Raw genomic sequence first — 55475 nt, forward strand, 5'->3', positions numbered from 1 at the left:
GTCTGATCTTCTTCACGCGAGCCGGGATCCACCGCGCTCGAAACCGCTCTAGCGGGCGCAGACGATCCCAATCACGGCGCCGCCGACCGCAGAGGCGGCGGCGCCGACGCTGCCGGCACCGGCGGTCGACGGCCGCGTCGCGATGCCGGCCTCGCCCAGGACGGCGGCCACGACCGTCCCCGGGATCACCGGGAAGCTCGCCGGCGGCATCACGCCCGCGATCAGCCGCGGCGCCGCCGGATAGGACGCCACGAGCCCCGCGAGGCCGCCCGCCCGGTCGAGCACCGGCGCGCCGGCCGACCCGGGCTGCAACGGCGCCGTCACCCGCGCCGCGCCCACCATCGCGCCCGGCGCGACCGACACGCCCGCATCCCCGCCCGCTCCCTCGCGCGCCTCCTGCGCCGCGACCACGACGCGATCCTCGGACGCCGACGCTCCGACGATGCCCGGCAGGCGCGGCGCCGGCAGCCCGGCGGCCTCCAGCAGCGCCAGGCCGCGCTCGCTGCGCAACACCCTGGCCGGGGCGCTCCCGATCCGCGGGGCCGGGCATGCCTCCAGCACCGCCGACGCGGTCAGCACCCGCCCCGGCGCCACGACGAGGCCGGTGCCGACGACGTTCGGGGCCGAGGCGACCTGCGGACCACCCGAGCTCTGCGGAGCGCCCGACGCCGGTGGCGCGGCGGCCGGCGCGGTCGCGATCCGGGGCGCCTCGCCCCGCGTCCCGGGAAACGGCACGAAGCTGTTGGCGATGGCGATGACGAGGCGGTCGATCTCGCCCGCCTGCGCCGCCTCGTAGCCGATGGCGAAGCCGCGGATGCCCTCCGGCCCGGCGGCGTAGCGCACGTACGAGCGCCCCGAGGCGGTCTCGCCGGTGACGACGATGAAGTCCGGCCGCTTGAGCTTGTACGTCACCTTGCGGTCGGCGAGCGGCGCGGTCGCGCGGGTGAACAGCGCGTCGAGGTCGGTGCCGCCGGCGGGAAACGACCGGCTCTCCAGGGTCAGGCGCCCGTCGGCGCTCTGCCAGCGGGTTCCGCCGGGGACCGCGCTGCGCTTGGGCAGCATCCGCTCGGGCACGCCGAGCGCCGCGCCGCTGGCGGGATCGGCCTGCACGGTGAAGCGCACGGCCTTCCGCGCCGCCTCGCCCGCCGCCAGGATCGCGGCGCGGCTGCGCGGATCGAGGGGGTCGCCGGCGTCGGTGCGGGCGCGGGCGGCGCTCAGCGCCTCGAAGGTCCGCCGGCCGAAGGCGCCGTTGACGACGCTGTTGTAGTCGCCGGTCCAGACCAGCGCGTCCTGCAGCGCCTTGCGCTCGGCTTCCGGCAGGGCCTCGAACCCGGCCCGCATCGCCTCGAAGGCCGGGTCCGGCGCGGCGGCGGGCGGGCGCGGCGGCTGCGGTTTCGGCGCCTGCGCGGCGGCGGAGGCGGCGGCGGCCAGCGTCAGGGCGAGGGCGAGGATCACGCCGCGGGCCGGATCGCAGGCGGAGGCCGGCCCGCGCGCGGGGGCGGGAGCCCGGTCGCGGAGCGGGGGGACGCGCGGTCGGCCTGTGGCGCGGGCGGGCATGCGGGCGATTCCCGGAAGCGTGAGCGTGCCGGACGGTGGCAGAGGCGGCGGCCGAAGGCCAGGGCGGGGCGCCGCGCCCTCGACAATCCCGGCCGCCGCCCCACCCTCACCGCGACGCGAAAGCAGCGAGAGGCGCCGATGACCCACCCAGCGATCGAACCCGGCCGGACGGCCGTCGTCACCGGGGCGGCCAGCGGCATCGGGCTCGCGGCGGCGCAGGCCTTCGCGCGGGCCGGCATGAACGTGTGGCTCGCCGACCTGCCGGGCGAGGCGCTCGAATCCGCCCGCGCCGCGGTGGCGAGGCTCGCCGCCGTGGAGGTGCGCGCCTTCGCCCTCGACGTCGGTCAGCGCCCGGCGATGGAGGCGTTCGCGCAGGCCGTCGCCGCCGGGGGCCCGCCCGCCCTGGTGATGCTCAACGCCGGCATCGAGGCGGGCGGCACGCTGTTCTCCGAGGAGGCGACCTGGCGCAGGATCCTCGACACCAACCTGTGGGGGGTGATCAACGGCATCCACGCCTTCGCGCCGGCGATGATCGCGGGCCAGAAACCCGGCGCCGTGATCGTCACCGGCTCGAAGCAGGGCATCACCACGCCGCCGGGCAACACGCCCTACAACGTCTCGAAGGCGGGCGTGAAGGCGGCGACCGAGGCGCTCGCGCACGACCTGCGCGGCCGCGACGGCTGCCGCATCTCGGCGCACCTGCTGATCCCGGGCTTCGTCTATACCGGGCTGGCCAGGGCCCGCGGCGTCGCCGAGAAGCCGCCCGGCGCCTGGACGCCCGACGAGACGGTGGCCTTCCTGCTGGAGCGGATGGCGCAAGGCGACTTCTACATCCTCTGCCCCGACAACGAGACCACCCGCGCCCAGGACGAGCGCCGGATCGCGTGGGCGGCCGGCGACATCATCGAGAACCGCCCGGCACTCTCGCGCTGGCACCCGGATCATTCCGAGGCGTTCCGGCGGGCGATGGACGGGTAGGGCCCGGGCCGGCGCGCCCCGGCGCATCCTCCGCGCGGCCCGGCCCTCAGGCCGGGATGGCGGCGGCCAGCGCCGTGCTCGGGGGCGTCTTCGGGCGCGGCATGACGCTCGCCGGGCAGGGCGGCGGATCGTCGTCGTCGTCGCGCCGCTTCGGACGGACATACGTGTGCAGGTCCGCGAGGCGGCGCAAGCGGCGTGGCGCGGCGCGCCTCGTCCGAGCCGGGCCTGCCCGGCGGACCGCCCGGTCGAGCTCGCCCAGCGCCGCGAGGACGGCGTCGACCGAGACCGGCTCGGCCCGGCTGCCGACGAGGCACCGCATGCCGGGCGAATCCGCGAGCACGCAGGCATCCGACGCCCAGGACGCCAGGATCGCGCGCTTGTCCGCCCGTGAGAGCGCGGGGTGGGCCAGGACCTCCCGCGGGTGGCGGAACACGTCGCCGGGGGCGACGAGCGCCTGCCAGGCCTCGAACGAGGCCGGATGGGCGCCGCCGCAATCATGCGCGCCATCGGGGTTCATGGCGCCGGAACCGGGATTCATGGCGCCGGAACGGAACAGCTGCGTCTCCCTCATCGATGATCCTCCTTCCTGCTGCGCGATGGGATGGACGTACGGGCCGGAGCCCCCCGCGCGGGCCCGCAGGCCCGCGCGGCAAGGTTCACGGCCGTCGAAATCGAGGCGCGCGCCGGGGGCTCAGGCCGCCTTGCGCCCGGTCTCGATCCGGCTCGGCGCGTCGTCCTGGCTGACCGCGTCCCGGCTCACGGCGGGCACCGTCCCGCCGATCGGGATGCGCCGCGGCTTGAGGGCCTCGGGCACCTCGCGCTTGAGGGTCACGGTGAGCAGGCCGTGCTCGAGGCTCGCGCCGACGACCGTCACGTGGTCGGCCAGCTCGAAGGTCTGGCGGAACGTGCGGGTGGCGATGCCGCGATGCAGGATCCGGCGCTCGTCCTCGGCCGCCTTTCGCCGGCCGGCGACCAGAAGGCTGGCGCCGTGCTGCGTCAGCTCGATCTCGCCGGGCGCGAAGCCGGCGACGGCCATGGTGATGCGATAGGCGTCGTCGGCCACCCGCTCGATGTCGTAGGGCGGCCAGGTCGACGACGCCTCGGCCTGCGCGGCTCGGTCCAGCATCGCGAACAGGCGGTCGAAGCCGACGGTGGATCGGTAGAGCGGTGCGAAATCAAGGGTCCTCATGACCACATCCTCCTGGGAGCAACGTGATGACAAGGGTCGCCGGATGCCTTCCGGCGCCCGTGGGCGAGCCTTCGAACGGCCTCGCGCGCAGGAAATGCGAACACCGCGATCCGGTTCCCGGCCGGCTCCGAAAAATTCTCCTGGCGTCCGGCGTGCGATGCCGGGGGAGGGGGCCCGAACGCCGGGCCTCGCGCGGGCCCGCCGACGAGCCGCGGGACGGCGGGTCGGGGTCGCCGGCCCGCGCTTCCCCCGATGCAACCGTAAGGTTATAGCAGGTGACGGCATCCGTATTCGCGCGGCCGCTTCGGCGTGCGTGCAACACTTCGTCGGTAGCGGGGGCTTAACCGCTTGCCGCGTAGAGGATGAACACCGCGCCCGAGAGGAAAAACTCGGTCTTGCGCCGTCATCCCGGGGCTTTCGAATGCGTGCCGTCGTCGATCTACGCCTGATGACCAAGCTCCTGCTGGTCTTCGCCGTCATCATCGGCGCGGCCGGCCTCGCCGCGCTGGTGAGCTGGCGCGGCCTCGGCTCCGTCGAGGAGGCGCAACGGTGGCGCGATCACACCTACCGGGTCCTGGAGCAGGTCGAGGCGCTGACCACCGCCATGGTCAACCAGGAGACCAGCCTGCGCGGGTACCTGCTGAGCGCCGAGCCGAACTTCCTCGAGCCCTACCGGGCCGGCACCAAGGCCTACGCCGATGCCCTCGCCCGGATCCGCGCGCTGGTCTCCGACAACCCGGCGCAGCTGCAGCGCCTGGGCGCGCTCGACCAGGACGCCCAGGCCTGGCACGACGGAATCGCCGAGCGCGAGATCGCGCTGATGCGCGACGAGCCGACGCGCGGCCAGGCGCGGCAGCTCGCGATCTCCGGCGCCGGCAAGGCGGCGATGGACCGGCTGCGCCTGAAGGCCGCCGAGATCGCGACGATCGAGCGGAGCCTGCTCGACGACCGGGCGCGGATCGCCGAGGCCGCCGGCGCCGGCTCGCGTCAGGCCGTCCTCGTCGGGCTCCTCGCCATGCTCGCCGCCGCCGCCATGGGCGCGCTCCTGGTGAACTGGGCGGTCTCGCGCCCGATCCGGGCGATCACCGACCTGATGGGCCGCCTCGCGCGCGGCGACACCGGCGCCGAAATCCCGTTCCGGGACCGCCGCGACGAGGTCGGGGCGATCGCGGGCGCCGTCCAGGTCTTCAAGGATACCCTGATCCGCACCCAGGCGCTGGAGGCCGAGACGGCGCTCGCCCGCGCCTCGGCCGAGGAGCAGCGCAAGGCCGGCATGCGCCAGATGGCCGACGGGTTCGAGCAGGCGGTCGGCGGCATCGTCGGGCGGGTGTCGTCCTCGGCCGGCGCGCTGCAGGCCACCGCCCGGACCATGACGGCCACGGCGGCCGGGACCGCCAGCCAGTCGACGACGGTGGCCGCCGCCGCCGAGGAGGCGGCCGTCAACGTCAACACCGTGGCCGCCGCCGCCGAGGAGCTCGGCGCCTCGGTCCAGGAGATCGGCCGGCAGGTCTCGGGATCGGCCGACCTAGCGCAGCGCGCCGTCGCCGAGGCCGACGACACCGCCGCCCTGGTGCAGGACCTCAGCGCCGCGGCCGGGAAGATCGGCGACGTGATCGGCCTGATCTCCAACATCGCGAGCCAGACCAACCTGCTGGCGCTCAACGCGACGATCGAGGCGGCGCGGGCCGGGGAGGCCGGCCGCGGCTTCGCGGTGGTCGCCGTCGAGGTGAAGGAGCTCGCCGCCCAGACCGCGCGGGCCACGCAGGAAATCTCGGACCAGATCGGCCAGATTCAGGGCGCCACAGGGCAGGCCGTGCACGCGATCGGCTCGATCGCGGCGCGCATCCGCGAGATCGACATGGTGGCGACGACGATCGCGGCCGCCGTCGAGCAGCAGGGCGCGGCCACGCAGGAGATCGTGCGCAACGTCGGGCAGGCGTCCAGCGGGACGAACGAGGTGACGAGCAACATCGCGGGCGTGGCGCGCGCGTCCGAGGACACCGGGGCGGCCGCCAGCCAGGTGCTCGCCTCCGCCTCCGAGCTGTCGCGCCAGTCCGAGCACCTGACCGCGGAGGTCGCCCGCTTCCTGGCGACGGTCCGCGCCGCCTGACCGCCCGGCCCCGCGGCGCCCCTCCGGGCGGGGCCTCGGGGCGCGACGCCCGGGCCCGAGCGCGGCCGAGCCCGGGCCGGTGGCGCTCCGGTGGCGCGAGCGATGGCGCCTAGCGTGCAGACGACGATGTGCGCCCGTTTGGCCCATGGCCGGTGTGGGAGGGAAGCGGGCCCCGACCACTCGCCTCGAGGCGGACGGCCCGGTGCCGCCCGAAGCGGACGCGAAACCGATCAAGCTCTACGGTTGTTTTTCGGGCTCAGGACGCCCCTGCGTCCGGCATGTCCGATCGCCCCTACGGGCCTCGGTCGCCGGGTCGTCCCGCCGCCAATCCCCGGCCGCCGCACAATCGCGCAGGATCAGCGTCTGTCGGTCCTCCGAGAAGGCGTAGAGGCAAGCCCTGTCGTCGTCATGGGTACCAGAAACCGCGAGCCGCTGTCCGTGCAGATGCCAGCGTTCGCAGTAGTCCCAGCCGTCGCCTGCATCGAACGTCAAGCCGCCGAGCATTCGACCGTGTTCGAAGCACCACGTCGAGAATGAGGTCTGCCAGCGCGAGCGTTCGGGATGCGTCACCTTACGGGTCCAGCATCCGTAGAACAGATGCTTGAGACGATAGGACGATGCCTCCGATTTAGAGGGGAGAGCCGACGATATCAGAAGGCTCAGCCACGCAAGGATCAAAGCGGCCGACCACGCCCGGGAGTTCGAAAGGGGATGTATCACAGTGCTTCTACCCCGAACGCATAGCAACGTCATCGCGACGGCTGCTTTCCGCCCGACCCGGCCTGACGTGCCGGGCTACCGGTCGGCGGACCGTCCGAGGTTCCGCAAAGTTCGGACGCGGACCGTCCACCCCGCCCGAGGGTCCGGCTGCCGCCCGGCGCGTTCCGCGGCGGGCAAAATCCGCGCCGCGCTGCACCCGATTCACCGAACCCCTTCCCGATCCTCGCGGCCGACGCCACATCCGGGTATGGTCGATTCGAGCGATCGGGAGGACGTGCCGTGTACACTGTGAAGGCGAACGACCATGCGGGGCGCCCCGCGACGTTCGCGTGCGGGACCGCCGACCAGGCCCTGGAGAAGACCTGGGAGCTGGCCCGGCGCGGCTTCAAGGACATCGTCGTGACCGACCCGAAGGGCCACGCCTCGAACGCGGCCGCCTTCGAGCGCTCGCTCGACCTGGCCTGAGGCGGGCGGCGGCGCGGATGGCCCATCGTCACGACGACCCGGATCACGACCACGGGCACCAGCACGGGCACGACCACGGCGCGCTGTCCCCCGTCGAGGCGCGGGTGCGGGCGCTGGAATCGATCCTGGTGCAGAAGGGCTACGTCGAGCCGGCGGCGCTCGACGCGCTGGTCGAGCGCTACGAGACCCGGGTCGGGCCCCATCTCGGGGCGCAGGTGGTGGCCCGCGCCTGGGTCGATCCGGCCTATCGCGCGCGGCTGCTGGCCGACGCCACGCCGGCGATCGCCGAGCTCGGGATCGGCGGGCGCGGCGGCGAGCACATGGTGGTGGTCGAGAACACGCCGGACGCGCACAACCTCGTCGTCTGCACCCTGTGCTCCTGCTACCCCTGGCCGGTGCTCGGCCTGCCGCCGGTCTGGTACAAGGCGCCGCCCTATCGCGCCCGCGCCGTGATCGACCCGCGCGGCGTGCTCGCCGAGTTCGGAGTGCGCCTGCCCGAGACGACGCGGATCACCGTGTGGGATTCGACCGCCGAACTGCGCTACATGGTGCTGCCGATGCGGCCCGCCGGCACCGAGGCCTTCGACGAGCGCCGCCTCGCCGGCCTCGTCACCCGCGACGCGATGATCGGCACCGGCCTGCCGGGCGTCCCGGCATGAACGGCGGCCAGGACCTCGGCGGGATGCACGGCCTCGGCCCGGTCGCTCCCGAGCCGAACGAGCCGGTGTTCCACGCCGATTGGGAGAAGCGCGTCTTCGCGCTCGCCATGGCGATGGGCTTCACCGGTGCCTGGACCCTCGACGGCAGCCGCGCCGCCCGCGAGTCGATGCCGCCGGCCGACTACCTGCGCGCCAGCTACTACGCGATCTGGCTCGACGCCCTCGAGCGCCAGCTCGCCGCCCACGGCCTCGCGCGGCCGGAGGAGATCGCCCGCGGCGTCGCCGATCCCGATCCGGCGCCGGTGGCGCGGGTGCTCACCGCCGACATCCTGGAGCCGCGCTACCGCGCCGGCTTCCCGAGCGACCGGCCCGCGCCCGCGCCGGCGCGCTTCGCGGTCGGCGACGCGGTGACGATGCGCAACATCCACCCGCCGACCCACACCCGCCTGCCGCGCTACGTCCGGGCCAAAAGCGGCACCGTGCTGCGCGTCCACGGCGCCTTCGTCCTGCCCGACACCAACGCCTGCGGGCAGGGCGAGAACCCGGACTGGCTCTACACCGTGGCCTTCCCGGCCGCCGAGCTCTGGGGCGAGGATGCCGACCCGAACGGGCGCGTCACCGTCGCGGTGTTCGAGCGCTACATCGCGGGCGGCGCCGCATGAGCGAGCCCGTCGCCCCGTTCTCGGCACCCTGGGAGGCGCAGGTCTTCGCGATGGTGGTCGCGCTGCAGGATTCGGGGCTGTTCACCGGGGCCGAGTGGGCCGACGCGCTCGGCGCCGCGATCCGCCCGGCCGACGGCCCGGAGGCGCCGGCCGATTACGGCCGCTGGCTCGCCGCCCTGGAGACGATCCTCGCCGCCCGCGGCATCGCCGACGGCCCCGCCCTCGACGCCCGCCGCGACGCCTTCCTCCGCGCCGCGGAGGCGACCCCGCACGGCCTGCCGATCGTGCTGGAGAACGACCCGCTGTTCCGGCGATGACGCCGCAGGAGGACGACCGCGACCGTGGTGCGCTTCCTGCGCCCGCCCCGCGAGGGGAGGCCATGATCCCCACCCGCCGCACCCTCCTCGCCGGCGCCGCCTGCGCCCTGGCCGCGCCCGTCCGCGCCGCGCCCGCGCCGTTCGGGCCGCCGGGCCGGCCGTCGTGGTCGGCCGACAGCCTGCAGGCGGCGGCCGCCCGCACCGGGCTGACCTACGGCACCGAGGTGCCCGGCTTCCGCTTCGCGCGCGATCCCGCCTACCGGCAGGCGGTGGCGCGCGAGGCCGGGATGCTGGTCTGCGGCACCGAGATGAAGATGGAGGTGGTGCGGCCCGAGCCCGGCAAGACCGATTTCGCGCAAGCCGACGCCCTGGTGCGCTTTGCCCGCGGCAACGGCCAGCGCATGCGCGGGCATACGCTGGTCTGGCACGAGGCGCTGCCGCCCTGGGTGCGCCCGCTGCTGGCGCGGGCCGCCGCCCCCCAGGCCGAGGACTTTCTGCGCCGCTGGATCGAGACCGTGGCCGGCCGCTACCGCGGGCAGATCGCCTCCTGGGACGTGGTCAACGAAGTGCTGTCGCCGGACGGCGGCGGCCCAGAGGGCCTGCGCGAGAGCCCGTGGCTCACCGCGCTCGGCCCCGGTTACGTCGACCTCGCCTTCCGCATCCTGCACGAGGTCGACCCGACGGCGGCCGGCTGCTGGAACGAGGACGCGGTCGAGCAGGGCGTGCCGTGGATGGAGGCGCGCCGCACCCGCGTGCTCAAGCGCCTGGAAGGGATGCTAGCGCGCGGCGTGCCGATCCGCCGCTTCGGCCTGCAATCGCACATCACCAGCACGGTGCCGATCGACCAGGGCCAGCTTCGGCGCTTCCTCGCGGAGATCGGCAGGATGGGGCTCGGCATCGAGATCACCGAGTTCGACATCGACGACCGGGCGTTCCCGGCCGACATCGCCACCCGCGACCGCAAGGTCGCCGACCTCGCCAGATCCTATCTCGAGGTCGTGGCGGCCGAGCCCGCGGTGCTGACCGTGATGTCGTGGGACCTCTACGACCCCGACACGTGGCTCAACGACCACCCCTACCGCAAGCGCCCCGACGGCCTGCCCCAGCGCGCGCTGCCGCTCGATGCGCAGTTTGGGCGCAAGCCGCTCTGGCACGCGATGCGGGCGGTGTTCGCCCAGGCGCCGGACCATGCGGCGGCGCGGGCGAAGCTGCGGTAGCGCCCCTCGGGCCCAGGGGCCAGGATCTTGACGTCGCGCAGCTTGCCGTCGCGCGGCGCCTCCTCGATGCCGTGCTTCCGCGCCTCCGCGACGAGGCCTTCCATGCCCATGCGATGCTCCGGGCAATGCTCCGGCTTGGTCTCGCCGCCCTTGGCCGGGATCGGGCTCCGCAGCACCTCGGCGTGCGTCCGGATGCCGCCGAGCGACGGCTCCGGCATCCGCTTCCGCCTGGCGTCGCTCGCCCGGCCGATCGGACAAGCATGCCCCCGTTCCGGCGACGCGCCCGACACGAAAGCGTGACGGGCGGGGCGGCCGGCATCGCCCGAAATCCGCTGGCGGGACCGTTCCCCGGGCGGCGGATCTGCTAGGCATCCTGTCTCGCCCGAGGGGGTGTGCGCACGGCGGTCGCGCCGCTGGAGGCCGGGTCTTGGGCGCGATCGACGAGACAGGGGCCCGAGGCCGGGCGACCCGCGCGGCGGCCGTCCGCGCGCCCGCCGTGGCCGCGCTCTTCCTGGCCGCGCCCGCCTTGGCCGTGCTCGCCTCGGCCGCGCTCGATCCGGCGCCGGCCCGCGCCGGCGACCTTTCGGCGCTGTTCGACCCCGGCACCGTGGTGTCCGTCGGCGGGTTCACCGGCGCCGGCGGGCGCTTCCAGGGCGCGCGGGCGGCCGGGCTGTGGGGGGCTGCCCTACGCTTCGTTCCGCAAGGCCGACGAGCGCCCGGGCTGGTTCTCGCCCGACGACGCCCTCGACGCCGCCCTGGTGGACGAGCGCGCGGTGCAGGCCGGCGCCGTTCTCGATGTCCGCAGCGGCCGCGCGGCGCACGACGACCGCAGCCTCGCCGGGCTGCCGCGCCGCCCGGTCGCGGCCGGGCTCGGCCTGTTCGGCGCGGTCTGGCCGGTGGAGGACGTGCTGCGGCTGCGCGCCGAGGTCACGCAGGGCCTGCGCGCGCATGACGGCCTCATGGCCAAGCTCGGCGCCGACCTCGTCGGCACCGCCGGCCGCGTCACCCTGAGCGGCGGCCCCCGCCTCGTGCTGGGGGACGCCGCCGCGATGCGTCTCGATTTCGACGTGCCGGTCGCCGCGATCGCCGACCCGCGGCTGACGCCCTACCGCGCCGCGGGCGGGCCCCGCTCCGTCGGCGCGATCGTGGCCCTGGCCTACGCCTGGTCGGAGGCGTGGCAGACGATCGGCTCGGTCCGCTACGACCGCCTCGTCGCCGCCGCCGCGGGAAGCCCGATCGTCCGGCGCCTCGGCACGCCGAACGACGTCACGGTCGGATTCGGGGCGATCTACTCGGTCCGGATCGACCCGTGAGGCTGCAGCGCAAGCAACGGGACTTCAACGCCAAGATGTCGTTCACGAATTCGTGAATGTTGCCGGCCGAGCACGGCCGATCTTTAATCACCCTCTGCGCCGCGATGCGGGGATTATATCGGAACGTTTCTGTCTATGTCTCGCCGCAAAGAGTGGGAGGCGGACTGTGCCACGGATTCTGTTGACGGGGGCGACCGGGCTGATCGGCGGCGCGGTGCTGCACCGGGCGCTCGAGGCGGGCGACGACGCCACCTGGGTCTGCCTCGTGCGCTGCGCCGGCGTCGAGCAGGGCCGCCAGCGGATCGCCGCGCGGCTCGCCCGGTTCACCGACGCCTTCACCGCCCAGCGCCTCGCCCGCAAGGTCGAGGTCGTCCCCGGCGACTTCACCCGGGCCGACCTCGACCGCGATCCGCGCCTCGACGACTGCACCCACGTGCTGCACCTGGCCGCCGACACCTCGTGGTGGGGCGACGAGCGGGTCTACCGCACCAACCACGACGGCACCCTGGCGCTGGCGCGGCGGGCGCAGGCGATGCCGAAGCTCCGGCGGTTCCTGCACGTCGGCACCGCGATGATCTGCGGCGCCGACGCCGCGGCGATCGTCGCCGAGACCGACTACCCGGCGGCCGAGGCCCGGCACATCGTCGCCTACACCGTGTCCAAGGCCGCGACCGAGACCTCGCTGGCGGCGCGGTTCCCCGACCTGCCGATCGTCGTCGCCCGGCCCTCGATCGTCGTCGGCCATGCCAGCCTCGGCGCGGGGCCGAGCTCGAGCATCCTCTGGGTGCTGCGCGCCGCCGACGCCCTGCGCATGCTGCCCTGCGCGCCCGAGAGCCACGTCGACGTCGTCCCGGCCGACTGGGTCGCCGAGATGCTGGTCGGGCTCCTCACGAAGCCGACGCTCCGGCACGACCTCTACCACCTCTCGGCCGGCATGAGCGGCCGCACCACCTGGGCCGAGGTCATCGCCGCCTTCGAGGCGGCCGAGCCGAGCGACGGCGTGCGCGCCTTCCGGCCGTTCGACCTCGCCGCCGACCGCACCGTGCTGCGCCGGCGCTTCGCCGAGGTGTTCGGCCTCGACGGGCCGCTGAAGCAGGCGATGCTCCGCGCGGTGCGCGCCTACTACGCGTTCTGCGCCCTCGACGTGACCTTCGCCAACGACCGCCTGCTCGCCGAGGGGTTCGCGCCGGCGCCGCGGCTGCCGGCCTACCTGCCGGTGTGCCTGGCGAACGCGGCGACGATCGTCGAGCAGTTCGCCGACGACATCGAGATGTTCGCCGTGCCGCCCCCGGTGCCGGAAGACGCGGCCGGCACCGCGCTGGCGGCCAGCGCATGAGCCCCTACCTGACGCTGGCGATCGCGATCGGCGCCGAGATCTCCGCGACCCTGGCGCTGAAGGCGGCCGACGGCCTGACCCGGCCGGTCCCCACCCTGATCGTTGCGCTCGGCTACGGCACGGCCCTGTGGCTGATGTCCTCGAGCATGGACATGCTGCCGATCGGCGTCGTCTACGCGATCTGGGCCGGCGTCGGCATGGTCGGCGCCGCGCTCGGCGGCGCGCTGCTGTTCGGCGAGCCGGTGACCCTGCCGATGATCGCCGGCATCGCGGTCATCGCCTGCGGCGTGGCGATCCTGGCGAGCGCGCGGGTCGAGGCCTGACGCCGCGCCCGGCGCTGGACCGCGCGGACGGCAGCCGATAAGACGATTTGCCTAAGCGGGGCACCGAGGGATTCGGGAGCCCGGCTTGCAACGTCGGAAGGTTTCACGCGCATGATGGTCGGATCCCGCATCCTGCTCGCTGCCGCCGGTCTCCTGGCCTTCGGAGCCTTGGCCCGGGCCGACGACACGCCTGGAAAACCCCGGGACGCGGCCGGGTCCGCCGAGATCGGCGCCCAGGACCGCAAGCCGATGGAGGCCCCGCCCGGCAACGCGGCGAAGCAGGACGGGCGCACCGGCATGGCGCCCGACGTGCGCGACGTGCGGCAAGACTCGATGCGGGCGTTCAGCTTCCCCGGTGGCGCGCGCTTCTGAGCGGCCGGCGCACGGAGGGGCCGGTGTCGGCGTTCCGCGACAGGCGTCGGGTTGGCGCTCGGGGGGCCGATGCTGCCCCCAACGAAGCAGAGCCAACCCGACAGGCTGGGGACGTGCGCAATCCGCGCCGTCTGGTGATCCCAGGCGTTTGCGATCCTGCGCCGCCAAACCGCTGCAACCCGGCCTTTCACGACGGCGGCCAACGATGAAACGCCTGCCCCTCCTGCTCGTCATCGCGGCCGCACCGGCCCTGGCCGACGCCTGTGACGACGCAGCCCAGCGCATCGCGACCGAGGTCGGAAACGCGTACGCGATCCGGACGGGTCCGGTCATTACCATCAAGCGCGGCCGCCGGACCTTTCACTACACGCTGGAATGCGCAGACGGGCAGCCCTCGATGGTATCGGGGGATGCGGGCTTCGGCACCGACATGGGGGAGTTCGGCCGAACGCTCGAGCGCGCGACCAGCCTCGTCCTCGACGTACCCGAAAACGTCGCGCGAAGCGCCCTGGACAAGTGCGCGCGCCTCGCCCGGCGGCACGGCATGGATGGTGCGGCGACGACGGACGACGCGCTCGCCGTGAGCTGTACCGTCGTACACGATTGGGAGACGTTCGAGATCCGTCGCCGATAGGGGGCGGTCGAAGGCCGGTCGTGGCGCGGTGTCCCGGAACGGATGTGCCCGATCCGGTCCTTCGACGGCGGATCATGGCGAACTCTGCGGGACCGCCGACCACCCCGACCCGAAGCCGTCGGACGGCCATGGAACGGCCGCATCGGGAAGCGGCGACGGCCGGCCTCGCGTCGCGACCGGCGCCCCGCCCGCGCGCAGCCTCACGCGGTCGCCGATCGCTCCCGCTCCGCCTCCCGCACGGCCCGGCCCGGCACGAGGGCGGTGAAGGCCCTCCGCTGGACCACGGGGCCAACAGCCGATAAGATGATTTGCCCAATTATATACGTGACAAAGCAGACGGGGGCAAGCCCTTGTGGCATAATCGGTCTGCGGCAGCAGGACGTTAGCGGGAGTGTGTTCGCCATGGCGAACGGTTCGGAGACTGAGGACTTTATTCAGATTGAGGGCCCGGAGGCGTTTTCGTTCGAGATTTCGCCTGAGATGCTTTCGGCTGGGATCGACTGCGCGGCGGATTTAGGAGTTGAGAACGTCTCGCTAGAACTTCTTGCACAAATGATGTTTCAAAGGATGGCGCTCGCCAGCCGTGGACTGCATCTTCGTAGTTATTTTCCAATGGACCTCTGTGACCGTCAATCCAACGGTTTCTAAAAAAGAATTTGTGGCGCAAATCATACAGTGACTCATTGCAGACGTGCATATCAGATGCAAGCTGCTGGAGATATTCCAGGGACACTGGGACAACTTTTAGTTCGATTGGACCGCCACCTTTGCGACTCGTAACCTTCGTGAGAGATTTTGCTGGCTGTAGCCCTATGTGCTCTGAGTTATAGAAGCCGTGCATCAAATCATTTCTGCTTCCGCGAATGAGTTGATATAAAGCTACCGTTTTTTGCGCTTGTTCGGCTAATTTTGGATCGTTGTTTTTCAGCCCGATAAGGTTCGTGAGCAGGTCAGTTTGGCTCACGTTTCCAAGCCCTGCCGTGACCACTTCACCCACATTCTGTTCCCAGCGCGCGACCACCCATATGCAGGCGGCGAGGTTGCGCTCTATCCGGTTCCATATGACGCTGATGTAGCCGAGGGTACCCAGCTGTTGGTCATCCATGCCCGTCATCGCCTGGCGCATGAGGGGGGTATTTGCATCGTAAAGGAGCGGATTTTGAACGACCATGAACAAGCCCCCAAAGCGCGCGAGCATGCCGATGCCGACAAGGCTGCGCTAGAGGCCGAGCCTAACTGGGACCGCATGGGTCAGATCGCCAGGCGGCTGATGGCGACGCCGCCAGGGCAGCAAAAAACCACGGCGAACTTGGCTCCGAAGAAACTAAAGCCTTAATCCACCTGAGGCTCTGTTTCCTGGCTTTCGTTTTTAGATGCCATCAGTCTCGCGAATATCGACTCAAGAGGCCTTACAATCCAAGGTACTTCTAGCCACTTTGCTAGCGCGATTTGGCCTGCCACTATCATCAAAGTTAAAATGACAAATGCTACATTGCTATCCAAGAACTTATACATAATAGCGTCCAACAATGTGGACACCGCGAAAGACCAAAAAAACCGTTCTACACGGCGTTCTGATTTTTCCTCTTGTAATTGCGACTCAAGTTCTGCCGCAGAAACTGAGGATAAGCCTCGGTCTCTATGCGCTAGAATTGCTTCGATTGTCTCGGAGATTTCCGCATGCGATGCGGTCGCGGTATTCTCGTAAGATGTCTGCGTCGGGGATTTTGACGCCTCTAGCTCCCGGGACATAATTTTTTGCCCAAGCTCCACCGTCCCAATGAGTTAGCTCGACCAACTCGCCCGCGCGGCGTCGCAGAAGATCCTGGCATAACTCATCAATGAGAAGGCTGCGAGGGTCGCCGTCGGCGAAATTTCTAGCTTCTGGAAATACATCTTTGATACGGTCTTTTCCAAACATTCTTACTTTTTTATAGATCTTTGGCTCAACAGGTCCGTAATCCCACGCTTCAAAATCGGCATCCGCTAAACGGTTGCCGCCTGAACGGCCAATATAAATCATTTGCGAAAGATATAATAGTTTTTGCAGCTGGAGGTTTGTTACCGTCCAGCCGCTTTTTTCGCAAATATACCTGCACACAGTATCGAGTCGCGCTGCCATGACTTTCAGATTACCGCACATTAGTAATGCGGTACATCTCTCCCCTTTCGTCAAGCGCAATGGCGTAAAATTGGCTGCCCATGCACAGGTAATATAGCCAATCGAGTTCGTTCTTGCAATGTTCTTACGGCTGACCGTCACGCTTCCTCAGGCGCCTCAGGTGCCTCTCAGCCATGTAGACATCCACCGGCCGCGTCAGCCCGCCGATAGGTAAGGCGCTTGCCCTCAGTGCCCTTGGCAAGCTGGCAGGAGCGCTCGTAATCTGAGTAGCCGAGCTTGGTGCGGGTGTTGTAGCGGAAATCGAACTCTGCGAGGTAGCGGTGAAGGTGCTTCTCAGCGCAGTGCTGATAGATACCCTTCATGCCGCGCTTGAAGATCGAAAAGTAGCCTTCGATCGTATTGCTGTGAACCTCGCCACGGACGTACTCACCAACCGAATGCTTGACGGTGGAGTGCTCTCCGAAGTGCGCCGAGAGGCCGGTGTAAAGGCGGCTCTCGTCGGTGAACAGCTTGGACTCTTTGGCGATGTTGCCCTTTACGATCTCCGTCACGGCAACCTTCGTGGCGACGGCCGGGTGGAACGAGCGGACGGAACCGCCACGCTCGACTAGTGAGACGATCGCGAGCTTGTTCGACGGGCCATTCTTGCCCTTTTTGGTGAAGGGCTTGCCCTTGCGCTGGGGCGATACGTGCGTCTCTTCGGTCTTGCCGAAGTAGGTCTCGTCGGCCTCCACGATCTTGCCCTCGCCACCGAGGGGGCCGGAGACATCGCCGGGGGCCATGGCAGCGCGGATGCGGTGGGCCATGAACCAAGCCGTCTTGTAGGTCACGCCGAGCATGCGGTGCAGTTGGTGGGCCGACATGCCCTTCTTGCTCGCGGCCATCAGGTGCATGCCCATCACCCACTTGTTCAGCGGGATCTTGGAACGCTCCATGACGGTGCCAACGGTGACGGTGAACTGCTCGCGGCACTCGTTGCACTGGTAGACGCCGGGACGGTGAGCCTTGCCGGCCAGCGCCTTGATCTTGGCCTGATCCGCGTTGCCGCAGTGAGGGCAAACCCGACCGTCAGCCCAGCGCTGGTTCTCAAGCCACTCGCGGGCGGCGGCAACGTCGTTGAAGCGGGGATCAGAGAGGTTCATGGCGGTTCAGTCCGTTCGATGGATCGAACCTACCCCCTTCGGCCTGCTTTGTCACGTATATAATTAGGATGATTTGCCTAACCTGGAGACCCGGAAGGGGGAGCCGGTTCGCGAGGGGCGGGAGGCTCCGCGCATGCCGATCGGACATCGCATCCTGCTCGGTGCCGGTCCCCTGGCCGTCGGAGCCCTGGGCCAGGCCGACGTCACGCCTGCGGGACGCCGGGACGCAGCCGGGTCGGCCCGGCACGGCCGCCGGCGCGTGGAGAGACCGGCCGGACGCTCATCGTTTCGGCGACGGCGCCCGCTTCCGCGTGGCCGGCGAGCCTTGCAGGGGCGGGTCGAAGGTCCGCTCCCGGCAGGGCGCCGCGGCGGAACGGACGAACTCCGATGATGCGGGCCGCCCTGAAAGCCTCGCTGATCGGTGCCGGGGCGACCGTCGGCTCGCTCTGCGTCGGCTGCGCGCTGCTACTCGGCGCCCTGCTCGCGCTTCCGCCGTCGAGCCGGCCTATGACCGCGATGATCTTCTGGCCCCTCCTCGTGCCCCTTCTTCTCGGCAGCATCGTGCTCGGGCTGTGGCTGTCCCATCGCTCCTATCGGCGCACGGTCGCGCACGGAGAGCGGTGAGATGGCCGTTCGCGGTCCGCGCGGCAGGCCCACGGGGGGATCTCGACTTGCCGGCGACCGGTCCATGGACGGGCCGACGATCGCCGGCGCCGCCTGCGTCTTGGCGATGCCGCCTGATCAGGGCGCCTATGAAATCCGCTCGAAGTCGAGACCGCCACGACCAGATGGCGGCCGGGCGACCGATACCGACCAGACGATATTGGATCGGCGGGTCAATGCGCGAGGTTTACAAGCATGAAAGAGGCAAGGGGCACTCGGCGTAAATCGGGCCTCCTTCCGACAATATTTTTTGCGACAATATTTGGTAACTTAGTGGGGACATACATATTTAATAAATTCGGACTTGACGATCATTGGAGTGCTACTGCTCAGTTTTTCATCAAAATTTTCATCGCGGTTGCTGTCATCAATTTGATAATATCTTTATTTGAGCGCATCAGAAAATACTTCGAAACCTAACGAAGGGTTCTGTTTCGCGTGTCGCGCTGTCCGACGTCAATCGACGCGGTCCGGTGCAAGACGGATTGCGGAGCGACCGACCCCCGCGTGCGGCTGCACGGGCATGCTCGATCCTCTCCTTCCAGGACGGATCAGAACAAGCTTAAGACCGCCGACCACCCCGACCCGAAGTCGTCGGACGGCTATGGAGCGGCCCCATCGAGAAGCGCCGGCGGCCGGCCTGGCGGCGCGACCGGCGCCCCGCCCGCGCGCAGCCTCACGCGGCCGCCAGTCGCTCCCGCTCCGTCTTCGTCTCCCGCACGGTCGAGCCCGGCACGAAGGCGTCGAAGGCGGCCCAGAAGTCGGCGCGGATCGCGTCGCGCTCGGAGAGGATCTCGTGGCGGGCGTCGGGCAGGACCAGGATGTGGCCGGCCTTGAGGCGGGCGGCGAAGCGCTCGGCCGCGGGCGTGCCGCAGACCGGGTCGGAGCCGGCGGCGAGGATCAGCGTCGGGGTCGCGATCCGCGGCGGCACGCGCGGGTCGCGCAGGCGCGCCACCGCGCGGAAGGCCTCCGCCGTCCAGGCGATGGTCGGGTCGCCGACGGCGCCCGCGCCGACCGCGAGCGCGGCGGCCGCGTTGCGGGCGTAGCGCGCCGGGTCCCGGGTCAGCCGGTTGTTCGGGTAGGGCTTCGTCGCGATCGAGACCGGGCCGCCGCCGGGCACGTAGCGGCTGCCGAGGCCGAGGCGCTGCAGCAGCCGCGTCGCGACCGAGGCGAAGGCGGGCGAGCGCACCATCCGGATCGACAGCATCGGCGCCACGGTGACGATCCGCCGGAACGGCAGCCAGCCGTCCAGCGCCCCGGTCAGCGCGACGCAGCCGCCCATCGAGTGGGCGAGGCAGACATGCGGATCGGGCATGAACGGCACCAGCACCGCGTCGCGGATCGCCAGCAGGTCGCGGCGGTAATCGTCGAAGGCGGCGACGTGGCCCTTGTGCGGGTCGTCGACCCGCCGGTCCGACGCCCCTTGCCCGCGCCAGTCGAAGGCGACGACGGCGAAGCCCCGGGCGCGCAGCTCGCGGATGGTCTCGTAGTACTTCTCGATGAACTCGGCCCGGCCCTGGAGCAGGCAGACCGTGCCCTTGCAGGTCCGCGTCGTCGCGGCCCAGCGCGCCGCCCGCAGGGTGCAGTCGTCCGCGGTGCCGACCGCCATCACCACGGCGCCGGGGGGAACCGGGTTTCCGGGCGTGTCGTGCAGGCTCAGAAGTGCGGCGTCCTGCCGCATCGTTCCCGTCGTCCGGCCGGGTCTTGAACGCACCTCGCCCCCCTCCAATATCACGATCGTACCGGCCGTCAGGCGGTACGAGCCCGGTCCGGCCCACGCGGCGGACCATAGACTCAAACCTGCATGTTGCTCCACGGAGGATGTGTCCTATGCGTCAGTTCGATCTCGCTCCCCTCTACCGTTCCACCGTCGGCTTCGACCGCCTGTTCTCGGCCCTCGACCAGTTCGTGGCGTCCGACGCGGTCCCGACCTACCCGCCCTACAACATCGAGCGCACCGCCGAGAACGCCTACCGCGTGACGGTGGCCGTGGCCGGCTTCACCGAGGCCGACCTGTCGATCGAGGTGCGGGAGAACGCGCTGACCGTGAAGGGCGAGCGCAAGCCCGATCCCGAGCGTCGCGCCGAGGTGCTGCACCAGGGCATCGCCGCCCGCGGCTTCGAGCGCCGGTTCCAGCTCGCCGACTACGTCCAAGTGACGGGTGCGGCGCTGGAGAACGGCCTCCTCCACGTCGATCTCGTCCGCGAGATCCCGGAGGCGAAGAAGCCGCGCCGCATCGAGATCGCCATCGGCGGCAAGAGCCGCGCGCCGGCGATCGAGGGAGCGGCCACCGAGGTTCCGGCCGAGGTCCAGAAGGCGGCGTAAACCGCGCCGTCACAGAGCGTGAGAGCGCCCCGGCCGCCGGCCGGGGCGTTTTTCGTCGTGACCCGCGTCGGGGATGCCGCCGGCGGAACGGATCTCGGCGGTTTGGCGTCGACGGGCGAGGGTCGCCGCGAGGCGCCCGTGACGTTGCCCTTCGCGCCAGGATGCGTTGCATCTTCGGGATCGCCGCGCTGCCGCGCCGCCGCGCACCGGTCGTTCGGGGTGGGGTGACGGCGGCCGGACCCCACGTCGCCGGCTCGGTCGCGCGAAGCACCGCCGCGGCCCCCTCTCCCGTCCGGGAGAGGGGACCCGCGAGCGGTTCGGCGCGGCTGTGCTGGAAGGTAAGGGGGCACGGCGCCTCCGGCCCACGCGACCTGAGGCCGGAACGGCTTCGTCCGACGCGACCTCGGGTGCTGGGATGTCGGCTTCCTGCTTGCGCGGGATGATCCGACCATCTTCCCCGCGGCGCCGCCTCAATGCTCCTGGGGCTTCCCCCGCGGCTCGGCCTGGCGGCGGGCCATCTCCCGGCCGATCTGAAGCAGCAGGAGCCGGATCATCGCCCGCATCGCCGGCGTGCCGCCGGCATCGATCAGGGCATGCGCTTCGAGGCAGACCTCGGCCATGCGGTCGAGCTTGTCCGTCGTCACGTTGACCCTCGCATCGATTTGAGCAAAAGTTGCGCGCAATCGATGCCACGCCCCCGTCCCCGATAGATCGCTGGTCCGGGCCGGACAATAACATAGGTCAACCGGGCATCAAAGTATGCAAAATTCAAATATCGGCGGGGCCGGCCACAGCAACGAAGCGATGATCGCCAAGATCGCCGAGGCTCTCGACTGTCCGGTCGACGACTTCTTCGATGCCAAATCGAACCCGACCGGTGAAACGGCCGACTTGCTGTCGTTCTGGGCGGCTCTCGAAGATGCACGCGAGCGCCGGGGCGTTCTCGATTATATTCGAGCCGTCGCTGTAAAATCGACACAGTCTTGATGGAATTCGGTTGCACTTAACCTAGGTGGTTGCGGATTTTTCCGGGTCGAATAGACCCACTTCATGCGCGATGTGCCCGAACCCGATTCCGCGGATGCCGTGATCGCCGAGTCTCAGGACGTGATCGCGCGATCGCGCGCGGCGCGGGAGGAAGCGCGGCTGCAGCGGGCGGCGGCCCGCGCCGTGGTCGAGCAGGTCCGGGCGATGATCGCCCGGTCGCGGCTGGACAGCGAAGCCGGCGCGTGGCCCGCCCGCGATCCTGCCATGCCCGATCCTGCCATGCCCGATCCTGCCATGCCCGATCCGGCGAAGGGCGGGGCGGCAAGCGTCAGCGGCTCAGGAGGTGCAGGCTGAACAGGCCCTCCGGGTCGAGCCAGAGGCGCTTCGGCGTCCAGCCGGCCCGCGCCGCCATCGCCTGGAACGCCTCCGGCGCATGCTTGTGCGAGATGTCGGTGCGGACGCTCTCGCCGGCCGCGAACCGGATCGCGTCCGTCCCGAAGCGCCAGGTGTCGGCACGGTCGGCGACGAGATGGGCCTCGACCCGCAGCGGATCGTGCAGGATGCGAACCGCGTGGCGGAAGGCGTCGCGGTCGATGCCGGCGCCGAGCTCCCGGTTCAGGCGCGTCAGGTAGTTCAGGTGCAAGGCCGGCATCAGGCCGTCGCAGCCGCCATAGACCCGCCGCAGCCGGTCCGCGTCCTGCGTCGGGTCGGCGCCGACCAGGAGATGGCTCGGCCCGAGCGTGTCGCGGGCCCGCGCCAGGAAGGCCTCCGCCTCGGCCGGCGCGAGGTTGCCGATGCTGGTGCCGGGGAAGAACCCGAGCACCGGCCCGCCGCCGAGGTCGACCGGAAGCCGGATCGGCGCGGCGTAGTCGGCGCCGACCGGGATCATCGCGATGCCGGGATAGTCCCGCGCCAGCGTGCCGACCGAGGTCTCGAGGTAGGCGCGCGAGATGTCGATCGCCACGTAGCGGCGCGGCCGGTCGAGGCCGTCGAGCAGCGTGCGGATCTTGCGGCTCGCGCCGCTGCCGTACTCGACGATCGTCGCGCCCGCTCCGACGAGGGCGGCGAGCTCCGGCACGATCGCGGGCAGCAGCGCCATCTCGCGCCGGGTCGGATAGTAGTCGGGGCTGTCGCAGATCCGGTCGAACAGGATCGAGCCGGCCTCGTCCCACAGGTACTTGCCCGGCAGGCGCTTCGGCACCTCGGACAGGCCGGCGAGCACGTCCCGCCGGAACGCGTCCCGCTCCGCGATGTCCGCCGGCGTCATCGCGGCGTCCCGCGGGTCGCGGTGAGCACGACGAGGGCGATGCGCTCCGCCTCGGCATAGGCCGGCGCGTCGAGCTCCTCGCCGTAGGCGTCCGGGTCGAGCTCGCGATAGCTCCAGCCCAGCCCCGCGGCCTCGCAGGCGGCGGTCGCGGCCCGCCGGAACGGGTCGGCGCCGTCCACGATCGCCGAGCCGGTGAACAGCACCAGGCTGCCGCCGGGGGGCGAGGCGGGTGCGGGCGGCCTCGACCACGGCGAGCGACAGGCCCTCGCCGTAGGTCCCGCCGCCGTCGCGGTAGGTCCGCCCGGCGCGGTCGAGCATGAAGGGCGGGTTCGAGACGACGAGGTCGAAGGCGCCCGCGACGTCCGCGAGGAGGTCGCTGCGGCGCGGCACCGTGCCGTGGACGCCCGCGAGCCGGCTGTTGGTGGCGGCGGCCGCGAGCGCCGCGTCGTTGATGTCGACGAGCGCGATCTCGGCGTCGGGCGCGCGCTTGGCGATGGCGATGCCGGCCGCGCCCGATCCGCAGCCGATGTCGACCGCGCGGCGGACCGGCGCGGCACGGTGCGCGAGGTGATCGACCACGGCCGCGACGAAGCGGGCGGTGTCGGGGCCGAAGAACACCACCTCGGTCGCGCTCGGCGGATAGGCGGAATGGACGAACAGCTCGCCGTCGAGGCTCGACACCCGGATCGCCGAGCGCCAGGCGTCGCCGTCCCGCACCAGCACGCCGGCCGCGCGCATCGCCGCGAAGAGGTCGGCCGGCAGCAGGTCCTCGGCGAAGGGGCGGCTCCAGCCGAACACGTCGCGCAGATTGCGGGCCCGCGCCGCCTGCGGGCGGGCGTTGACGCGGGCATGGGTGGCGGGCGTCACGGTGGTGAAGCTGTAGCCGAGGGCGCGCAGTCGCTCGACCAGGGCGATCAGGGCGGGGTTCGGGTCGGGCCGGCCGGTCATCGCGCCGGCTCCGCGGCGCGGCGCCGGCGCTCATGGGCCGCCGCGAAGCCCTCCTCCGACGGCGTGCCCGGCTGGCCGGGGATCGCCCGGAGGCCCTGAAACGGCGCCGGGCGCGCCCCGTCGCGGCCGACGACGGACCGGATCGGCCCGCGCGTCGGGGCGGGCTCGGCGCCGACGCGAGGGAAGGATGGGGTCTGAAGGAAGGCGCGGAAGCGCTCGGCCAGCGGGGGGCTGGCATCGTCCGTGGAGAGATCCATGCGCACCTGTCACGATCGCTCGGGCGTGCCGCGTCGCGTCCCGCGCGGCGACCGTCCGAGGCCCGGCTGTGTGTGTCGAAGCGCGGCGGGGCGGAGCGCCCATCGGGCCCGAGCCCGCCGATCTGCCGGGGAAACCGCGGCTCGAATTCCTTGTTCCGCGACGCGGCCGACAAAAATCAAGCTTAACGCAGGTTATGGTTCGGCCCGTTGCATCGATCGACAGAATAGCCGAGGTCGACGCGAACGGCCGTCGCGCGGCGAGCCTTGCGAGGATCGTCGTGGGACGCGCCCGGCGCGGCGAATGCAGATCCCGTCCATGCCGGGCCGCGACGGCAAAGCGTCGCGGCGGGAGAAAACGCCCTGCCGCTCGGGTTTCGCTCGGGACGACGCGTCGATGTCGCGCGGGACGGCCGGGACCGGAGGCACGATGGACGCGGCGAACCAGGTGACGAAGGCCCAGGATGCACCGCGTGGAAGCCAGGATGCACCGCGTGCACGCAAAGGCGCGCCGCGTGCGCGGGAGATCACCCCGCGCGGAATCGCGCTCGGCGCCGCGATCACGGTCGTGTTCATCGCCGCCAACGTCTACATGGGCCTGAAGACCGGGATGACGTTCTCGTCCTCGATCCCGGCGGCGATGATCTCGATGGGCTGCCTGCGGCTGCTCGGCGGCTCGAGCATCCTCGAGAACAACATCGTGCAGACGCAGGCCTCCGCCGCCGGCACGCTGTGCAACGTCATCCTGATCCTGCCCGGCCTGGTGCTGATCGGGCATTGGCACGGCTTCCCGTTCTGGCAGACCAGCGCGGTGTGCGCCCTCGGCGGCCTGCTCGGCGTCGCGTTCTCGATCCCGCTCCGGCGCGCGCTCGTCACCCGCGCGGGCCTGCCCTACCCGGAGGGCGTCGCCGCCGCCGAGGTGCTGCGCACCGGCGAGGGCGAGGCCGGCGCGAAGGGCCTGCGCGATCTCCTCGGCGCGGCCGCCGGCGCTGGCGCGATCGGGCTCGCGACCACCGGGTTCCGGCTGCTGGCCGAGGGGATGCACGGGACGCTCGCGGCGGGGAGCGCGGTGTTCCGCCTCGGCACCGGCTTCTCCCTGGCACTCGTCGGCGTCGGCTACCTCGTCGGGATCGGCGCGTGCCTTGCGCTGCTCACCGGCGTCGCGATCGCCTGGGGCGTCGCCGTGCCGCTGCTGACCGCGCTCGGGCAGGGGGAGGGCGCCTCGCCGTCGGAGATGGCCGAGGCGGTGTGGTCCGGGCAGGTCCGCCTGATCGGGGCGGGCATCATCGCGGTCGGGGGCCTCTGGACCGTCGGGTCGCTCGCCCGCCCGATCCTCGGCAGCATCGCCACCGCCCTGGCCTCGGTCCGGACCAGCGGCTCGCGGCTGCCCGGCCCGGACCATCCGCGGGCCGAGCGCGACCTGCCGATCACCTGGGTCGGCGCCGCGGTGCTGGCGCTGACCCTGCCGCTGGCATGGCTGTTCGCCGGCTTCGCATCGGGCGCCGAGCTCGGCGGCGGGCTGTACGGGCTCGTCGCGGCCGCGACCGTGTTCGCGGTGCTGTTCGGCTTCCTGATGGCCGCCACCTGCGGCTATCTGGCCGGCCTCCTCGGCTCGTCCTCGAGCCCGATCTCCGGCATCGGCATCCTCACCGCGATGGCCGCGGCGGTGCTGCTGCCGCTGCTGGTCGGCCGCTCCGCCGGACCGGAGGGCGACCGCTTCGTCATCGCGATGGCGCTGCTCGTGGCCGCGGTCATCGTCACGATGGCCTCGATCGCCAACGACAACCTCCAGGACCTGAAGACCGGCCAGCTCGTCGACGCCACGCCTTGGCGCCAGCAGGTGGTGCTGCTGATCGGCGTCGCGGTCGGCGCCCCCGTCATCGGGCCGCTGCTGTCCCTGCTCTACGAGGCCTACGGCTTCGTCGGCGCCCTGCCGCGCGAGGGCATGGAGGCGGCCAACGCCATGCCCGCCCCCCAGGCGGCGCTGACCTCGCAGATCGCTGGCGGCATCGTCCACGGCACCCTGCCGTGGACGATGGTGCTGATCGGCGCCGGGCTCGGGGCCGTGCTGGTCGCGGTCGAGGCGTGGCTGCGGCGGCGCGACCTCACCTTCCCCGCCCTCACCGTCGGCATCGGCATGTACCTGCCGCTCTCGGTCGAGATGACGATCGCGGTCGGCGGCGTCCTCGGCTGGCTCGCCGAGCGGACGATCCGGGCACGCGCCGCGGCGCAAGGGGACGATGCCGGCGCGGCGACCGAGACCGCGCGCCGCCGCGGCGTCCTCCTCGCCTCCGGATTCCTGGTCGGCGAGAGCTTCGTCGGCGTGATCCTGGCCGTCGCCGACACCCTGGCCGGGCGCAGCGCGTCCCTCGCCCTCGTCGGGCCGGGTTTCGCCCCTTACGCGACCTGGCTCGGCGCGGCCGTGTTCGGGTGCGGCCTCGCCGTGTTCTACCGGCTCACCGCGCGGGCGGACCCGGACGAAGCGGCGGCGTAGGCACGGCCGCGCCGGTGCGGGCGGTATTTTGGGAGAGCAGGTTTCCGGTGACAGCTTCGCCATTGCCCGGCAGGGCGTGCGGCCCCGTTCGATCCCCGATCCCACCCGCATCCGCATCCTGAGGTGCTTGCGCGAAGCGGAAGCCTCAAAGGAGCCCTCCATCACGCGCGAGATCCCGTGAGGGCTCCTTCGAGGCCGCTCGCGCGGCGCCTCAGGATGAGGTCCGAGCCCGAAGAGGAAGCGTGACCCGCCCCGGTCGCCGCGGCATCCGAGGCCCGTCCGCCTCGGTCGCCGGAGCCGGCACGAAAACGTCGGCCCGCCGCCCGTATCTCGCCGGCCGCCCGCCCGGTTCGGTCCGAAACCCGACAGAACCAACCCCGGGGACCGCAGTTGCTCCCGTATGCGCCGCATCGTCCGAGCGGCGGCCGGGAGCTTCGCACCATGAAGGCCCTCGTCTGGCACGGCACCACCGACATCCGCTGCGACACGGTTCCCGATCCGACGATCGAGGACGGGCGCGACGCGATCATCAAGGTCACGAGTTGCGCGATCTGCGGCTCCGACCTGCACCTCTACGACCACTTCATGCCCGGCATGAAGGCGGGTGACATCATGGGCCACGAGACCATGGGCGAGGTGGTCGCGGTAGGGAAGGACAACGCCGCGCTGAAGGTGGGCGACCGGATCGTCGTCCCGTTCACGATCACCTGCGGCCAGTGCCCGCAATGCTGGCGCGGCAACTTCTCGGTCTGCGAGCGCACCAACCGCAACAAGGCGCTCGGCGACGCCGCCTTCGGCCACACCACGGCGGGCCTGTTCGGCTACACCCACCTGACCGGCGGCTATGCCGGCGGCCAGGCCGAGTACCTGCGCGTGCCGTTCGCCGACTCGACCCACATCAAGGTGCCGGACGGCATCCCCGACGAGCGGCTGCTGTTCCTGTCCGACATCTTCCCGACGGGATGGCAGGGCGCGGTCCAGTGCGACATCCAGCCGGAGGACACGGTCGCGATCTGGGGCTGCGGGCCGGTCGGGCAGATGGCGATCCGCTCCGCGATCCTGCTCGGGGCCAAGCGCGTGATCGCGATCGACCGGGTGCCCGAGCGCCTCGCGATGGCGCGGGCCGGCGGCGCCGAGGTGCTCGACTACCATGCCGAATCGAACATCGTCGCCCGGCTCAACGACATGACCGACGGCCGCGGGCCGGAGAAGTGCATCGACGCCGTCGGGCTCGAGGCGCACGCGCTCGGCGCGGTCGACGCGGTCTACGACCGGGCCAAGCAGGCGATGATGCTGGAGACCGACCGCGCCCACGTCCTGCGCCAGATGATCATGGTCTGCCGGCCGGCCGGGATCCTCTCGGTGCCGGGCGTCTATGGCGGCCTGATCGACAAGTTCCCGATCGGCGCGTTGATGAACAAGGGGCTGACCGTCCGCACCGGGCAGACGCACGTGAAGCGCTGGACCGACGACCTGCTGCGCCGGATCGAGGAGGGGCAAATCGACCCGTCCTTCGTCATCACCCACACGGTCGGCTTGGAGGACGGCCCCGAGATGTACCGCACCTTCCGCGACAAGCAGGACGGCTGCATCAAGGTGGTGATCCGGCCATGAGCGGCGCGCGTCCCTCCCCCCCGACGCGCCCGGCGCCCGGCCGCGGCGCGCGGACCGGCCACCACGCGCTCGCGCGCGGCCTCGGCTGGTTCTCGATCGGCCTCGGGCTGCTGGAGATGGCGGCGGCGCGGGGCCTGTGCCGGACCCTCGGCCTCGAGGGCCGGGAGACGCTGGTGCGCAGCTACGGCGTGCGCGAGGTCGCGACCGGCGTCGCCATCCTAACGAGCCACGATCCGGCGCCGTGGATCCTGGGCCGCGTCGTCGGCGACGCCCTCGACCTCGCGACCCTGGCCCAGGGCTTCGAGGGCGATCGTGGGCAGAGGGCCAACCGCGTTGCCGCGACGGCGGCGGTGGCGGGCGTGACGGTGCTCGACGTCGTCTGTGCCCAGGGGCTGATCGCCGCCAAGCGCCTCTCCCGGCCCGGTGCCTTCGACTACGGCGGCCGCAGCGGCTTCCCCCGTCCGCCGCAGGCCATGCGCGGGGCGGCGGCCGACTTCGCGGTCCCGCACGATTTCCGGGCTCCCGAGGCCCTGCGGCCCTGGTCGGGCGACGCCTCCGGGTCGCGCGGCATGCCAGGAACCTTGCCGGCGGAAAATATCTGATTTGGATGCCTTGTGAGCGACCATGTCACCGATCACACACGGCCACTCGGCGCGGGAGCGGCTGAGCTCGACATGTCCTGTCACGCCTGCCCCTGGAGGACGGGACCGTCGCATGAGGCGAAAAAAGATCGGCGCATGCGATTTTTTAACCCTGATCTGGCGGAGCGGTGTGTCTTCGGTCTACTGACAGACAATAAATCACGACGGTGCGGCTTCGAATCGGCCGAGTCAGCGCTCATCGTCGGCTATTCGAGCAGGCGAGGGCTGTGTGAAAACCATTTTCTCGACAGAGCACGTCCACCCACGTGATCGGTTCGATTTCTGGCACGACGTTGCCCGCAAGGACGTCGTCGATCACGCCGCCACACCGCGATGCCGGAACACATTTCGCGCTCAGCTTCGCTCCGGGGCGGTCGGCGCAATCGGACTCGTGTCGTTCCAAAACTCCGAAATGTCGGTTGCGCACACACAGCATCACATCGCGCAGGCGAACACCGACGAATTGTTCGTCTGCCGGCAATTCGGGGGTCAGATCGCTCTAGAGCAAGACGGCCGCCAAGTCGTGCTCGAGCCGGGGGACATCACGCTGGTTGACCCAAGCTTGCAATACCAGGGACGGTTTTCCGAAGCGTCGGACGTGCTCGTCTTGAAGGTTCCCCGGCAGCTCATGGAGGCTAGGCTCGGGCAGACTCGGGAGATGACAGCGCGAGCGATCAAGCCCAGCACGGCCGAGACCGGTCTGCTCTCGGCAAGCCTTGCGATGCTGCCGTTCCATACACCGGAGGCGGGCTCGACCGCAGAAGCGCTCTTGGGGCCGCACCTGCTTGATCTGATCACCCTCTCTGTCGGTCAGGCGATGGGGCAGGACGGGTTGCGCACATCGTCGTCCCGCGCACTCGTCCGCGTGCGGCTGCGGGCCGTGATCGAAGCACGCTTGGCTGACCGAACGCTCGACGCCGGCACGGTCGCGAGCGCGGCCGGGGTCAGCGTGCGATACGCCAACGCGGTGCTGGCCGACGAGAGCACGTCGATCGCGCAGCTCGTCCAGGCGAGGCGCTTGGCCCGTTGCCGGCAGGCGCTGGAAGACCCCATGCAGAGAGGCCGGACGATGAGCGAGATCGCCTATGGCTGGGGGTTTTCGGACATGACCCATTTCGGCCGCCGGTTCAAAGCCGCCTATGGCGTCTTGCCCAGTGAGCATCGTCGTCGCACAGGGCGGAGCAGCTGAACGACGGCCGGGAGCTTTGAAGGGCGCTGCCCCTCGTCAGCGGGACTGTTCGCAGCCCGCGTGCAACGCTCGGTGTTCGATCCCGCCGGGATCGTCGAGACCCAGACCGAGACCACCTTCAGCGTCACCAGCAGGCTGGCCGGTTGCCGAACCGCCAAGCAGGTGGGACCGCCACCTCCATGTACCGCCTCTTTGGGATATCCCGCATCTGCTCGCCCTCGATCCAGAGGGTATCAAGAATATACTTCAGACCATCAATGAACTTATTTTAATATTCAGCGTTGAATTCGCATTCGAAACCAAGAGCCTCATCTAGGAATTGAAATGCGCCTTGGTTGCGACTGAATTACGCGCGATGTTTTATTTAATTTGTAGATTTCTTGATGTCGGAGATGTATTGAGGTTTTCGATGGCGGATGGCTACCAAAGGGGCCCTCTGGACTCTCCGTGGCTCTCATGACCGATACGTCGCCATCGGTGAAGAAGGTCGAGGCGAGGGTGTGCCAAGATAGGGCTCCGCTAGGCGACAACGGGCCCGCTTCGCGCCCGGCGGCTATGGATGGTGCAGGGGACCGCTCTGCCACAGCGGTGGTGCCGTCACTCGATACCCTGTTCGCAGCGGTCGTTCGGCAGGCATGGGTGTTCATCGGCATCGCCGACACACATCTCAGACTCGTCTTCCTGAACGCGGCCGGACGCAGGATGGTCGGACTTCAACCTGACGACGACGTCTCGGCCATTCCCATTCCCGACTTCTTTCACCCAACAGACCAAGCCGTCATCCGCGATGTCGCATTGCCGACGCTGTTGCGCGATGGCCGCTGGGAGGGTGAGTTGCGCTTCCGCAATTTCGGCGGCGGTGCCGGGACGACGGTCCGGTGGCGCGCCTTCATGCTCTACGATGAGGAGGGAGATCTCATCGGCGCCGCGACGATTGGTACGGACATCTCGGCTCGCGAAGGCGCGGAGGCGCGGCTGCGCGCGAGCGAGACCCGGCTCCAGGCCGCCATCGACCTCGTTGACCTCTCAACCTATTCCTGGGATCCGCACACCGGCACGCTGGATTGGGGCGCGTGCCTGAAGGCGCTGTGGGGCCTTCCCCCTGACGCGCCCGTCGACGAACGGGTCTGGCTCTCCGCGATTCACCCCGACGACCGCCCGCGCGTCGAGGCGGCGGTCGCGCGCTGCACAGACCCGACGGGCGACGGCGTCTACCACATCAAGTACCGCGTTATCGGCATCCACGACGGCATCGAGCGCTGGGTCTCGACGCACGGTCTCACCAGCTTCGAGGATGGTCGGCCCATATCGTTCGTCGGCGTCGTGGTGGAGATTACCGGGCAGATGCGCGCCGAGGCGGCCCTGCGCGAGAGCGAGCATCGTCTCGCCGCGACGCTGGCCCAGTTGCCGATCGGGGCCGGCCTCGTCAACCCGGACGGCAGCATCGCGCTGGCGAACCGGGCGCTCGGACGCTACGCGCTCGAACGGATCCCCTCCGTGGAGACGGGGGCGAGCGAGCGCTGGCGGGCCTACGCACCGGATGGGCGGCGGCTGAACCCCGCGGAGTACCCGGGGGGCCGAAGTCTGCGGGGCGAAACCGTCGTCCCGGGCATCGACTTCATCTTCACCGAGCTGAATGGCACCGAGTGCTGGACGCGCGTGAGCGCCGCTCCGTTCCACACGGTCGACGATGCGATCAGCGGCGCCATCGTGGTCGTGCAGGATGTCGATCGAGAGAAGCGTGCCGAGACCGCCCTGCGCGCCAGCGAGGAGCGCTTCCGTCGCTTCGCCGAGCATTCGGCGAACGTGCTCTGGGTCGCGGACCTGGACAGCGGGCGACTCGATTATCTGAGCCCGGCCTTCATGCAGGTCTGGGGCATGCCCGCCGAAGATATGCCGGACATCACGCATTGGCTCGCCAGCGTCCATCCGGAGGACCGCGACGGCGCAGCGCGGGCGCTGGAACGGGTCAGCGGTGGCGAAACCCTGGTTCTCGAGTACCGTATCGTGCGCGCCGCGGACCGGGCCGTGCGCTGCATCCGGGATACCTTCTTCCCGATCCCCGCGATCGACGGGCGCATCCGGTCTGCGGGCGGGATCGCCCAGGATGTCACCAGCGACGCCGGCCAGCAGGCCTACGTGATCGCGGCTGGAGACAAGGCCCGGCGCCGCCTCGTCGGCGCCCTGCGGGCCGCGGATTGCGAGGTGCAGGCTTTTGCAAGCGGCCAAGCGTTCCTCAAGGTGATGGGCTCGCTGATGCCGGGCTGCGTCGTGCTCGATCTCGCCGACGCTGACGACCTGGTGGTTGCCCGAGAGCTGAAATCCGCGCGCGCGCACCTGCCCGTGGTTGCGGTCGGCGCGAGCGGGGGCGACGTCGGCTTCGGGGTACACGTCATGAAGGCTGGTGCTTTCGACTTTCTCGAAGAGCCCTGGCTACCGGAGACGCTGGTATTCGCCGTGAGGACGGCGTTGGCCGAGATCCACGACGCGGAGAAGCGGACGCGCGTATGCGACGAGGGCCGGGATCGGATCGCAGCCCTTACGGCACGGGAGCGCGACGTGCTGGAGGGCTTGCTCGCGGGCGGTACCAACAAGACCATCGCCCGGACCCTCGGCCTGAGCCCGCGCACGGTGGAGATCCATCGCGCCCGGGTCATGGAAGCGCTGGGCGCCCGCACCCTGCCCGAGGCGGTCCTCGTCGCCACTGCTGCCGGCGTGCGTCCCGCGGTTCCGCCCGGCGCCTAGGCCGCTGCCGACTCCCGCGCGGAAACCGGACCTCTATGCGCCGCAAGGGATAACCAGCCTGCGCTAAAGGTACCTAGCTTCGAACTCCGCGAGTTGTGACAGCCGCCGCGGCGCGAGGATCCGCAGGCGGTGTTTCTGCAGCGCGATCAGCCCGTCGCGCCGGAGAGTTTGCAGCAGGCGGTTCACGTGCACGCTCGACAGCCCGAGCGCGTCCGCGAGATCCGCCTGCGTCAGCGGCAGGTGGTACTGGCCGTCCGTGGCTTGGCCGATCGATCCCAGACGATCCAGTAGTTCGCACAGGAGATGCGCCGTGCGTTCAAGGCCCGAGCGAATGCCGATACGGACCATCCATTCGCGGGCCGTCGCCTCTTCGGCGAGCCTCGCACGCTGCAAGGCGTGCGCGATACGGGGATGTCGGCCAAGCAGGTCGAGGTAGACCGCGCGCGGGACCTTGGCGACCCGGCAGGGGGTGAGGGCCTCGATCGCGTGGTCGAGCGGGTAGCCATGGACGGCACCGCGGTCGCAGAGATCACCCGGGACTAGATAGGCAAGGATTTGGCGCCGGCCGGACAGGCGGCGCTTGTAGCGACCGGCGAGCCCGGCGAAGACGATGAGCGCATGGTCGGCCACGCCATCCTGCTCCACGAGAACGGCGTACCGCTCGACCGAGCGGACATAGCCGATCAGGCCTTCAAGTGCTGCGCGATCCTGCTCCGTCAGTGAGGCAAGGCCATCGAGTTTTCGGGCCAGGGCGCAGACGGCGCTGCTCTTCGTCCGCGCTGAAGCCGAATCTCGCGGCACGCGTGCGGCCCTGGCGACGCAAGCGTCCCCCACGATGATCGGGACAAGTATCTCCATCGGCTTCCCTCCTGGATGGCTGCCCATTCTCCCGTCGCCGCGGGGTGAGCACATCCGGCCGATCCCTTAGGGTGCCTCCGATCCGCTCCCTCGACATCCCTGTTCCGTGAAGTCGTCCCAGGGGCAAGCCACGCAATGTGCCGAGTCCGTCGCGCACGAAAGATCGGATCGGCCGGCCCAACCCGCTTCCTCCTGCGTGACCGCCGCGTCTTCCTTCCGGCCATTCGTTCCAGCGCGACAGCAAGCGCCTGGATCCAGCTGATTCGCGTCAGGGCCTAACGGCTCGGAACGTGATTGCTGAACAGGGCGAGGCGACGGCGGACCTCCGGAGGTTTCTCATGCTTCAGCCCCACAGCGCAGCACGCCCGAGCGGCACGTCCGGGTTTCGGCGCATGTTCGCCCCGGGCCACCTGACGGTCGGCGTCTTCTTCCCCATCGAAGCATTCCAGCGCGACCAGCCGACCATGCACGATCAGGAGCGTCTGGCGGTTCGGGCGGAAGAACTCGGCTATGCAGCGCTCTGGAGCCGCGACGTCCCCTTGCGGGATCCGAATTTCGGAGACGTGGGGCAGGTCTATGACCCATGGGTCTGGCTGGGTTGGATCGCCGCGCAGACACGCGAGATTGCCTTGGCGACCGGGTCGATCGTCCTCCCCTTGCGCCACCCGATCCATACTGCCAAGGCCGCCGCGTCCATAGACCGGCTGTCCGGCGGCCGTTTCGTCATGGGGGTGGCCTCGGGTGACCGGCCGATCGAATTTCCGGCCTTTGGCGTGCCCCTGGACGAGCGCGACGTCTTGTTTCGCGAGAACTTCGTCGTCATCCGGACGATCCTCGAAGAGGCGTTCCCCACTCTGCGCTCGCGCTTCGGAGAGATGCTCGGCACCGTCGACCTCGTGCCGAAGCCGATCGGACGGCTGCCCATCCTGGTCACCGGATCGAGCCGGCAGAGTCCGGAATGGATCGCCGAACACGCGGACGGGTGGATCACCTACCCACGCTCGCTCGAGCGCCAAGCCGAGCTTGCGGCCCGGTGGCGGGCCACCACGGCAGGTGTGGCGCCGGGCACGTTCAAGCCCTTCGCTCAATCCCTCTACGTCGATCTTCACGCCGATCCGGATCACCCGCCGCAACCCATTCATCTCGGGTTCCGCGGCGGTCGCAAGTTCCTGCTCGACTTTCTGGTCGCGCTCCGCTCAATCGGCGTCCACCACGTCATCCTGAACCTCAAGTACGGCGCCCGCAGCGCCGGCGAAGTCCTCGAAGAGATCGGCCTCGACGTGTTGCCGCAGCTGAAGGCCTAGAGCCGTTCCCGACCGCGCTGCAATCAGGAACGGCTCTACGTCCTTGTTTCTAAGCGCTCGTCGCCGAAGCGGATGCCGGTTCGGCGGCGAGCGCGCTGGCTCGGCCGGCGCATCAGCCCGCTGCTCATGCGCTGGAGGGCGCCCGGATTGAGGAGGATCACGTAGCGCCCGTGCGTGGTGATCAGCCCGTCGCGGCGCAGCGTGGTGAATGTCCGGCTCACGGTCTCGCTCGAGAGGCCGAGGTAATCCCCGATGTCGGTCCGCGACATCGGCAGCTCGATCGATCGAGCAGCCGAAACCCTGCCCATGTAGTCGATGAGAAAATACGCGAGCTTCTGAGCGGCGCTGGCGCGACCGAGCACGGAGAGATCCTCGGCGCGCGCGGCCATCCGCAGGAGCCACGACCAGAGCGCGTTCGCGATCTGCGAGTCCGACGCCGCGAGCGTGTCCAGCCGGGAGCGGGAGCAGCGTACGGCCCACGTGTCGCTGACCGCCTCGGCAGACGAAGCATGCAGGTGAGCGCGCTCCATCCCGAAGAACTCCCCGGAGAGATGGAACCCGCGCACGACGCGATGGCCGTCGCGGCTGACGTTGATCGTGCGGACCATCCCGGCAATCACACAATAAACGAAATCTCCGCTATCGCCTTCGGCGTAGAGGGTCGCGCCTGGAGCGTGATGGTCGACTCGCCCCAGCGGCGTGATGTGCGCGAGCGTGAGGTCGCCGGCGGCCCGGTTCAGGACGGGCGCCCCAGTGTCGTGCGGGACGGAGGCGGGCACGCCGTGACCATACTGCAGCATGATGCTCCCCCTTGTGAGCCTCGTAGATCGGGCATTGTCGCATTTGATACAATGCGGATGGCTCCTAGGGACTATCCCGGACCCGTCCGGCCCCGATGAGGGCCGCGCTCTTCGGCCTGCGGCCCGTTCCGGGCCCGTTGCACACGAAACGGCAGTGGACTGACGCCCGTCAGGGCGACGCGCGCCACCCCGAGCAAACTCCCCCCTCGTCTTCGCCCATCCTGGCAACACCAGTGATCACCAAGCGGAGGTCAGATGCGCAATGGCCGCTCTGCAGGCTTTCGAGGAGACTCCGAATGGGACAGGTCTTGGCGCCCGGGGTAAAGGCACCCGACTTCACGCTTCACGTCACACCCGACCAGACGCTCTCGCTGGACGACCTGCGCGGACGGCCGGTTGTTCTGGCGTTCTACCCCGCAGATTGGAGCCCCGTTTGCGGAGATCAGATGGCTCTCTACAATCAGGTATTGCCGGAATTCAGGAAGTACGACGCCGCAGTCGTCGGAATTTCCGTCGATAGTGCCTGGTGCCATCAGGCCTTCGCCGAGACACGCCACCTTCATTTTCCGCTGCTCGCGGACTTCGAGCCGAAGGGCGCCGTCGCCTCGCAATACGGCGCCTACCGCAACAGCGAAGGTGTCTGCGAGCGGGCCCTCTTCGTCGTGGACCGGGACGGGATCATCTTCTGGAGCTACCGCTCCCCGATCGCCGTCAACCCCGGTGCGGACGGCATCCTCGATGCGCTGGATCGGCTCGAGAACCAGGAGACAAGCCATGGCCGAGCTTAGAGTACCGGTTTCGGCAGCTGACCATATCCGGGGTGGTACCGACGGGCGGGTCGTGCTCGTCGAATACGGCGACTACGAATGTCCTTACTGCCGCCTCGCGCATGTTCAGGTCCTGCGGCTCGGCAAGCACTTCGGCGACGACCTCACCTACGTCTTCCGCCATTTCCCGCTGACCGAGATTCACCCTCAAGCGGGGCCGGCTGCGGAGGCTGCCGAGTTCGCGGGGGCGCATGGCCAGTTCTGGGCCATGCACGACGCGATCTATGCGCATCAGGATCAGTTGAGCCTGCTGTTCCTCATGGAGGCGGCCCGGGCGCTCGGTCTGTCGGAGCGCAGTCTGGAGGCGGCCCTTGCCGTGAACACCTATGCGCCGAAGGTGGCGCAGGATTTTCAGGGCGGCATTCGGAGTGGCGTCAACGGGATCCCGACCTTCTTCATCAACGGCCAACGGCATGATGGTCCGTTCGACTACCAGCATCTGGCGGATGCCATTCAGTCTGTGCGTTTCAGGCATTAGCTCGCACTCTCGGCGGTAGAATATCCCGCCCAAAAATCTTCCCCCGGGTGATAGGCTCTACGCGATCGTCGCTCCCGCACACTGCTGATCAGCGCAAGACCTGTGCGCTGTCTTGTCAACATAAGCCCCCGACGCCGGTGTCTGCCGGCGCCACGACCGGTTATACGCCAAGCACTATCAAAGATCAGTACCCAAAAAATTCAATATATCTCAGCAAAACTGATCGGCGTCAGGTCATCGAGCCAAGCAGGATCTAGCATCCGCTCACCGCCGCACGCAGCCCTCGGCAGTAGAAACCGATTCGGTTTCGATCGGTCTGCAATGCGCAGGCACGAAGGAGTATTCCCCATGGCAAAAGCGATCGGCATCGATCTCGGCACGACAAACTCCTGTTGTCCGTCGTCAGATGATTTGGGACATTCAGCGGTGTTCAGGAGCGGAGGCTCTGGTTCATCTGGGGTAAGAGGTTAGGCAGCCTGCGCGTGGTGGCGCAAGCGGCGATCCATCAGGGTCTGGCGCTTGATGCGTTCCCGCTCGGCCAGGATCCCTTCGCCGCGTCCGAAGTAGACGTCGGCGGGCGTGAGGTTGCTCAGGCTCTCATGGGCTCGGGCATGGTTGTAGTGTTCGACGAAGTCGGCAACCTGCGTCTCCAACTCGCCGGGCAAGTACGCGTGTTCGAGCAGGATGCGGTTCTTGAGTGTCTGATGCCAACGCTCGATCTTGCCCTGCGTTTGCGGATGGCATGGCGCACCGCGGATGTGGGTCATGCCCCGAATGCCGAGCCAGTCAGCCAGGTCGCTGGCGACGTAGCTTGGACCGTTGTCGGAGAGCAGGCGTGGCCGCGGCATCACCCGCGCCTGATCGAGCCCAGCCGCACCCAGCGCCAGGTCGAGCGTGGCGGTGACGTCGCTGGCCTGCATCGTCGTGCACAGCTTCCAGGCGACGATGTAGCGTGAGAAGTCGTCCAGGACCGTCGACAGGTAGTACCAGCCCCAGCCAACGACCTTCAAGTAGGTGAAGTCCGTCTGCCAAAGCTGGTTGGGCGCGGTGGTTTTATCGCGGAACTCGTCGGCGGCCTTGATGACGATATAGGCCGGGCTGGTGATCAGGTTCTGAGACTTGAGCAACCGGTAGACGGTCGCTTCCGAGACGAAGTAGCGCCGCTCGTCGGTGAAGCGCACCGCCAGCTCACGCGGACTGAGTTCAGGCTGCTCCAGAGCCAAGGCAACGATCTGCTCGCGGATCTCTGCAGGTAGACGGTTCCAGACCCGGCTCGGCTGCGAAGGATGGTCATTCAACGCCTCGGGGCCGCCGCGCTGGTAGGCGTCGTACCAGCGGTAGAACGTCGAGCGCGTGATGCCGAGCTTGTCCAGGGTGGCACGCACCGGCAGGTGGGATTGCTCGACCAGCCGGATGATCTCCAGCTTCTCGGGGGCCGGGTACCTCATGCCTCGTCGCCCCCAGCCCCGCTCATGCTTTTTTTAAGCAAACGGTTCTCCAGGACGAGATCAGCTACGACCTCCTTCAGCGCCCCCGCTTCGCGACGGAGATCCCGCACCTCATCCGTGGTGGCCGCACGAGACGTGTCACCGGACAGGCGCTTCTTGCCAGCCTCCAGGAACTCCTTGGACCAGCCGTAGTACATCGAGGCGGCAATCCCCTCACGTCGGCACAACTCCGCGATGCTGTCCTCGCCACGCAAGCCTTCCAGCACCACACGGATCTTCTCCTCGGACGAGAACTGCCGACGTGTGGCCCGACGGATGTCCTTGATCACCGCTTCTGCCGGCTTCTTGGCCGGTCCGGATGTCTGCTTCATCTTCGCTCCTCAGGGGCTACGATGAACCAGCCATCCTCCGTTCGTGAAGACCCTCATTCTGTCCCACAGGTGCTGACGTCGGACATATAGTGGAACATCGTGTGGTGGTTGGCCCAGACCACGCCCACCTGCAGGAAGCTGAGGACGTAGGCTGCGTAGAGCGGCCATTGCCGCATTAGCGCAGCATCGAGGGACTGACCACCCAGTGCATCCTCCCGCGGGACACGCAGATCAAGCACCAGCAAGGTGATGATGATCGCGAAGACACCATCGCTGAACGCCTCTATGCGAGCCGGCGACGGCTCCTCCTCGGGCCGCGGGATGGCCCGAGCGATCGCCTCTACGGCATCCGTCACGGCATGCTCCTCACCAAAGTTCGAGCTGAGATACGACAGCGCCAGCGGAGAGCGGGATCGCACCCGGTTCAGGCATCGCTCGGCACGGTACGCGTCGGACGATCGGCGTACCGTGCCCTCAGAGCATCGTTCTGGAATAGCCTCTGTGCGATCGAATCGCGATTCAGCTTGTCCCCATCTGCTTTCTTCGTCTTCGGGAGTGCCGGCGTTGCCGGTCGATGACGAGTCGAGCGTCGCGCCATGACCCGTCACGTCACGTAGCGAAACTCCGGCAGTTTCCTCAGTTCGTCCTTGCTGGCACCAGGCAGCACGATCTTTCCTTTCTCATCATCGAGTTTCAGCTGATCGAAGGGCGTTGCAATCAGGTGACCGCCTAGCCCCAGGAATCCGCCCACCTGTATGACAACGAATAAGATTTTATCTTTCCCAATGATCATGTCGTCGATGCTGCCGATCTTCTCATCCTTGTCATTGACGACGGCGCTACCGTGCAGTTTCGTCGTGCGCCAGCCCTTTGCGACTTCTCTTACGTCTACGGTCAGGAGGCGGACGACCTGGGAAAAAGCCGGTACGGCGCCCCCGACGCTCGCGACACTTCCCGCAAACACGGCCCCCACCACCAGCAACACGATGATTGGAAGGCGTGCCTGATCGGCTCGACCCGAACGGGGACGCCGAGAAGCACGGGACCCGGTGTCGTTGGCCGGGGTTCCCTGCCAAGCTGTCTCAGGTCGGACGCGGCGATAACGGGGCATGAGAGCACTCCTCAGCAAGGACGCTGAAACACGGCGTTCGATCGAAACAGCGACTGTTGCCGCGGACAGCCACTTCGTCCGAAGGTCTGCTCCCGAAATGGACGGTGCACATTGATCCGCGTCAGACCCACGAACGATTGGTGGTTGCTTCGGCCGAGGGTTGGCTCGGGCAAACCTCGGGCACTGGCGTTCTCCGAGGCATACGCGGTTAGACATGCGGCGACGTCCGACCGACGACAGACTCTCACAGAGAATATGCGACTTCAACGCTAAGGAATGACCTTCCTATCGCGCAGGGACGCGAAGAAAATGCGGAACATCTCTTCGGTGTCGATACAATCGACAAAGCCTGCCTTGCGCGCCTTGATTGTGCTCGACACATTATCGAAGCCACTGTTGAATATAAAATCCGCAAAATCCCAGGAAATCAATTTCTCATAGGGCGTTCTAAGCAAATCGTACCGGGCAACAATCTCGCTCCAGAGCTCTGTCTTGTCGGCCATATAAGAAGTGAGTGGCATCGGAACCGGATCGGCGACCTCCATATCAAACATTTTGGCAATGCGCGGCCACATGTGCTGCCAGCGAAACTGATCTCCATTCGTGATATTGAAGATGTTGTCGCGGGCAGCTTCCGTGGCCCCTGCCCACACCGTCGCCTTTGCCAGGACGTCCGCTGAACTCACCTGATAGAGGGCGCCATGGGCTGCCGGCGAACCGGGGAAGCGCAGGGGAATGTTGAGCGCCTTGGAGATGACCGCGTAGACGGCAATTGCCATGCCCAGGTTCATCGGGTTGCCGGTTGCATAACCGATGATGGCTTCCGGGCGCAGGGCCGTCCAATGCCACGCCTTCCCGGCTTGCTGACGTCGAAGGAAGTCTTCCTGGTCGTAGTAGAAATTCGGCGACATGAGACGCGGATCGTCCTCGCGGGCCGGCGTCTTGAAAGGTCCAAGGTCGGAGCCGTACGCCTTGCCGCCTTGGTAGAAAGTTACATGCCTCAGCGTCGGAGACACTGTCTCGACCACCTCGACGAGATTCTTCAAAATCGCCACGTTTGTCTTTGAGCGCTCGGCAGCACTCGCCTTCTCGATGTAGGCAGCGAATACGATATGCGTGATGTCGCCGCGACCGTTTAGCTTGCGCTCGACATCGTGGCGGTCGAGCAGATCGACCGTGATGCCTTTCACACCTTCGGGAAGGTACGCGTCACGGCGGGATAGACCGTACACGGTCGCATCTGAGGTGTTGGCCCAGGCTATGGCTGCCGCGTTGCCGGACACGCCGTGCACGCCGGCGACGAGAACAACATTTTTGGTGCTCACGCGAGGATTTCCCTCTCTGATCGTTTCGGCGCGATGTTCATAGACGGGCACCAGCTGTTAACGGACACTGCACGTGTAGTCCTGGTATCCCGCGAGGTCTTTCCGCAGCGCCACCTCCTCGACGAGGGTTCGGGCGAACAGCAACGGTACCGGTACGCCGAGCCAGCCGGATCCTCAGAAAGAGCCGAGGAGGAGCGACGTCCCGATCAGAGGCAGGAGGGCGAAGCTTGACGTCCTCCGGTCGCTTTAGTCCGGCCTAAGTGCTGGTTTTCCGATTTTGTAAGATCCTCACGTTGTCGTGGAGCTGTCACGTTCGAGGTCCCTTACTTCGGGCAGGCTGCCCCAGTCTTGATCCAGGCTTGCGTCAGTTCGCCGAGGATCTCCTGGGTCCCGGGAGCAGCCTCCCGACCCTTGCCGGGATGCCAGCCCCAGCCGACCAAACCGTCGGTTGCGAGATGCTTACTGATGTCCGCCAGCGAGCGGTTGCCGTTTCGGGCCGGGTCCTTGAGCTGCACGCAGATCTCGTGGACCGACAGGCCGATCCAGCCCATATTGGCTGGCGCCAACTGCCATGGGTCGTGTCCCGGTATGTCCCTGTCGTGGCCTACGACCGCCAAGTTCTCGGAACCGTGGCAGGAATTGCAGTGCAGGCCGGACGGGCCGAAGCTGGCCTCGCCACCGCGAACCATTGGGGGACGGTGAAGTCGTTGATCGTCTCCCTGCCTCGGGATGTTATCGGCGGGATGGCAGTTCATGCAGCGCGGATGCGTGATGACCTTCGCCATCTCCCCGAAAAGGGCGACGGACCGTTCGATCTTGTCCTGTATCGCGTCGAAGGACTCTGAGCGGCGCAGATCGGCCTCCGCCGCGAGGGCCACGGTGGTGGACAGCGCCGCGGCCGCCGTCAGGATCGCGACGCGCACGGTCAGGCTCCCATCGCGGCGCGGACCGCCGCTGGGCGGATGGGAAGGTCGCGCACGCGGGCCCCGATGGCAGCGAAGATCGCGTTCCCGATAGCCGGCGCAATCGAGATGACGCCGGGCTCGCCCAGGCCGACCGGCATGTGATCGTTGCGCAGAAACTCGATGTCCAGCTCCGGCACGTCGGTCATGCGCAATGGCGTGTAGGTGTCTAGATTGAGGTCCCGGGGCAGGCCCTTCTCGTATTCCGTGCTCTCGAACAGGGCGAGCGATAGGCCCCAGAGCATGCTCCCCTCGACCTGGGCCAGCGCACCGTCCGGATGCGCCAGCGTGCCGGCATCCACGACGGACGTCAGCTTCTCGACTGTGACGGCACCGCTGTGTGTGTCGACGGAGACCTGCGCCACCGTGGCGATCCAGGTCGGCATGTCGCGTTCCTGCCCGGTGCCGAGCGCCAGGCCCATCCCCTTGCCGGGTGGCAGCGCTTCCCGGGCGGACCACCCGGCCTTCTCCAGGACGCGCTCCATGACGGCTCGGAGGCGATTGGCTCCACCGACGGCGTGCGGAGCCGCGCCGCCGTTGCGGCCCTTCGCGCCGAGCAGCGCGCGCCGGTACTCGGCGGGATCGCGACCGAGCTTGTGCGCGAGTTCGTCGATATGCGTCTCGACCGCCCACGTGGTGTAGCCGGGCGCCACCGACCGCAGGTATCCAGGGAGCATTGTGGCATGGACGACGTCGTTGCAGATCGCCTGAATCCGCTGGCTCGCCGTGTCGTACCAATGGTCCGCGCCGTTGATGGCGAACACATCGACCGTCCCGTGCCCGTCCGCGCTCGGCGCCAGGAACTCCGGAAAGATCGAGCGGGTCGGCCATCCCGATGCGCACCTGTGGTCGTAGGCCAGAAGCGCTCCCCGCCCGTCGGTCACAGAGCGGAGTCTCTGCACGGTAGGCGAGCGCGGCTGGTCGAACTTCGTGTCATCCGACCGCGCGAAGATGAGCTTGACCGGTCGACCCATCTTCTTCGCCGCGAGCGCTGCCGGGACAATGTATTCGCAGTACAGGCGCCGGCCGAAGCCGCCGCCGAGGTAGGAAGTCTCGAACACGAGATCGGCCTGATCGATCCCGAGCGCCTCGGCGACGAGCGGCAGCGTGACCGACTGCCACTGGTTGCCAGCGTGCACGTGCCATGTGCTCCCATCCTGCCAGGCCAGGGCGTTGAGCGCTTCGAGATGCATGTGCAGCACGGTGTGCGTGCGGTAGACGCCCTCGTGCAGCGCGGCGGCTTCGGCGATCCGCATCAGGGGATCGCCCTCCTGGAAGAAGATGCCTCCCGTACTCGGATTCTCGACGAGGCGCGCGCCTTCAGCGAGCATCTGGTCTTCGCTCGCCGCGCCACCATCGGACCGGTAGCTGACCGCAATGAGATCGGCCGCCTTGGCCGCGACGGGCCAGCTCTCTGCGACCGCGACGAGCCAGCCCTGGCATGTTCCTGTCGGATCGTCGATCACGACGGTGTTCAGGTAGCCGGGGAGCTTGCGGGCGGCCCCGTCGTCCCAACTCACGATGCTGTTCCCGTAGCGGGTCGGCGGCAGGACCGGCCGCGCGAACACCATGCCGTCGACCTTGCGGTCGATGCCGTAAACGGCGGTGCCGTTCACCTTCGACGGCACGTCGCGCGCGGCGGCGTCCCGGTTGAGGAACCGGCGTTCCGACGCCGGCTTCAGGGCGATCGCCTTGAGGTCCTCTTCCGTGAACTGGCGGGTGACGCTGCCGGAGGAGACGATGTCGGCGTAGCTGATGGCACGCGCACCGTGCCGCACCTCGCTGGCGCGAGCGACGCAATCCTTCAGGGGCGCCCCGAGCATTCTCGCGCCGGCCTCAAGCAGCGCGATGCGGCCGGCGGCCCCGGCGCGGCTCAGCTCTTCGAAGCTCTTGTGCACGGACCAGGAGCCGCCCGTGATCATCACGCCCCAGCGCGGGTCCGTGTCGACGTGCACGACCTCGACGTGGTCCCAGTTCGCCTCAAGCTCCTCGGCGACGATGCGTGCCAGCGCGGTGCCGATGTGCTGGCCCATCTCCGCCCGGGTGACGTGAACCAGGATGCGCCCGTCCCCGCTGATCTCGTACCAGAGTGTCGGGCTGTAGCCCCTGGACGAGACGTCGCCGAACAAGGGACCAGCTTGCGCGCCCGCAGGGAGGAAACCCGTCGCGACGGCCGCGCTTCCCAAAGACGCGAGGAACCACCGCCGGGTGACGTCGACCGCGCTCATTTCCGCCCCCCGTTCTGGGCCAGGGCGGCCAGCTTGATCGCCTTCTGAATCCGCACGTACGCCATGCAGCGGCAAAGGTTTGCGGCCATCCCATTCCTGATGTCGTCGTCGGACGGATCGGGAGTCTCGCCGAGGAGGGCCGCGGCCTGCATAAGCTGGCCTGACTGGCAATAGCCGCATTGCGGGGCCTGGACCTCGATCCAGGCGGCCTGGAGGGGGTGGAGCTCGCGACCGTCACCTGCCGTCGCGGCCAGGCCCTCGACTGTCGTGACGGCTGAGCCGGCGACGCTCGCCACCGGGGTGACGCAGGAACGTCGCGCCTGGCCATCGACGTGCACGGTGCAGGCCCCGCACTGCGCCACGCCGCATCCGAACTTGGTGCCCGTCAGGTTCAGCCAGTCCCGCAGGATCCAGAGAAGGGGCGTCTCGCCGGGCGCGTCGACTTGGACGTCGACGTAGTTGACCGAGAACGAAATCACCTTGGATCTCCAACAGTGGGTCGATGGCCTGCTGGACACATGCGGCGAGATATCCCGAATCGTTCGAGCGTCCCTCGGACGAACACCACGCTGCTATTTTGGCCCTTGCTGCCGATACGTCCTCGGGACATGCGTGGATGCTCCGCAGGGCTTCGCAGGATTCGGCCCGGCCCCGCTGCATGCGAGCCGCGGGATGGCGACGGATTACCTGATAAAGCTCGTCGCAGCCCTGACGCCGGTCAGTTTGACGTCTTATTTAGCTGTGCGCCGGACACCGAGAATTTCTCGCGGCTCCATGGAGGCCCGGATTTCGCGACCTTGTCTGATACAGGCCCCGAATGAGCGCGCCGGTTGCTGATTCGGAAGCGACATACGGCACCGGAACTGATGCATGTCAGGGCCGCGATGACCCGTCTCGTAGTCATATGCGGAAGGGCTGTTCCGCCTTCTTCATCAACGGACATCGGCATGATAGTCTGTTCGATGACCAGCATCTCGCGCACGCCATCCAGTCCGTGTGCTCCAGGCCGAAGCTTGCGTTGTAGGTGGTAGATGGCGGAGCCGAATACGCGAGAACACCATGCGTGCTGTCACCTATACTGAAGGCTCATCGATCGACGCGCCGGGTGCGCTCGTGGACACGACCTTCCCCGATTCCTGCCCCCACCGACCGCGACTTGCTGGTGCGGGTGCAGGCCGTCTCGGTAAACCCGATCGACACCAAGGTTCGGCAGGGCGCCTACAAGCAGGGATGCGAGCCCAAGATCCTCGGCTGGGATGCCGCCGGGACCGTGATCTCCGTCGGCCCCGAAGCGCGCTTGTTCAAGCCGGGCGATACGGTGTTCTATGCCGGCGCCCTCGACAGGCCGGGCAGCAACGCGGAGCTGCAATGCGTCGACGAGCGCCTCGTCGGTCCCAAGCCCGAGAGCCTGAATTTCGCCGCCGCCGCGGCACTCCCGCTAACAGCGGTGACTGCCTGGGAGATGCTGTTCGACCGGCTCGACGTGGCGAGGCCCGTGCCCGGCGCCGCGCCCGGGATCCTGATCGTCGGCGGCGCAGGTGGCGTCGGCTCGATCGCCATCCAACTCGCGCGGCAACTCACCGATCTCACCGTGATCGCCACCGCGTCGCGCCCCGAGACTGCGCAATGGTGCCGGGATCTCGGGGCTCACCATGTCGTCGATCATGGAAAGCCGCTGGCCGACGAGGTGGCCGCGCTGGGACTCGGCGCACCGAGCTTCGTGTTCTCGACGACGGGCACGGGTGCTCATCTCCCGGAGATCATCGAACTCCTCGCTCCGCAGGGACGCCTCGGACCGATCGACGACCCCGCGACTTTGGACGTGATGCCGCTCAAGCCCAAGAGCCTGTCATTGCACTGGGAACTGATGTTCACGCGCTCACTGTTCCAGACTGCCGATATGGAACGCCAGCACGCGATTCTTACCGAGGTGTCTCAGTTGATCGACGCGGGGCGGCTCCGCACGACATTTGCCGAGTCGTTCGGCCCGATCGCAGCCGCGAACCTCACTCGCGCTCACGCGCTGATCGAGAGCGGACGGGCGAAGGGCAAGCTGGTTCTCGAAGGGATCGGCAACTGAAGTGCAGACAGGCGAGCCAGATGTGCTCTCCTGCTGTGTGGTGGCGCGACTGATGCAGCATGAAGGGATGCGCTATGCGGCAGGTTCTCCATGGCGGCACCGCGACGACTAAGGCCGTGTTGAAGGTCGAGCGGAGAATGACCGCCATGACGTAAGTTCGCGAACGATGGCGTCGAGCGTCATCAGGCGCTTTCGCATTACGGCTACGAGGGGACCTTCTTCGGCAGGCCTCGCTGGGCCAGCCCCTCATGGAAGGGTCGGAAGGGGGAGCCGCGTCGGATCGCGGTCAGAGCGGCCATGTTGAGCACGCCCCGCGCCGACCTTGTCCGCCCGCGCTGGTTGGTCGGCCTCGCATCAGGCCGGTCCAAAGCCAGCCGGTCCGGTTAGCGCTACTCGGGCTCTACGCGTTGGTGCAGCGTCGGACATAGAGCGCGGGTACGGAAACTGGCCGAGCTTACGTCCGTTTTGGTGGACAGCTCGCTTGGAAGCGGCTCTTCCGCTATCGGCCAGCTTCAGTCGCCACACTGGGCCCGCGTGAGTGTCTCAGATGGGTGGAATTCCGCCGGTCCGCTTTCGGGCGGCAACGTAGAAAAGCGGACGTCGCTGCCGCACCCGCTTTCAATCCTTCACGGACCGAAAATCAATTCCAGCCCGAGGCCTGCATTCCAATACGAGTCGTCGTTGTGATCAGCACCAGCCATGTCGGTGGGCGCTACGCTTAGCGGTCATGTGGTCTGCAAGTCGACCGAGCGGTGGCGCGCAGTGCTCCGAGAGCCCCGCAATCAATCTCTATCGACGAATGGAACGATCGCGACGTTCTGTTGGATCGATAAGGCCGGTGCAGCGAGGATGGGGACAGATCCCAGTCCCACCGCGAGACTGCCATGTCCGAGCCTGCCACGACCAGAACCCTCCCGTCCGCCCCGCTCCGCGTTCTGCCAGGCCTGGCCCTGTGCTTGAGCGTGACCGGGCTCGCCGTCGGTTTGGAGGCTCTTGAGGACCATCTGTTCGGCCGGGCGTGGCTGGAGGCCCTGGTCCTCGCCATCGTGCTCGGAACGGCGATCCGCACCGCCTGGAACCCGGGACCGCGGTTCTTCCCCGGTATCGCCTTCGGCGCCAAGACCGTTCTGGAGATCGCCGTCGTCCTGCTCGGAGCCTCGCTCAGCGTCGCGACCCTGCTCGCCGCCGGCCCAGGGCTCCTCGTGGGCATCGTCGTCGTCGTCGCGGCAGCCATCGCGGCGAGCTATGGCATCGGCCGGGCGCTCGGGTTGCATCCCCGCCTCGCTATCCTGGTCGCCTGCGGCAACTCCATCTGCGGCAACTCGGCCATCGCGGCGACCGCCCCGGTGATCGGGGCCGAGGCCGAGGACGTGGCCTCCTCGATCGCTTTCACAGCCGTGCTCGGCGTCCTCGTGGTACTCGGCCTACCGCTCCTGGTGCCATTGCTCGGCCTGTCACCGATGCAGTACGGCGTGCTGGCGGGCCTGACCGTCTACGCCGTGCCGCAGGTACTGGCCGCGACTGCGCCGGTGGCCGCTCTCAGCGTTCAGGTCGGCACCCTGGTCAAGCTCGTGCGGGTCCTGATGCTCGGGCCGGTGGTTCTCGTCCTCTCCCTTGGGGCAAGCCGGCTCCGCGAGGAGACGGGCGAGGCTGCCCCCCACGTCAGTGCAGGAGAACGTCCGAAGCCGGGCAAACTTGCGGTTCATCGCCTCGTGCCGTGGTTCATCCTGGCATTCCTCGCCATGGCGGGGCTGCGCTCGGCTGGATTGATCCCGCAGGCCGCCCTGACGCCGATCGCCACGACCGCCAACGGGCTCACCATCGTCTCGATGGCCGCGCTCGGGCTCGGGGTCGACGTGCGCAGCGTAGTCGGCGCGGGTGCGCGGGTCACGCTCGCGGTGGTCGCCTCGTTGGCGGCCCTCACCGCCGTCAGCCTCGGCTTGATCCGGGTCCTCGGGATCGCGTGAGCCGGCTCCCCCTCGACGCGCTCGCTCGCCTTGCAAGGGAAAGAACGATCTGCTCAACCGAACGAAACGAGCGGATCTTTCTATTAGAATGCTCATCCAGGGGGAGATATCTTCTCCTCATCGAAAAGACGGGCCCCGGGAGGCCCCACCCGAACGTGGAGGAACGCCGTTGAACCATGCTGCCATCCCTCGCCGTGCTGTGCTCGCCGGTCTCGGCATCGGCGGTCTCGCCGCTGCCGCACCTGCCTGGGCAGCTGGCTCGATCAAGCTCCCGCTTCCCGGCGGCCCCGACACGCGCGATCTCACGACCGCGTTCCCCGGCAAGGGGTCCATGATCCTGCAACGTACTCGGCCACCGCTCCTGGAAACGCCGTTCGAGGTGTTCGACCAGGGCGTGTTCACCCCCAATGACCGCTTCTACGTACGCTGGCATTGGGCCTCGATCCCCACCGAAGTCGACGCGAATGCCTTCCGACTGAAGGTGCACGGACACGTCGACAAGGAACTGTCGTTGTCGCTCGACGAGATCGCTCGGTTGCCACGCTTAGAGATCGCGGCGGTCAACCAATGCTCGGGCAACTCCCGCGGGCTGTTCGAGCCGAGAGTGCCCGGGGCGCAATGGGCCAACGGCTCGATGGGCAACGCGCGCTGGACCGGCGTGCGCCTGAAGGACGTGCTCGACCGAGCCGGGGTGAGGGCCGGTGCCGTGCAGGTGCGCTTCAGCGGTCTCGACGAGCCGGTGGTGGAGGATGCGCCCGACTTCAAGAAGTCGCTCGATCTCAATCATGCCGACAATGGTGAGGTGATGATCGCCTACGCGATGAACGGTGAGCAGCTGCCGCTGCTCAACGGCTTCCCGCTGCGGCTCGTGGTGCCGGGCTGGTACTCGACCTACTGGGTCAAGATGCTGTCCGACATCGAGGTGCTGGATAAGCCCGACGACCAGTACTGGATGAAGACCGCCTACCGCATCCCGGACGTCCCGGGCGCCAACATCAAGCCCGGCCAAACCGGCTTCAAGACGGTGCCGATCAACAAGATGGTACCGCGCTCGTTCGTCACCAACCTGCAGGATGGCGCCAAGGTGGCGGCTGGAACGCCGGTGGCGTTGCGCGGCATCGCCTTCGGCGGCGATTGCGGGGTGAAGGCGGTCGAGTTCTCAGGCGACGGCGGCGCGACGTGGTTCCCGGCACAGCTCGGCGCGGACGAGGGCCCCTACAGCTTCCGCCGCTTCGACGGCAGCCTGCCGGCGTTGGCCGCCGGGACCCACACGGTCAGGGTCCGCTGCACCAACACCGACGGCGTCGCGCAGCCCATGGACCGGGTCTGGAACGCCAACGGCTTCATGCAGAACGGCATCGAGGCCGTGTCCTTCCAGGTCGCTTGAGGAGAACAGCCATGATCGCGATCCGTTCTGCGGCCCTCATCGCCGTGCTCGTCCTGTCTCCCCCGATAGCGCTCGCGGCGCCTGCACCCGAGCCGATGCGCTTTACCTCGCAATCCATCGAGATGCCGACCTCCGACCGGATCTTTCCGGACGGGCCGGGGGCGGAGGTGGTCAATAACAACTGCCTCGCCTGCCACTCGGCCGGGATGGTGCTGACCCAGCCCAAGCTCACGAAGGCGCAGTGGACCGAGACCGTGAACAAGATGGTCCACGTCTACAAGGCGCCGGTCGACCAAGCCGACGTGCAGGCCATCGTCGACTACCTCGCTGCGCTGAAGCCACAGCCCTGACGGTTCACGACCGGCCAATCCGCGTCCCCGCTTCGAGGGATCGGCCGGTCGGAGATCATCGACCTACGCGCCGCGGCCCCGCGTGCGCCGCCTCCATATCCGAGAGACCATTCCATGACATCGATCCGTTCCGGCCTGCGCTCGCTCATGGCCTGCAGCGCACTGCTCCTCGCTACGGTCGCCCCAGGGCTTGCCGCTGGTTTCGACGGCGCGATCAAGAACAACTCCCTCGCGCTGAGCCCCGACGGGCGCACGGCCGCCGTCTCCAACAGTGAGGAGAGCCGGGTCCTGGTCTACGACGTGACCGCGGGCAAGCTCGTGCGCACGCTCGACGGCTTCGTCACCCCGCGCAACATCGCGTTCGCCCCGGACGGCGCACGCTTCTACGTCTCAGACAGCGGCACCGGCCGCATCACCGCCTATGAGACCGCAACCGGGAAGGAAGCCGCGATGATCGCGGCCGGGCCCGGCGCGTTCGGAACGGTGCTGTCCGGCGACGGGGCCAAGCTCTACGTCAACAACGAAGCGGCGAGCACGGTGAGCGTGTTCGACACTCGGACCGGGCTGGCACAGGCCGTGGTGACGGGCTTCAGCCAGCCACGGCAGGGGGTGCGGCTCGCGCCCGACGGCAAGACGCTGTTCGTGACCAACTTCCTCGGCGACAAGATCTCCCTCGTCGATACGGCGAGCCACAAGATCACCGGTGAGATCACTGGCTTCGACAAGCTGCGGGCTATCTCGATCACCAAGGACGGCAAGACGCTGTTCGCCGCCAATAGCGGACGCAACACCGTCGGCGTGGTCGATCTGACCGCGGGGAAGGTGGTCGCCGAGGTGCCGGTGGGCCAGGACCCCTACGGCGCGGCGCTGACGCCGGACGGCAAGTTCGTCTATTCGGGCAACCTCAAGGACAACACGCTGTCGGTGATCGACACCGCCACCCGCAAGGTCGTGGCGACCGTCACCGGCCTGAACGAGCCGAGGCAGGCGATCGTGTTCTCGTCCGACAACACCAAGGCCTACGCGCTCAACCGGGATCTCAGCGTCGCGGTGATCGATCGGGCGAGCAATGCCATCACCGCGACCATGAGGCCGTGAGCGGAGCGCGTCGGGATCGGATCGGTCCCGACGCGTTGGACAAACGCACCTGAACCGGGAGACCCGCATGTCGAGCTTGGCCGAGCGCAAGGCGCGCCTGATCGTCCACGGGGATGCCCCTTACAACGCCGAGCCGCCGCTCGCTCGACTGCGCGCGGCTTACCGCACCGCGGCCGACGACTTCTACGTGCGCTCGCACGGCGACCTGCCCGAGATCGACGCGGACGGTTACCGCCTCAGCGTCGATGGGACGATCCAGACCGCGCTGGAACTGTCGCTGCACGGATTGCGCTCGCGCTTTCCCCAAGTCACCGTGACCGCCACGATGCAGTGCGCGGGCAACCGCCGTGCGGACATGCGGGCGGTGGCGCCGGTCTCCGGCGATCCGTGGGACGGCGGCGCGATCGGTACCGCCGACTGGACCGGGGTCCGGTTGGGTGATGTGCTGCGCGAGGCCGGGATCGACGCCGGTGCAGACCTGCACGTCGCCTTCGAGAGCCACGATACGGTCGAGGGGCATCCCTACGGGGCCTCGATCCCACTCGCCAAGGCGCTCGCACCGGAGACCCTGCTCGCCTACGCGATGAACGGCGCGCCGCTCCTGCCCGAGCACGGCTTCCCGCTGCGCGCCGTCGTGCCGGGATTTGCCGGGGTGCGCAGCCCGAAATGGCTGAAGCGCGTCACCGTGCAGGACCGGCCGTCCGACAACCCGATCCAGGCCGGCGACTACAAGCTTTTCCCACCCGATGTGACCGCGGAGACGGCCGACCCGAACGCGGGGCACACCATCAACACCATGCCGCTCAACGCGGTGATCTGCGAGCCGGCTCGGGGTGCGCGTTTGAAAGCCGGATCGAACATCGTCAGCGGCTACGCCGTATGCGGGGATCGCGCCGTAGTCCGGGTCGACGTCTCGGGTGACGGCGGCCGGACATGGGCGCAGGCCGCGCTGGAGCACGACGCGCGTGCGCCGTTCGCCTGGACGTTCTGGTCGATCGACCTCGATCTGCCGGCGGGCGAGCATGAGCTGGCGGTGCGCGCCTGGGACGAGGCCGGGCAGACCCAGCCTGCCGCCCCCGACGACACCTGGAACTACAAGGGCTATCTCAGCGCCGCGTGGCACCGCGTGCACATCACCGCCGCCTGAGGCAGCGGCTCAAGCCCAGAGCAGGGCGGTGGCAGCGAGGCCTGAGATCGCGATCAGCAGGGTTGCGATCCCGACGGTTAGCATGCGCGGCATCATCGGCACCTCCGCGTGGGCGAGGCGTGCCCGGATCGCCCGGTCGCGCCAAGCGGCGGCGGCGAAGGATGCGAGCGCGCAGGCGATCAGCGTCAGCGACAGCACCTTCAGCGGCCACAGAGCCAGCACCTCGCGCAGGAAGCGCTGTGCGGCCAGGCCCACGCCGAGGAAGGCGAGCCCGGTGCGCAGCCACGCGACGAAGGTGCGCTCGGCTGCCAGCACCGTCCGGTCCTCGGCGAGCTTGACCCGCGGGTCGTCGGCCGGCACGGGTTTCGAAGGCTCGCTCATCCGGCGTCGGCTTGCTTGATCAGGTCGAGCAGGGCGTCGGCGGCCCGGCTGCGATAGCGCTCCTTGTGGCGTAACATCCGAAAGGTTCGGGTGGGCAGTGAGAACCGCGCCGCGACCAGCGAGCCTTCGGCGAGCTCGCCCGCAACGACGGCCTCCGACAGGACGCTTGCCCCCGCCCCGGCCTTTACTGCGGCAAGCACGGCCTCGTTCGAGGGCAACTCCAAAGACACCGTCAGGACGTCCGGTGCCAGCCCCTGCGCCGCGAGCGCCGCTTCGAAGGCGGAGCGCGTGCCGGACCCAGCCTCGCGCAACACGAACGCGTGCGCCGTAAGATCAGCGGCCGTCAGCGCGTCGGCGGAAGCGAGCGGGTGGCCGGGCGGGACGACGAGGACGAGGCGATCCAGAGCGACCGCGACGCTCGCCAAGGCCGGGGCATCGACCTCGCCCTCGACGAAGCCGAGTTCGGCCGCCCCCTCGGCGACGACCCGCGCGACGTCGGCCGTGTTGCCTATCGCGAGACGGATCGCGACCTCGGGGTAGGCGGCGCGGAACGCGACGAGGTGGCGGGGCAGCCAATGGCTGGCGATGGTCTGGCTGGCATGGACGCGCAACGTCCCTCGCCGCAGCCCGCTGAGATCGGCCAACACCAGCTCGGCAGTTTCCGCGCGAGCGAGCACCGCCCGAGCCTCGCCGAGGAAGATGCGACCGGCCTCGGTCAGCTCAATGCCACGCCCTACCCGGTGGAACAGTTTGACCGCGTGCCGGGCCTCCAGCCCCGAGATCGCGGCGCTGACCGCAGACTGGACAATGTTGAGCGCTTCGGCCGCGCGGGTGATATGCTGGCGCTCGGCCACCGCCACGAAAATGCGCAGCTGATCCAGGGTCATCGACGGGCTCGGCGGTCTAGAAGAAGGCGGCGAGCCTATCACGCGCTGGTATGCTCGGGTCTGTGAGACTGCCCTATCAGAACTGCTACGTTCCAGCTTGACGGTTCCGTTCCTCAAACCCTATCGGACCGTCGCAATTTGGGTCGGCTTGCGGGCAGTATGTTGGGGTCCGGTTCCCCCCGAGCCGCGCTTGCGGGGTGGCCGACGAACGACCGCTTTTGAGAAACGCAAACGTTCTTCCCAGCGGCCGGGTTGGGTCGGAGGCGGAATAGCCGCTTGGGGTGGTTTCCGGCTAGTCCGGTTTCGGGTGGCGAAACTGGAAAAGCGGACGCCCCATACGAGCGAACGGCCGACTGCTCTGCGCCATCGGCGCACCAAAGGGCGCAACCACTTGAATGGCCCCTTGGAACCCGACAGCTGCTGTCGAGACAATGATTTTCCGTATCCCCCGCTAGTCCGATCAGATGCCCGCGTACCAGGCGTACCCCTGGTTCTCCCAGCAGCCGCCCTTGCCCTGGCCGATCCCGGCAAGGCTCTCGACCACCGCGATGCGCATCACGTACTTGGCCTGATTGTAGCCGAGGTTGCGCTCCACGCGCAGGCGCAAGGTAGCGCCGTTGGCCACCGGCAGTTCCTTACCATTCATCTCGTAGGCGAGGATGGTCTGCGGATGGAACGCGTCGACGAGGTCGATGCTCTCGTAGTACCGGACCGGTGATCCGCCACCGGCCGCGGTGACCTTCCTGCTTTCCCCGCCGCCCGACTGCTTGGTCATGGCCGGGTTGCCGGACGGAGGGCCGGCGCAGAGGGCCAAGTTCCGACTTGCGTGCGATTTCCTGGACCATCCAGCGCCCTTCTCGGACGTCGTGGGCCTCGCGTCCTCCGGTCCGCGGTCGGTGTCCTAGGACCCGCCGGATCTCGATTTCAGCGCGGTTATCGGAAAGCGCCGCCCTGTTTCCACCATCTTCGGAGTCGTGAAAGCCTCGTTTCGCCAACGTCGTCCGGAACCTCGGGGACGGCCCTGGCGATGTGTCCCGGATGTCCCGACCCGAATAACCAACCCGATGCAGACACGCGCGACGCCCCCTTCGATCCGAGCCGACTCACGCGCGAAGAGCTTGAGGCCGAGGTCGTCCGCCTGCGCGACCGTGCGAACGACCCCGGGGTGGATCGACGCAAGATGGCCGTGCTCGATAGCACGACCTCTCTCGCCATCATCCTGACCGACCGGGAGGGGCTCGTCACCGACTGGAACGTCGGGGCCGAACGCATCCTCGGCTGGTCGGCCGAGGAGATGTGCGGGCGCAGGCTGGAGCGCATCTTCACGCCCGAGGACATCGCCATCGGCCGCGCCGGCACGGAGATGCTCCTGTCGCTGGAACATGGTCGCGCCGACGACGAGCGCTGGCACCTGCGCAAGGACGGCTCACGCTTCTGGGCCTCGGGCGAGATGATGCCGCTGCGGGGCCACGGGAGCGAGGATCTGGGCTTCGTGAAGGTGTTGCGCGACCGCACCGCCGAGCACCGGGCCGGAGAGGACCTGCGCCAGAACGCGATCCGCCTTCGCGAGAGCGAGGACCACTACCGCCATACCGTCGAGCTGAACCCGCAAGTGCCGTGGACCGCGGACCCGCAAGGCAACATCACCTCGTACTCGAACCGCTGGCTCGAACTCACCGGACAGGCCCCGGGCGAGCCGCTCGGCGCCGGCTGGGCCAAGGCGATCCACCCGGACGACGTCCCGCATACCGTGGCGGCGTTCGGGGCCAGCCTCGCCAGCGGCGAGCCCGTCGACGTCGAGTACCGCATCCACGTCGCCGCGGTCGGCGAGCATCGCTGGATGCGGGCGCGCGCCTACCCGCGCCGGGACGAAAAGGGTGAGGTCGTCCAGTGGTACGGCATCGTCGAGGACATCCACGACCGCAGGCTGGCCGAGAACCGCCTCGCCAGCAGCGAGGAGCGCTACCGCAGCCTGTTCGAGAGCATCGAGGTCGGCTTCTGCATCGTGGAGATGCGGTTCGAGGGCTCGGTCGCCGTCGACTACCGCATCGTCGAGGCCAACCCCGCCTTCGTGCGCCAGACCGGGGCGGACGTCACCGGCAGGTGGGTTAGCGAGTTCGCCCCGAACCTGGAGCGGCACTGGTTCGATACCTACGGGCACGTCGCCCTGACTGGCGAGCCCGCCCATTTCGAGCACTACGCCGAGGTGTTCGGGCGCTGGTT

At 68.7% G+C, this 55475-nt stretch carries 53 protein-coding genes and 4 pseudogenes (1 of these 57 cut by a window edge); 32 read left to right on the top strand and 25 right to left on the bottom strand.

The annotated features are described in order from the left end of the window. Nucleotides 1-48 precede the first annotated feature (48 nt). Nucleotides 49-1557 (bottom strand): serine protease, encoded by a 1509-nt coding sequence (locus tag ACFZ8E_RS01065; protein ID WP_405041736.1) that lies wholly within the window; start codon nt 1555-1557, stop codon nt 49-51. 138 nt (nt 1558-1695) lie between these two features. On the opposite strand from ACFZ8E_RS01065, the gene ACFZ8E_RS01070 reads away from it, so the two are divergent. Continuing rightward, nucleotides 1696-2535, top strand: a complete 840-nt coding sequence (locus ACFZ8E_RS01070; protein ID WP_147844730.1) for an SDR family NAD(P)-dependent oxidoreductase — start codon at nt 1696-1698, stop codon at nt 2533-2535. Between the two features lie 46 nt (nt 2536-2581). Here ACFZ8E_RS01070 and ACFZ8E_RS01075 read toward each other — a convergent pair whose 3' ends face one another. Both ACFZ8E_RS01075 and ACFZ8E_RS01080 read right to left on the bottom strand, forming a co-directional pair. Next, entirely contained in the window at nt 2582-3106 is a 525-nt protein-coding gene (locus ACFZ8E_RS01075) for a hypothetical protein (protein ID WP_405041737.1), read from the bottom strand. Between the two features lie 120 nt (nt 3107-3226). After that, nucleotides 3227-3724: an Hsp20 family protein gene (locus ACFZ8E_RS01080; protein WP_243947426.1), complete on the bottom strand. Its 498-nt coding sequence runs from the start codon at nt 3722-3724 to the stop codon at nt 3227-3229. A gap of 421 nt (nt 3725-4145) precedes the next feature. Here ACFZ8E_RS01080 and ACFZ8E_RS01085 point away from each other — a divergent pair, with 421 nt between their 5' ends. Then, nucleotides 4146-5834, top strand: coding sequence for a methyl-accepting chemotaxis protein (locus ACFZ8E_RS01085; protein ID WP_405041738.1), 1689 nt, complete (start codon nt 4146-4148; stop codon nt 5832-5834). A gap of 237 nt (nt 5835-6071) precedes the next feature. Here ACFZ8E_RS01085 and ACFZ8E_RS01090 read toward each other — a convergent pair whose 3' ends face one another. Continuing rightward, nucleotides 6072-6404 (bottom strand): hypothetical protein, encoded by a 333-nt coding sequence (locus ACFZ8E_RS01090; RefSeq protein WP_243947429.1) that lies wholly within the window; start codon nt 6402-6404, stop codon nt 6072-6074. A gap of 429 nt (nt 6405-6833) precedes the next feature. On the opposite strand from ACFZ8E_RS01090, the gene ACFZ8E_RS01095 reads away from it, so the two are divergent. The 10 genes from ACFZ8E_RS01095 (at nt 6834) to ACFZ8E_RS01140 (ending at nt 13852) form a co-directional block, all read left to right on the top strand. Continuing rightward, nucleotides 6834-7019, top strand: a complete 186-nt coding sequence (locus ACFZ8E_RS01095) for a hypothetical protein (RefSeq protein ID WP_147729728.1) — start codon at nt 6834-6836, stop codon at nt 7017-7019. Between the two features lie 17 nt (nt 7020-7036). Next, nucleotides 7037-7678 (top strand): nitrile hydratase subunit alpha, encoded by a 642-nt coding sequence (gene nthA / locus ACFZ8E_RS01100; RefSeq protein WP_147844570.1) that lies wholly within the window; start codon nt 7037-7039, stop codon nt 7676-7678. Further along, on the top strand, nt 7675-8340 hold the full coding sequence (nthB, locus tag ACFZ8E_RS01105) for a nitrile hydratase subunit beta (protein WP_147729730.1): 666 nt from the start codon (nt 7675-7677) through the stop codon (nt 8338-8340). The genes nthA and nthB overlap by 4 nt, the downstream gene beginning before the upstream one ends. Beyond that, on the top strand, nt 8337-8657 hold the full coding sequence (locus ACFZ8E_RS01110) for a nitrile hydratase accessory protein (RefSeq protein WP_147860278.1): 321 nt from the start codon (nt 8337-8339) through the stop codon (nt 8655-8657). Before nthB ends, ACFZ8E_RS01110 begins: the two co-directional genes overlap by 4 nt. 62 nt (nt 8658-8719) lie before the next feature. Then, complete coding sequence (locus ACFZ8E_RS01115) at nt 8720-9874, top strand: endo-1,4-beta-xylanase (RefSeq protein ID WP_243947431.1); 1155 nt, start codon at nt 8720-8722, stop codon at nt 9872-9874. 392 nt (nt 9875-10266) lie between these two features. After that, on the top strand, nt 10267-11187 hold the full coding sequence (locus tag ACFZ8E_RS01120; RefSeq protein ID WP_405041739.1) for a MipA/OmpV family protein: 921 nt from the start codon (nt 10267-10269) through the stop codon (nt 11185-11187). 181 nt (nt 11188-11368) lie between these two features. Next, complete coding sequence (locus ACFZ8E_RS01125; protein ID WP_147844242.1) at nt 11369-12523, top strand: SDR family oxidoreductase; 1155 nt, start codon at nt 11369-11371, stop codon at nt 12521-12523. Further along, a complete protein-coding gene (locus ACFZ8E_RS01130; RefSeq protein ID WP_147729248.1) occupies nt 12520-12846 on the top strand; it encodes a multidrug efflux SMR transporter in 327 nt (108 codons plus the stop codon). Before ACFZ8E_RS01125 ends, ACFZ8E_RS01130 begins: the two co-directional genes overlap by 4 nt. A gap of 111 nt (nt 12847-12957) precedes the next feature. Further along, entirely contained in the window at nt 12958-13218 is a 261-nt protein-coding gene (locus ACFZ8E_RS01135) for a hypothetical protein (protein WP_405041740.1), read from the top strand. A 205-nt stretch (nt 13219-13423) separates the two neighbouring features. Then, nucleotides 13424-13852 carry a hypothetical protein gene (locus tag ACFZ8E_RS01140; protein ID WP_243936775.1) on the top strand — a complete coding sequence of 143 codons (429 nt, stop codon included), beginning with the start codon at nt 13424-13426 and terminating at the stop codon, nt 13850-13852. A gap of 430 nt (nt 13853-14282) precedes the next feature. Here the strand turns inward: ACFZ8E_RS01140 and ACFZ8E_RS01145 are convergent, their stop codons facing one another. Continuing rightward, entirely contained in the window at nt 14283-14957 is a 675-nt protein-coding gene (locus tag ACFZ8E_RS01145) for a hypothetical protein (RefSeq protein WP_405041741.1), read from the bottom strand. A gap of 54 nt (nt 14958-15011) precedes the next feature. Between ACFZ8E_RS01145 and ACFZ8E_RS01150 the strand changes: the two genes are divergently transcribed. Then, a complete protein-coding gene (locus ACFZ8E_RS01150; RefSeq protein ID WP_405041742.1) occupies nt 15012-15188 on the top strand; it encodes a hypothetical protein in 177 nt (58 codons plus the stop codon). A gap of 303 nt (nt 15189-15491) precedes the next feature. Here the strand turns inward: ACFZ8E_RS01150 and ACFZ8E_RS01155 are convergent, their stop codons facing one another. Together ACFZ8E_RS01155 and ACFZ8E_RS01160 are read right to left on the bottom strand one after the other, a co-directional pair. Next, the gene (locus tag ACFZ8E_RS01155) at nt 15492-16115 is read right to left on the bottom strand and encodes a Panacea domain-containing protein (RefSeq protein ID WP_405041744.1); all 624 of its coding nucleotides are present in this window, start codon (nt 16113-16115) and stop codon (nt 15492-15494) included. Between the two features lie 26 nt (nt 16116-16141). Further along, a complete protein-coding gene (locus ACFZ8E_RS01160; protein WP_405041745.1) occupies nt 16142-17116 on the bottom strand; it encodes an IS1595 family transposase in 975 nt (324 codons plus the stop codon). Between the two features lie 387 nt (nt 17117-17503). On the opposite strand from ACFZ8E_RS01160, the gene ACFZ8E_RS01165 reads away from it, so the two are divergent. Beyond that, nucleotides 17504-17740 (top strand): hypothetical protein, encoded by a 237-nt coding sequence (locus ACFZ8E_RS01165; RefSeq protein WP_405041746.1) that lies wholly within the window; start codon nt 17504-17506, stop codon nt 17738-17740. A 715-nt stretch (nt 17741-18455) separates the two neighbouring features. Here ACFZ8E_RS01165 and ACFZ8E_RS01170 read toward each other — a convergent pair. Then, entirely contained in the window at nt 18456-19460 is a 1005-nt protein-coding gene (locus tag ACFZ8E_RS01170; RefSeq protein WP_405041747.1) for an alpha/beta fold hydrolase, read from the bottom strand. Nucleotides 19461-19609: 149 nt separating this feature from the next. Here ACFZ8E_RS01170 and ACFZ8E_RS01175 point away from each other — a divergent pair, with 149 nt between their 5' ends. Then, nucleotides 19610-20104, top strand: coding sequence for an Hsp20 family protein (locus ACFZ8E_RS01175; RefSeq protein WP_147728833.1), 495 nt, complete (start codon nt 19610-19612; stop codon nt 20102-20104). 470 nt (nt 20105-20574) lie between these two features. Here ACFZ8E_RS01175 and ACFZ8E_RS01180 read toward each other — a convergent pair whose 3' ends face one another. Beyond that, the gene (locus ACFZ8E_RS01180) at nt 20575-20748 is read right to left on the bottom strand and encodes a hypothetical protein (protein ID WP_187274918.1); all 174 of its coding nucleotides are present in this window, start codon (nt 20746-20748) and stop codon (nt 20575-20577) included. 160 nt (nt 20749-20908) lie between these two features. On the opposite strand from ACFZ8E_RS01180, the gene ACFZ8E_RS01185 reads away from it, so the two are divergent. Beyond that, complete coding sequence (locus tag ACFZ8E_RS01185) at nt 20909-21091, top strand: hypothetical protein (RefSeq protein WP_147843614.1); 183 nt, start codon at nt 20909-20911, stop codon at nt 21089-21091. A gap of 63 nt (nt 21092-21154) precedes the next feature. Further along, nucleotides 21155-21445 carry a hypothetical protein gene (locus tag ACFZ8E_RS01190; protein WP_405041748.1) on the top strand — a complete coding sequence of 97 codons (291 nt, stop codon included), beginning with the start codon at nt 21155-21157 and terminating at the stop codon, nt 21443-21445. On the opposite strand, the gene ACFZ8E_RS01195 is transcribed toward ACFZ8E_RS01190, so the two are convergent. The 3 genes and pseudogenes from ACFZ8E_RS01195 to ACFZ8E_RS01205 form a co-directional block, all read right to left on the bottom strand. Continuing rightward, complete coding sequence (locus tag ACFZ8E_RS01195) at nt 21420-22358, bottom strand: L-histidine N(alpha)-methyltransferase (RefSeq protein WP_147843612.1); 939 nt, start codon at nt 22356-22358, stop codon at nt 21420-21422. The genes ACFZ8E_RS01190 and ACFZ8E_RS01195 overlap by 26 nt on opposite strands. Continuing rightward, nucleotides 22355-23306, bottom strand: a pseudogene (locus tag ACFZ8E_RS01200) (methyltransferase). The gene ACFZ8E_RS01195 and the pseudogene ACFZ8E_RS01200 overlap by 4 nt, the downstream one beginning before the upstream one ends. Further along, on the bottom strand, nt 23303-23563 hold the full coding sequence (locus ACFZ8E_RS01205) for a hypothetical protein (protein ID WP_405041749.1): 261 nt from the start codon (nt 23561-23563) through the stop codon (nt 23303-23305). The pseudogene ACFZ8E_RS01200 and the gene ACFZ8E_RS01205 overlap by 4 nt, the downstream one beginning before the upstream one ends. A 427-nt stretch (nt 23564-23990) precedes the next feature. On the opposite strand from ACFZ8E_RS01205, the gene ACFZ8E_RS01210 reads away from it, so the two are divergent. The 5 genes from ACFZ8E_RS01210 (at nt 23991) to ACFZ8E_RS01230 (ending at nt 32243) form a co-directional block, all read left to right on the top strand. Beyond that, nucleotides 23991-26054, top strand: a complete 2064-nt coding sequence (locus tag ACFZ8E_RS01210; RefSeq protein ID WP_405041750.1) for an OPT family oligopeptide transporter — start codon at nt 23991-23993, stop codon at nt 26052-26054. A gap of 441 nt (nt 26055-26495) precedes the next feature. Continuing rightward, nucleotides 26496-27668 (top strand): zinc-dependent alcohol dehydrogenase, encoded by a 1173-nt coding sequence (locus ACFZ8E_RS01215; RefSeq protein ID WP_405041751.1) that lies wholly within the window; start codon nt 26496-26498, stop codon nt 27666-27668. Continuing rightward, a complete protein-coding gene (locus ACFZ8E_RS01220; RefSeq protein ID WP_243938713.1) occupies nt 27665-28270 on the top strand; it encodes a cyclase dehydrase in 606 nt (201 codons plus the stop codon). The genes ACFZ8E_RS01215 and ACFZ8E_RS01220 overlap by 4 nt, the downstream gene beginning before the upstream one ends. Before the next feature lie 268 nt (nt 28271-28538). Beyond that, nucleotides 28539-29498, top strand: a complete 960-nt coding sequence (locus ACFZ8E_RS01225; protein WP_405041752.1) for a helix-turn-helix domain-containing protein — start codon at nt 28539-28541, stop codon at nt 29496-29498. A 588-nt stretch (nt 29499-30086) separates the two neighbouring features. After that, nucleotides 30087-32243, top strand: coding sequence for a PAS domain S-box protein (locus ACFZ8E_RS01230; protein WP_405041753.1), 2157 nt, complete (start codon nt 30087-30089; stop codon nt 32241-32243). Nucleotides 32244-32306: 63 nt separating this feature from the next. Here ACFZ8E_RS01230 and ACFZ8E_RS01235 read toward each other — a convergent pair whose 3' ends face one another. After that, nucleotides 32307-33101, bottom strand: coding sequence for a Crp/Fnr family transcriptional regulator (locus tag ACFZ8E_RS01235; RefSeq protein WP_405041754.1), 795 nt, complete (start codon nt 33099-33101; stop codon nt 32307-32309). 338 nt (nt 33102-33439) lie between these two features. Here ACFZ8E_RS01235 and ACFZ8E_RS01240 point away from each other — a divergent pair, with 338 nt between their 5' ends. Continuing rightward, nucleotides 33440-34405 carry an LLM class oxidoreductase gene (locus ACFZ8E_RS01240; RefSeq protein WP_405041755.1) on the top strand — a complete coding sequence of 322 codons (966 nt, stop codon included), beginning with the start codon at nt 33440-33442 and terminating at the stop codon, nt 34403-34405. Nucleotides 34406-34440: 35 nt separating this feature from the next. Here the strand turns inward: ACFZ8E_RS01240 and ACFZ8E_RS01245 are convergent, their stop codons facing one another. Then, the gene (locus ACFZ8E_RS01245; RefSeq protein WP_405041756.1) at nt 34441-35205 is read right to left on the bottom strand and encodes a helix-turn-helix domain-containing protein; all 765 of its coding nucleotides are present in this window, start codon (nt 35203-35205) and stop codon (nt 34441-34443) included. A 296-nt stretch (nt 35206-35501) separates the two neighbouring features. Between ACFZ8E_RS01245 and ACFZ8E_RS01250 the strand changes: the two genes are divergently transcribed. Together ACFZ8E_RS01250 and ACFZ8E_RS01255 are read left to right on the top strand one after the other, a co-directional pair. Next, nucleotides 35502-35993 carry a redoxin domain-containing protein gene (locus tag ACFZ8E_RS01250; protein ID WP_405041757.1) on the top strand — a complete coding sequence of 164 codons (492 nt, stop codon included), beginning with the start codon at nt 35502-35504 and terminating at the stop codon, nt 35991-35993. Continuing rightward, nucleotides 35980-36510: a DsbA family protein gene (locus ACFZ8E_RS01255; protein ID WP_405041758.1), complete on the top strand. Its 531-nt coding sequence runs from the start codon at nt 35980-35982 to the stop codon at nt 36508-36510. The genes ACFZ8E_RS01250 and ACFZ8E_RS01255 overlap by 14 nt, the downstream gene beginning before the upstream one ends. 467 nt (nt 36511-36977) lie before the next feature. Here the strand turns inward: ACFZ8E_RS01255 and ACFZ8E_RS01260 are convergent. The 7 genes from ACFZ8E_RS01260 to ACFZ8E_RS01290 form a co-directional block, all read right to left on the bottom strand. Then, a protein-coding gene (locus tag ACFZ8E_RS01260; protein WP_405041759.1) for an IS3-like element ISMex16 family transposase occupies nt 36978-38329 on the bottom strand; the annotation gives its coding sequence in 2 pieces (ribosomal slippage) (nt 36978-37993 and nt 37993-38329; 1353 coding nt in all). Nucleotides 38330-38382: 53 nt separating this feature from the next. Beyond that, the gene (locus tag ACFZ8E_RS01265; RefSeq protein WP_405041760.1) at nt 38383-38937 is read right to left on the bottom strand and encodes a TMEM175 family protein; all 555 of its coding nucleotides are present in this window, start codon (nt 38935-38937) and stop codon (nt 38383-38385) included. After that, a complete protein-coding gene (locus ACFZ8E_RS01270; RefSeq protein WP_405041761.1) occupies nt 38934-39440 on the bottom strand; it encodes a PRC-barrel domain-containing protein in 507 nt (168 codons plus the stop codon). The genes ACFZ8E_RS01265 and ACFZ8E_RS01270 overlap by 4 nt, the downstream gene beginning before the upstream one ends. 269 nt (nt 39441-39709) lie before the next feature. Continuing rightward, nucleotides 39710-40765 (bottom strand): SDR family oxidoreductase, encoded by a 1056-nt coding sequence (locus ACFZ8E_RS01275; RefSeq protein ID WP_405041762.1) that lies wholly within the window; start codon nt 40763-40765, stop codon nt 39710-39712. 323 nt (nt 40766-41088) lie between these two features. Continuing rightward, the gene (locus ACFZ8E_RS01280; RefSeq protein ID WP_405041763.1) at nt 41089-41688 is read right to left on the bottom strand and encodes an Isoquinoline 1-oxidoreductase subunit; all 600 of its coding nucleotides are present in this window, start codon (nt 41686-41688) and stop codon (nt 41089-41091) included. Between the two features lie 2 nt (nt 41689-41690). Continuing rightward, on the bottom strand, nt 41691-43955 hold the full coding sequence (locus ACFZ8E_RS01285) for a molybdopterin cofactor-binding domain-containing protein (protein WP_405041764.1): 2265 nt from the start codon (nt 43953-43955) through the stop codon (nt 41691-41693). Next, nucleotides 43952-44434, bottom strand: a complete 483-nt coding sequence (locus tag ACFZ8E_RS01290) for a (2Fe-2S)-binding protein (RefSeq protein ID WP_405041765.1) — start codon at nt 44432-44434, stop codon at nt 43952-43954. The genes ACFZ8E_RS01285 and ACFZ8E_RS01290 overlap by 4 nt, the downstream gene beginning before the upstream one ends. Nucleotides 44435-45014: 580 nt before the next feature. On the opposite strand from ACFZ8E_RS01290, the pseudogene ACFZ8E_RS01295 reads away from it, so the two are divergent. Beyond that, a pseudogene (locus ACFZ8E_RS01295) lies at nt 45015-46035 on the top strand (zinc-binding alcohol dehydrogenase family protein). Nucleotides 46036-46143: 108 nt separating this feature from the next. On the opposite strand, the pseudogene ACFZ8E_RS01300 reads toward ACFZ8E_RS01295, so the two are convergent. Then, nucleotides 46144-46399: pseudogene (locus tag ACFZ8E_RS01300) on the bottom strand (IS110 family transposase); the annotation flags it as partial. Nucleotides 46400-46919: 520 nt separating this feature from the next. On the opposite strand from ACFZ8E_RS01300, the gene ACFZ8E_RS01305 reads away from it, so the two are divergent. The 5 genes from ACFZ8E_RS01305 (at nt 46920) to ACFZ8E_RS01325 (ending at nt 51984) form a co-directional block, all read left to right on the top strand. Then, nucleotides 46920-48002, top strand: coding sequence for a YeiH family protein (locus ACFZ8E_RS01305; protein ID WP_405041766.1), 1083 nt, complete (start codon nt 46920-46922; stop codon nt 48000-48002). Between the two features lie 88 nt (nt 48003-48090). Continuing rightward, nucleotides 48091-49389 (top strand): molybdopterin-dependent oxidoreductase, encoded by a 1299-nt coding sequence (locus ACFZ8E_RS01310; RefSeq protein ID WP_405041767.1) that lies wholly within the window; start codon nt 48091-48093, stop codon nt 49387-49389. Nucleotides 49390-49400: 11 nt separating this feature from the next. After that, nucleotides 49401-49739: a c-type cytochrome gene (locus tag ACFZ8E_RS01315; protein ID WP_405041768.1), complete on the top strand. Its 339-nt coding sequence runs from the start codon at nt 49401-49403 to the stop codon at nt 49737-49739. Nucleotides 49740-49853: 114 nt separating this feature from the next. Next, a complete protein-coding gene (locus ACFZ8E_RS01320) occupies nt 49854-50837 on the top strand; it encodes a beta-propeller fold lactonase family protein (protein WP_405041769.1) in 984 nt (327 codons plus the stop codon). A 67-nt stretch (nt 50838-50904) separates the two neighbouring features. Continuing rightward, complete coding sequence (locus tag ACFZ8E_RS01325) at nt 50905-51984, top strand: molybdopterin-dependent oxidoreductase (RefSeq protein WP_405041770.1); 1080 nt, start codon at nt 50905-50907, stop codon at nt 51982-51984. A 9-nt stretch (nt 51985-51993) separates the two neighbouring features. On the opposite strand, the gene ACFZ8E_RS01330 is transcribed toward ACFZ8E_RS01325, so the two are convergent. The 3 genes and pseudogenes from ACFZ8E_RS01330 to ACFZ8E_RS01340 form a co-directional block, all read right to left on the bottom strand. After that, the gene (locus ACFZ8E_RS01330; RefSeq protein WP_205833318.1) at nt 51994-52365 is read right to left on the bottom strand and encodes a YidH family protein; all 372 of its coding nucleotides are present in this window, start codon (nt 52363-52365) and stop codon (nt 51994-51996) included. Further along, nucleotides 52362-53252 carry a LysR family transcriptional regulator gene (locus ACFZ8E_RS01335; RefSeq protein ID WP_405041771.1) on the bottom strand — a complete coding sequence of 297 codons (891 nt, stop codon included), beginning with the start codon at nt 53250-53252 and terminating at the stop codon, nt 52362-52364. Before ACFZ8E_RS01335 ends, ACFZ8E_RS01330 begins: the two co-directional genes overlap by 4 nt. Nucleotides 53253-53712: 460 nt before the next feature. Beyond that, nucleotides 53713-54036, bottom strand: a pseudogene (locus ACFZ8E_RS01340) (molybdopterin-dependent oxidoreductase); the annotation flags it as partial. Between the two features lie 396 nt (nt 54037-54432). Between ACFZ8E_RS01340 and ACFZ8E_RS01345 the strand changes: the two are divergent. Beyond that, nucleotides 54433-55475 carry the 5' portion of a PAS domain S-box protein gene (locus tag ACFZ8E_RS01345; RefSeq protein WP_405041772.1) on the top strand. It continues 2011 nt past the right edge of the window, so the window shows 1043 of its 3054 coding nt (coding positions 1-1043); its start codon is at nt 54433-54435; its stop codon lies beyond the right edge, outside the window.

Origin of the sequence: Methylobacterium sp. HMF5984 (assembly GCF_045033435.1) — a bacterium.
GTDB lineage: Bacteria > Pseudomonadota > Alphaproteobacteria > Rhizobiales > Beijerinckiaceae > Methylobacterium.

Bases quoted from the DNA above. Each gene is read 5' to 3' on its own strand.
- ACFZ8E_RS01255 (WP_405041758.1), top strand. From the start codon at position 35,980: ATGGCCGAGCTTAGAGTACCGGTTTCGGCAGCTGACCATATCCGGGGT.
- ACFZ8E_RS01170 (WP_405041747.1), bottom strand. From the start codon at position 19,460: ATGCGGCAGGACGCCGCACTTCTGAGCCTGCACGACACGCCCGGAAAC.
- ACFZ8E_RS01190 (WP_405041748.1), top strand. From the start codon at position 21,155: ATGCGCGATGTGCCCGAACCCGATTCCGCGGATGCCGTGATCGCCGAG.
- ACFZ8E_RS01115 (WP_243947431.1), top strand. From the start codon at position 8,720: ATGATCCCCACCCGCCGCACCCTCCTCGCCGGCGCCGCCTGCGCCCTG.
- ACFZ8E_RS01205 (WP_405041749.1), bottom strand. From the start codon at position 23,563: ATGGATCTCTCCACGGACGATGCCAGCCCCCCGCTGGCCGAGCGCTTC.
- ACFZ8E_RS01335 (WP_405041771.1), bottom strand. From the start codon at position 53,252: ATGACCCTGGATCAGCTGCGCATTTTCGTGGCGGTGGCCGAGCGCCAG.
- ACFZ8E_RS01130 (WP_147729248.1), top strand. From the start codon at position 12,520: ATGAGCCCCTACCTGACGCTGGCGATCGCGATCGGCGCCGAGATCTCC.
- ACFZ8E_RS01330 (WP_205833318.1), bottom strand. From the start codon at position 52,365: ATGAGCGAGCCTTCGAAACCCGTGCCGGCCGACGACCCGCGGGTCAAG.
- ACFZ8E_RS01325 (WP_405041770.1), top strand. From the start codon at position 50,905: ATGTCGAGCTTGGCCGAGCGCAAGGCGCGCCTGATCGTCCACGGGGAT.
- ACFZ8E_RS01085 (WP_405041738.1), top strand. From the start codon at position 4,146: ATGCGTGCCGTCGTCGATCTACGCCTGATGACCAAGCTCCTGCTGGTC.
- ACFZ8E_RS01235 (WP_405041754.1), bottom strand. From the start codon at position 33,101: ATGGAGATACTTGTCCCGATCATCGTGGGGGACGCTTGCGTCGCCAGG.
- ACFZ8E_RS01145 (WP_405041741.1), bottom strand. From the start codon at position 14,957: ATGGATGACCAACAGCTGGGTACCCTCGGCTACATCAGCGTCATATGG.
- nthB (WP_147729730.1), top strand. From the start codon at position 7,675: ATGAACGGCGGCCAGGACCTCGGCGGGATGCACGGCCTCGGCCCGGTC.
- ACFZ8E_RS01135 (WP_405041740.1), top strand. From the start codon at position 12,958: ATGATGGTCGGATCCCGCATCCTGCTCGCTGCCGCCGGTCTCCTGGCC.
- ACFZ8E_RS01240 (WP_405041755.1), top strand. From the start codon at position 33,440: ATGCTTCAGCCCCACAGCGCAGCACGCCCGAGCGGCACGTCCGGGTTT.
- ACFZ8E_RS01320 (WP_405041769.1), top strand. From the start codon at position 49,854: ATGACATCGATCCGTTCCGGCCTGCGCTCGCTCATGGCCTGCAGCGCA.
- ACFZ8E_RS01305 (WP_405041766.1), top strand. From the start codon at position 46,920: ATGTCCGAGCCTGCCACGACCAGAACCCTCCCGTCCGCCCCGCTCCGC.
- ACFZ8E_RS01270 (WP_405041761.1), bottom strand. From the start codon at position 39,440: ATGCCCCGTTATCGCCGCGTCCGACCTGAGACAGCTTGGCAGGGAACC.
- ACFZ8E_RS01175 (WP_147728833.1), top strand. From the start codon at position 19,610: ATGCGTCAGTTCGATCTCGCTCCCCTCTACCGTTCCACCGTCGGCTTC.
- ACFZ8E_RS01110 (WP_147860278.1), top strand. From the start codon at position 8,337: ATGAGCGAGCCCGTCGCCCCGTTCTCGGCACCCTGGGAGGCGCAGGTC.
- nthA (WP_147844570.1), top strand. From the start codon at position 7,037: ATGGCCCATCGTCACGACGACCCGGATCACGACCACGGGCACCAGCAC.
- ACFZ8E_RS01315 (WP_405041768.1), top strand. From the start codon at position 49,401: ATGATCGCGATCCGTTCTGCGGCCCTCATCGCCGTGCTCGTCCTGTCT.
- ACFZ8E_RS01285 (WP_405041764.1), bottom strand. From the start codon at position 43,955: ATGAGCGCGGTCGACGTCACCCGGCGGTGGTTCCTCGCGTCTTTGGGA.
- ACFZ8E_RS01210 (WP_405041750.1), top strand. From the start codon at position 23,991: ATGGACGCGGCGAACCAGGTGACGAAGGCCCAGGATGCACCGCGTGGA.
- ACFZ8E_RS01250 (WP_405041757.1), top strand. From the start codon at position 35,502: ATGGGACAGGTCTTGGCGCCCGGGGTAAAGGCACCCGACTTCACGCTT.
- ACFZ8E_RS01140 (WP_243936775.1), top strand. From the start codon at position 13,424: ATGAAACGCCTGCCCCTCCTGCTCGTCATCGCGGCCGCACCGGCCCTG.
- ACFZ8E_RS01075 (WP_405041737.1), bottom strand. From the start codon at position 3,106: ATGAGGGAGACGCAGCTGTTCCGTTCCGGCGCCATGAATCCCGGTTCC.
- ACFZ8E_RS01080 (WP_243947426.1), bottom strand. From the start codon at position 3,724: ATGAGGACCCTTGATTTCGCACCGCTCTACCGATCCACCGTCGGCTTC.
- ACFZ8E_RS01215 (WP_405041751.1), top strand. From the start codon at position 26,496: ATGAAGGCCCTCGTCTGGCACGGCACCACCGACATCCGCTGCGACACG.
- ACFZ8E_RS01165 (WP_405041746.1), top strand. From the start codon at position 17,504: ATGATGCGGGCCGCCCTGAAAGCCTCGCTGATCGGTGCCGGGGCGACC.
- ACFZ8E_RS01310 (WP_405041767.1), top strand. From the start codon at position 48,091: ATGCTCATCCAGGGGGAGATATCTTCTCCTCATCGAAAAGACGGGCCC.
- ACFZ8E_RS01065 (WP_405041736.1), bottom strand. From the start codon at position 1,557: ATGCCCGCCCGCGCCACAGGCCGACCGCGCGTCCCCCCGCTCCGCGAC.
- ACFZ8E_RS01195 (WP_147843612.1), bottom strand. From the start codon at position 22,358: ATGACGCCGGCGGACATCGCGGAGCGGGACGCGTTCCGGCGGGACGTG.
- ACFZ8E_RS01185 (WP_147843614.1), top strand. From the start codon at position 20,909: ATGATCGCCAAGATCGCCGAGGCTCTCGACTGTCCGGTCGACGACTTC.
- ACFZ8E_RS01220 (WP_243938713.1), top strand. From the start codon at position 27,665: ATGAGCGGCGCGCGTCCCTCCCCCCCGACGCGCCCGGCGCCCGGCCGC.
- ACFZ8E_RS01245 (WP_405041756.1), bottom strand. From the start codon at position 35,205: ATGCTGCAGTATGGTCACGGCGTGCCCGCCTCCGTCCCGCACGACACT.
- ACFZ8E_RS01160 (WP_405041745.1), bottom strand. From the start codon at position 17,116: ATGAACCTCTCTGATCCCCGCTTCAACGACGTTGCCGCCGCCCGCGAG.
- ACFZ8E_RS01070 (WP_147844730.1), top strand. From the start codon at position 1,696: ATGACCCACCCAGCGATCGAACCCGGCCGGACGGCCGTCGTCACCGGG.